Source organism: Cupriavidus sp. FW305-27 (assembly GCF_058787995.1).
In genome coordinates this window covers 1-55,869 of the sequence record NZ_JBYTAG010000035.1, presented here as the reverse complement: position 1 = coordinate 55,869, position 55,869 = coordinate 1, and the positions used below count along the sequence as shown (strand labels likewise).

The following is a 55,869-nucleotide window of genomic DNA, read 5'->3' as shown; positions in this document are numbered from 1 at the left end:
TGAACTGCGCTTTCTCCGCCTTGGTGTTGGTTTCATCGGTCACGCTGATGTCCAGGTGGAAGGCGTTGCGGCCCTGCTCCGACAGCGGCACGTCGGCGATGATCCAGCTGTCGTGCGGGATGTACTGGACCGTGACGGCAATCACCTCGCGCTTCTTGCCGAGCACGCGCTCGGTCAGGTCGGCGATCGCCCTGGCGCTGCGGCGGGTGAGGTCGGCATCGGGTTGGCCGGACAGGTGCAGGACGATGTGGGGCATGGCTGGCTCCTTGGTTTTTCGTGGGTTGGTGATGTCATGGTAGGGGGTGGTGTAGTATCGGAAAAGTGGGAATATTCGATGTGTGCCATCGGATTATCCGAAGTAATGCCACCCTTGCCGGAGCCTTGCCATGCGTGGATTCGAAACCGACCAGTTACGCACCTTTGTCACGGTCGCGGACAGCGGCAGCCTGTCGGCGGCGGCGCCCAGGCTGTTCCTGTCGCAGTCGTCGGTCAGCGAGCAGCTGCGCAAGCTGGAGGAGCGCGCCGGCGTGCCGCTGCTGTCGCGCGGCCGGCATGGCGCGGTGCCGACGCCGGCGGGCGAGCGGCTGCTGGAACACGCGCGGCGCATCCTGGCGCTCAACGAGCTGGCCCTGCAGGACCTGCGCGGCCACGCGCTGGCGGGCGAACTGCGGCTGGCCGTGACCGACTACTTCCGCCCGGGCGAGATCGCCGGCATGTTGCGGCGCCTGCGCGAGCGCTACCCCTACCTGCGCCTGCACGTGACGGTGATGAAGAGCGCGGCGATCGACGCCGCTGCGGAGATGGACACCTTCGATATCGGCCTCAGCATGCGCCTGCCGGGCACGCGCGGGCAGGGCACGCGCGGCACAGTGCTGCGGCGTGAGCCGCTGGCCTGGGTAGCCGCGCCGGCCGAGGCCGACAGCCTGTCCGCGACGCTGCCGCTGGTGCTGCTGCCCGATACCTGCTCGCTGCATCAGTACGTGGTGCAGCTGCTGCTGCGCAAGCGGCTTCCGTTCGAGATTGCGCACTCCGCGTCAGGCGTGGCGGGGCTGCATCTGGCACTGGCGGCGGGGCTTGGGATGTCGTGCCTGAACGCCTCGGCGATCGGCCCCGGCGTGGCGCCGCTGGACGCCGCCACCATTGCACGGCTGGGGCTGCCGCGGCTGCCTGAGGCGGAGTTCTTCCTGCTGCCCGCGCGGCGCGGGGAGTCAGCGTTTGTAGCCGAGGCGCGCGATGCGCTTGCCGGGCAGCTGGGCTAAGAGACGGGCATTCAGTACGACACCTCAAGTCGGGGAATGGATCACAAGACGGACTGTGGCAACCGCTACTTGTGCCGAAAGCAACATATATTGATCGCGAATAGGAATAATTCGCAATCTCGTTGACCCTGGCAATCCTGTAATCGATAATGCGCCCGCGTTTTCAAAACTATTACAGCCGATTACAGGGAAATGAGAATAAAACTTCACCCGATCTGTGCCGCGGTGGCGGGGAGCTTCGTATTTCAACCGGTGCTGACGTGGGCCCAGGCCGCGCCAGGCGCTTCGGCGCAGTTGCCTGAGGTCACGGTCAGGGCCGATGTCAGCCGCGAGCTTGGCACCGGCTATAACCCGCCTAATGCGGTCAGCGCGACCAAGACCGGGGCGCCGCTGCGCGACATCCCGCAGACCGTCAACGTGGTCACCGCCGATGTCATGCGCGACCAGCACGCCACTTCGATGCAGGATGCGCTGAAGAACGTGCCGGGCGTGTCGTTCTCGCACGGCGACGGCCAGCGCGACCAGGTGTCGATCCGCGGCTTTTCCGCCATCGCCGACCAGTTCGTCGACGGCATCCGCGACGATGCGCTGTACTTCCGCGACATGTCCAATGTCGACCGCGTCGAAGTCATCAAGGGTCCCGCGGCGGTGCTGTACGGGCGCGGCTCGTCGGGCGGCCTGATCAACCGCGTGACCAAGAAGCCGGGCATCGACGTCACCGACTTCGCACTCAGCTACGGCATGTGGGCCGACCGCCGCGCCGAAGCCGACGTGGGCCGCGTGTTTGGCGACGGCGCCGCCGCCTTCCGCGTGACCGGCGCGGTGGAGAAGGCCAACAGCTACCGCTCGCAGCAGTTCCTGGACCGCTCGGCGATCGCGCCGTCGCTGGAGCTGCGCATCGCTCCCGAAACCACCGTGCTGTTCCAGGCAGACTACCTGGAAGACCGCCGCGTGACCGACTTCGGCATCCCGGCCTACAAGGGACGCCCGGTGGACGTGCCGGCCTCGCGCTACTACGGCGCGGCCAACGCGCGCGATGCCGACTACTCGCAGTCGCGCGTGTTCTCCGGCACCGCCACGGTCAACCATCGCTTCAATGAGAACTGGTCGATCCGCAACGCTACGCGCTACTACCACTACTCGCTGGACCGCAACAACACGCTGACCAACACGGTGAACGAGGCGGCGCGCACCCTCACCATGAACCACGGCAATGTCCGCCGCGAGGAACATGGCTGGTTCAACCAGACCGACCTGACCCAGAAGGCCACCTTCCTGGGCATGAAGCACGAGATCCTGTACGGCATGGAGATCGGCCAGCAGAACAAGGACCAGGTCAACAACACCAAGCCGGTGGTCGGCGCCAACGGCCTGCCGATCGCTTTCGACCTGTTCAACCCGGTGTTGGTGGCGCTGCCGCGCCAGGCACCCGGCACGCCGGGCACGTCGAACCTTGGCGTGTTCAATACCCTGGCGTTCTACACCCAGGACATGATCACCTTCAGCGAGCAGTGGAAGGCGCTGCTGGGCGTGCGCTACGACAACTTCCAGCAGGAGACGCAGACCCGCATCGCCGGCCAGCGCAACCTGTCGCGCACCGACACCGCCTGGAGCCCGCGCGCCGGCCTGGTGTGGCAGCCGTCGAAGTCGCAGTCGTACTACGTGTCCTGGAGCAAGTCGTTCCAGCCCTCCGGCGAGGCTTTCGCGCTGGCGGCCAACAATGCCGACCTGGCACCGGAGACCACCAACAACACCGAGGTGGGCGCAAAGTACGACTGGCTGAACGGCAAGGCGAGCACGACGATCTCGGTGTTCAGGCTGGAGCGCAGCAATATCAAGATCGCCAACGCCACCAACACGGCGCTGCTGCCGATCGGCGAACAGCGCACCGACGGCATCGAGATCTCCGGCGCGGCTGAACTCGGCGGCGGCTGGCGCATGCTGGCCGGCTACGCCTACCTGGATGCCACCGTCACCAAGTCCACCGCCGCGCTGCAGGGCAAGCGCGCCACCATCACGCCGCGCCACTCCGGCAACGCGTGGCTGACCAAGGACCTGGGCCACGGCTTCGGCGTTGGCGCCGGCCTGAACCTGGTGGGCGCGCGCTATGCCGACCCGCTGAACACCGTGACGCTGCCCGGCTATGTCACCGCCGATGCGATGGCCTGGTACCGCCGCGGCGCCTTCGAGGCACAGCTGAACCTGTACAACCTGTTCGACAAGGGCTACATCGTGTCCGCGCATGGCACGAGCCCCAACCTGAACATGCCGGGTGCCCCGCGCAGCGTGATGGCCACCCTGCGCTACCGGATGTAAAGCGCAGCATCGTGGACAAAAAAACCGGGCGGTGATGAACCGCCCGGTTTTTTTTCGACTGCCGTTTCTCGTTCGGCGGGGACACGCAACGGCATGCCCCGGAGAAACCCTGAGTCCCGCGCCGTGCCGGCAGGGTCAGTGGTCGCGTTCCCAGGTCTGGGTGCGGCCGATCAGGCTGATGCCGATGAAGCCGCGTACGTTGAGCTTGTTGCCGTCCTCGGCCAACGACATCTTGCTCTTGTAGACCTTGCCGTTCTCCGGATCGAGGATCTCGCCGCCGCTCCACTCGTTGTCGCCGGTCTTGCGCAGGCCGGAGAGGATGGTCATGCCGATGACGGGCTGGTCCTTGCGTGCGTCGGTGCACTTGTCGCACACGCGCGGCTTGCCGTCGCTCTCGACGAAGGTCTTGACCAGGCGTCCGCTGAAGACGCCGTTCTTCTCGGTGATCTCCACCAGCCCGCGCGGCTTGCCGGTGTTGTCGTCGATGGTCTTCCACATGCCGCTGGGCGTGGCCTGCGCCATCGCCGCGGCGCTGCCGAGCAGGGTTGCGGCGATCACGGCGGCGCGCAGGGTCGAAGCAAGGGGGGAATGGATGCGCATGATGTCTCCTTTGAGGTTCGTAGCCACGCCAATCTACTGGCGCCGGGGGCGCGCCGCAATCCGGCGCGGCGCGGCGCGCGCCTTTCCGCGGCCATTGCCTGCTACCCGGAAAGCCGCATGCAGCCGCCGTTTGCGGGTTATTGTGATGCAGCAAAAGGCGCCGGCGGGCGGGCGCTGAAGCAATCCTCTAAGCGGACGTACGACGCGCTGCCGGCAGGGCGAGGCGAGTGGCGCGCAGAGTCGCGAGGGTGAGAGCGCGAACACGCGAGGCACGGCGCGCGCGATCCGGATCGCTCGGCAAGCGCGCGGATCGAACACGCATGCCGATGGCTTGATCGAAGCGTCTGCCGAAGTGTTGCCGCGATGCTTCGCGAGCGTCGCGGCTTGGCTCGATCGCAACGCTTTGATGACCTCGCGATGCCTTCGCGCTGTTGCGTCGATGCAAACCGTTGCGTGCACGCATCACTCTTGGATGGTGTGTGCGACGGTGTCGCGCGAAGCGCGAAGCGAGCATGGCCGAGGCCTGGTCGCATAACGGCGCGTGCGTGCGCTGCCGACTGTGTAAAGCATGCAGGGCGTGTGTCGCGCAGCGCGGCGCGCGCGCGATCAGGAACGTGTCCGCGCCAGTCGAAGGCTGCCGCACGCGTATCGGTGCATCGCCCGCAAAGCCTTTGTCCATGCGGCTTTTCGGAAAACGCGATGACGCGCGCAGCGGCATTGCGCAGTCGTCAGGCGCGCGTTGCGATGCTGGTCGTCAGGGTTTGTCGCGGCGTGTAAAAGCTGCGATGCGCGGTGCGTGCGATGGGGTGTCGCGCTGCATGTGCGAGCGTGCGAAACGAGCGTCGGCACCAGCGTGCGAGCGACGCGTTGCGATGCTATCGGCAACGTCTTCGTGACCCTGCGCGTGAGAACTAGTTCGAGCGATACATGCAGGCAAGTTTTTTTGCACTTTTTTCTTAACATCATCGTGCAAACGAATTATGATTCGCCTTGACAAGAGTCTCACTTCATTGCAGAGAAGCAGGAAGCAAGATGGAACGACGAGCGCGATGCGCGCTTCGATGCAGTGACGAAGGTAGTAGCTGAGGAGCACGAGAACTTTGACGCAGACCAGGCCGGACCGGCTTCTTAAAACGCGTGCAGTCTCCCTTGGTCCATTAACGGGTTGGACCCGCTACCACCGAATGAATGCCGTCTGCCGTGCGCGAGGCCAAGCCCGCACCGCGGGCCAGCTGTCCGATATCTCCTCATTTCTGGCCGTGCGCCGGCTCAACGGGCGGTGCGGGCTGATCGAATATTCCAGGGCGCGGCACGTGCCCGAGACCCGCTTGCGGGCTCGCTCCGGCCGCCAAGTCACCGCCAGGGGCGGTGCGCCTGCAACCAAATTCATTAGCGTGCAGCAGTGGTCGGGCCGCACGCCGATGAATCGCTCGCTCGACTGGGGCCGCGCTGCTGTAGTGCGCCTCGGGTCGGTCGGGTCGCCAACTTAGGTCATTCGATATTCACTCTCTAGTGAAGGAGTTATCCATGGCAACTGCTGCAAAGAAAAAGCCGGCGGCTAAGAAGGCCGCCAAGCCGGCCGCCAAGAAGGCTGCTGTGAAGAAGGTAGCCGCCAAGAAGGCAGCACCGGCCGCCAAGAAGGCACCGGCCAAGAAGGCCGCTGTGAAGAAGGTCGCAGCCAAGAAGGCGCCGGCCAAGAAGGCCGCCGCCAAGAAGGCCCCGGCCAAGAAGGCCCCGGCCAAGAAGGCCGCGGTGAAGAAGGTAGCCGCCAAGAAGGTCGCGACCAAGAAGGTTGCAGCCAAGAAGGCTCCGGCCAAGAAAGCCGCGGTGAAGAAGGTAGCCGCCAAGAAGGTCGTGGCCAAGAAGGCTGTCGCCAAGAAGGCTCCGGCCAAGAAGGCTGCAGTGAAGAAGGTTGCTGCCAAGAAGGCTGCGCCGGCCAAGAAGGCTGCCGCCAAGAAGCCGGCTGCCAAGAAGGCTGCTGCCAAGAAGCCGGCTGCCAAGAAGGCTGCCGCCAAGCCTGCCGCGGCCCCTGCCGTTGCTCCCGCTTCGGCTGCCAAGACCGCGCTGAACCCGGCTGCTGCCTGGCCGTTCCCGACGGGCAACCGTCCGTAAGCTGCTCCGCCACGGAGTGGACCTTACACGTTCCGCAAGGAACCGCACCGGCACGCAGCGCGTGCCCGCATGACCGGATACTGCGTATCCGGTCCGCAAGACACCAGGTCTTGCCGACCCGCCGATGGCATCCGCCCGGCGGGTTTTTTCATGGGCGCGCGCCCGCGCGCGGAGCGGTCCGCCGCAATGTTACGGAATTGCAAAGCCGAAAAAAAGCGCCGCGACCCTTGCAGGTGCGGCGCGTTCTGCTGCGCCCTGGCGCGGCCCTGCGGGGCCGCGAGGGCTCAGTGCGTGACCCGGGTCACGCCGCCCGAGGACAGCAGCCGTACGCGTTCGCCAGGGCGGAAGGCTTCGTCGGCCTCCTGCGTGATCGCGCGCATCTCGCCGTTGTCCAGGCGCACGGTGATTTCCAGCCCGCGGCGCTGGTTGATCTTGTTCTCGGCCGCGCTGCCGGCAATGCCGCCGAGCACCGCACCAAGGATCCCGGCCGCCACCGCGCCGTTGCCGCCGCCGATGGTGCTGCCTGCGGCAATGCCGCCGATGGCACCGCCCGCGAGCGTGCCGGCACCGCTCTGGCCACCCTGGATGGTGACCTCGCGGATGCCTTCGACCACGCCGTAGCGCACGGTCTGTTCACGCTGCGCCTGGCCCGTGCCATAGACGCTGTTGGAGTTGGATTGGGTAGCGCAGCCGGCAACCAGGGCGGTGACGGCAAGGACGGCAACGGCACCGCCACGTAGCTTGTTGTTCATGTCGTTTCCCGAGAAGAAGCCACGCGCTGGCCGCAGGTCAGGCGTAGCGGTACCCGAATGCAGACTGGAACCGGTTGCCGATTTCCTCGCGCGACAACCAGTGATTCTGCGGACCCTGTTGCGCGATCTTGACCGAACCCATCAGCGATGCCAGGCGGCCAGTCGTTTCCCAGTCTAATCCGTTTTCAATGCCGTAGAGCAGGCCGCCACGGAAGGCATCGCCACACCCGGTCGGGTCCACGATGCGCTCGGCCGCAACCGCCGGAATCGCGTACTGGCGACCATCGGCAAAGATGCTGGCGCCGCGCTCGCCGTGCGTGACGATGAAGGCACGAACCTTGGCGGCAACCTCGGCGCTGGTCCAGGCGGTGCGGGACAGCAGGACCTGCGCCTCGTAGTCATTGACTGTCACGTAACTGGCGAGTTCAACGAACTCGCGCAGGTCTTCCCCGTTGAACAGGGGCATGGCCTGACCCAGATCAAAGATGAACGGCACGCCGGCCTCGGCGAACTGGCGCGCGTGGTGCAGCATGCCCTCGCGGCTGTCGGGCGCGACGATGCCCAGGCCCGGCGCGCTGGCGCCGCCCAGCGCATCCTTGACGTGGTTCAGCTGCGACTGGCTCATTGCGCCAGGGTGGAAGGCGGTGATCTGGTTGTTGTCCAGGTCAGTGGTGATCATGGCCTGCGCCGTGAAGGTCTCCGGCAGCACGCGGATGTGGCCGGTGGGGATCTCCAGCTTGCGCAGGTAGTCCAGATAGGGTTCGGCATCGGCGCCGACGGTGGCCATCACCACGGGATCGCCGCCCAGCATCTTCAGCGTGTAGGCGATGTTGCCGGCGCAGCCGCCGAACTCGCGGCGCATGCCGGGCACCAGGAACGAGACGTTCAGCATGTGGATCTGGTCCGGCAGGATGTGTTCACGGAAGCGTCCATCGAACGTCATGATGGTGTCGTAGGCGACGGAGCCGCAGATCAGGCTGGCCATGCTCTCTCCAGGTGTTGGGGTGATTGGTGGAATGGAGCCCTTGCGGGCAGTATCGGTCGGGCAGAAAACAAAAAGCGGCCGCCCCGGGATGCGGGCGGCCGCTGCCGCCCGGGAACCCGCGGGTTCCCGGGCGTGCCGCTGATTTACTTCAGCGCGGCCAGGGCTGCGTCGTAGTCCGGCTCGGTCTTGATTTCCGGCACCAGCTGGCTGTACTTGACGGTGTCGTTCTCGTCGAGCACCACCACGGCACGTGCGGTCACGCCGGCCAGCGGGCCGGACTTGATGTCCACGCCGTAGTTGCCCTTGAACTCGGCGCCGCGCATGGTCGACAGCGGCACCACGTTGGCCAGGCCTTCAGCGGTGCAGAAGCGGCCCATGGCGAACGGCAGGTCGGCCGAGATCGTCAGCACCACGGTGTTGGCGAGGCCGCTGGCGGCTTCATTGAACTTGCGCGCGGAGGCCTGGCACACCGGGGTGTCCAGGCTCGGGACGATGTTCAGCACCTTGCGCTTGCCGGCGAAGTCAGCCAGCGTGACGTCCTTCAGGTCCTTGCCGACCAGCGAGAAGGCGGGGGCCTTGTCGCCGGCTTGCGGGAACTTGCCTGCGACTTCGATGGCGTTGCCGCCGAGGGTGACGTTGCTCATGTCTACTCCTTGTTGTCTGATGGATTTCCGGTTCGTGTCCGGAGCGGGGGGCGCGGCCTGCCGCCGGACTCGGATCCGGTCCGGCGGCGGGCCAGGGATTCAGGGGTAAAAAATCAGCACGCGATAGTTGGCCGGCGCCTGCTGCGTCCGGAATCGTACCCGAACCGGCAGCTCCATGCCCGCGCGAAGACCCTGCGCGGCAAAGGCCTTTTGCGACGGCTCCAGGTACTCCGCGGGTTGCAGCACGCGGCGCAGCAGCAGCTGGTCCTGCAGGTCGGTCATCACCAGCTCGATCGCGGGCAGGGCGGTGCTGGCGCGGCCCAGGTTGCGCAGCGTGACCGACAGCAGGTAGGTGTCGCCGTCTTCATCCTGGCGCTGCAGCTGCGAGGTCTCGATGCGCAGCGCATCGATGTCGCGCCATGGCGGCACGTCGCAGCCCAGCGGCGCGCAGGCGGCCTCGAGTGCCGGGCGCAGCATCGGGAACTGGCCGGCCAGCTGGCTGCGTGCCAGGTAGACCACTTGCACGGCAGCGGCGATGGCAAGCACCACGGCGGCCACGCGCCAGGCGGAGCGGGGCACCGTCACGGGCTTGCGGGGCTGCCGTTCGCGCTCGCGCTCGCGCTCACGCGCGTGGCGCAGGAAGTCGGGGGCGAAGACCGGGCCGGCCGGTGCTTCGGTGCGTGCCCAGCGGCGCGTGGTCTGCTCGCGCGCGACGGCGCCGCCGGTGACGCTGGACGGCTGTCCGGTGTCGGGGGCGTTGTCGTCGTCGCCAACGGTGGGTGAGGTGGGCGCGGCAGGCGAGGTGGCAAGGCGGGCCGATGCCTCATCCGGCCATGCGGTCGGCTCGGACCCGGCATCGGCTGATGCCGCGCGCAGGAACTCGCTTGCGCTGGGGATGTTGGCAGCGGGTGCCACTGGCACGGGCTTGGCGTCAGCATCAGCCGGTTGCGGTGCTGCCGGTGCCGCCGCAGCGGCCGGGGTATCGAGCGCGCCGTGATCGAGTGCCGGCCAGGCGGACGCGGACGCCGCTTGTGCCGGCTGTGCCGGCGCATCCTCGGCGGGTTCCGGTGCCGTGACGGGGGCGGGCCCGGCCGCCTCCGGGCCGGCAGCCTGGCGTTCCGCCTCGCGCGCATCGCGATGGGCGACGGCTTCGTTGGCTTCGCGCAGCGCCTGCTCGATCTCTGCGTCTTCCATGCCGGCGGGTGCCGGCATGGCCATGTCCTCCGGCGACGACATCAGCATCGTCGGCGCATCCAGCGCCGGCACGTCATAGCCGGGGTCGATGGTCGGGGTGAAGGCAGGCTGCGGCGCAGGCGCGGCTTTAGCCGATGCGGGCGCCGCCGAGGGGGCGGGAGGGGTGGCCGGCGAAGCAGCCGCAGATGGCGCCGATGGCGCCGATGACGCCGATGACGCCGATGACGCCGATGACGCCGATGATGCAGCGCCGGCCGGCAGCGGAATCTCGATCAGGTGCTCGCGCGCGTCGAACACCGTTTCGCACTGGCCGCAGCGCACCAGGCCCTGGCGCAGGCGCAACTGGTCGGCGACCAGCCGGAAGGCGGTACGGCAGGCCGGGCAGCGCGTGACTAGCTTGACGGCGGCCATCGGTGTGAATCAGGGTTGGGCGCCGCGGGTGCCATGCAGGCACACCCAGCCTTCCTCGCTGCGCCACACCGTCAGCGGCAGCCAGGGCGCGTAGGCCGCGGCGACTTCATCCGCCTGGCGTTCCAGCACGCCGGACAGCACCAGCCGTCCGCCGGCGCGCACGCGCGCGCTCAGCATGGCGGCCATCAGCTTGAGCGGATTGGACAGGATGTTGGCGACCACCAGGTCATAGCTGGCCTCGGACACCGATTCGGGCAGCGCGAACGAGGCTTCCACGCGGTTGCGCTCGGCGTTGTAGCGCGACGCTTCCACCGCGTTGGGATCGATGTCGATGCCGACGGTATCGCCGGCGCCCAGCTTGCGTGCCACGATGGCCAGGATGCCGGAGCCGCAGCCGTAGTCGAGCACGGTTTCGCCCGGCTTCAGGTTCTGCTCCAGCCACTGCATGCACAGCCGCGTGGTGGGATGGCTGCCGGTGCCAAAGGCCAGGCCGGGGTCCAGTTCCAGCACCACGGCATCGGGCTCGGGTGCATCGTGCCACGACGGCACCACCCAGATGCGCTCGCCGATGCGGATCGGCTCGAACTGGGATTGCGTCAGCCGCACCCAGTCCTGGTCCTCGACCGCGCGCAGCTGGTAGGCCGGCACCGGGTCGATGCCGAGCTGGTTGGCGGCTGCCGCCACCACCACGGCCGGATCGGCATCGTCGCCGAACAGCGCCACCACGCGCGAGCGGTTCCACGCGAGTTGCTTCGGTTCCAGCCCGGGCTCGCCAAAGAGCGGCTGCTCGTCGGGCGTGTCGGCATCGGCGTCTTCCACCGAGACCGACAGCGCGCCGAGGTCGAACAGGGCATCAGACCAGGCTTCGGCCTGGTCCTGCGCCACTTCGATCACACATTCCTGAAATGCCACGGGCTTCCTTGCTTGCTGCTTGTGTATTGCGGATAACGTTGCGTTGCGTCAGGCCTTCGCGCGCTCCGCCAGGCGATGCTCGAGATAGTGGATGCTGGTGCCGCCTTCAACGAAGTTGGCGTCCATCATCAGCTCGCGGTGCAGCGGCACGTTGGTCTGGATCCCGTCCACCACCATTTCCGACAGCGCGATGCGCATGCGGGCAATGGCCTGCTCGCGCGTGGCGCCGTAAGTGATGATCTTGCCGATCATCGAATCGTAGTTGGGCGGGACGAAGTAACCATCATACGCGTGCGAGTCGACCCGCACACCCGGGCCGCCGGGCATGTGCCAGGCGGTGATGCGGCCCGGCGACGGCGTGAACTTGAACGGATCCTCGGCGTTCACGCGGCATTCGATCGCGTGGCCACGGAACTGCACGTCCTTCTGGCGCAAGCGCAGCTTCTCGCCGAAGGCGATGCGGATCTGCTCCTGGACGATGTCGATGCCGGTGATCATCTCGGTGACCGGGTGCTCGACCTGCACCCGCGTGTTCATCTCGATGAAGTAGAACTCGTTGTTCTCGTACAGGAACTCGAACGTGCCGGCGCCGCGGTAGCCCATCTTCTTGCAGGCCTCGGCGCAGCGGTCGCCGATGCGCTCGATCAGGCGGCGCGGAATGTGCGGTGCGGGAGCTTCCTCGATCACCTTCTGGTGGCGGCGCTGCATCGAGCAGTCGCGCTCGCCCAGCCAGATCGCCTGGCGGTGCTGGTCGGCGAGGATCTGGATTTCCACATGGCGCGGGTTCTCGAGGAACTTCTCCATGTAGACCTCGGGATTGCCGAAGGCGCGGCCGGCTTCTTCACGCGTCATGTTGACGGCGTTGATCAGCGCGGCTTCCGTGTGCACCACGCGCATGCCGCGGCCACCGCCGCCGCCGGCGGCCTTGATGATCACCGGGTAGCCCACGCGGCGCGCGGTGGCCAGGATTTCCTTGGGGTCGTCGGGCAGGGCGCCGTCCGAGCCGGGCACGCACGGCACGCCGGCCTTGATCATGGCTTGCTTGGCCGACACCTTGTCGCCCATCAGGCGGATGCTGTCGGCGGTCGGGCCGATAAAGACAAAGCCGGATTTCTCCACGCGCTCGGCAAAATCGGCGTTCTCGGACAGGAAGCCGTAGCCGGGGTGGATGGCCTGCGCGTCGGTCACTTCGGCGGCCGAGATGATGGCCGGCATGTTCAGGTACGACAGCGGCGACGGGGCCGGGCCGATGCAGACGGCTTCGTCTGCCAGGCGTACATACTTGGCCTCTTTGTCGGCCTCGGAGTACACCACGACTGTCTTGATGCCCAGTTCGCGGCAGGCGCGCTGGATGCGAAGAGCGATTTCGCCGCGGTTCGCGATCAGAATTTTTTCAAACATGGTCTCTCTCTGCGAGAACAGTAGCGGTCCCGCTGCGCGCCGCAATGGCACGCCGGGCGCGCGGCCCGGGGGCTGTCGCCGCCGCGGCCGCCATACTGCGCGGAACTGCATGGAACTGCACGGAACGGGCCGCGAAGCCCACAACGTCCCTGGCGCCAAACAACGCCATGGCATGCCGCGCGGGCGCTGCTGCGGGGGCCACTTGCGTGGCCGGTGGCAGCGTGCGGCGTGGCATGCCGGTCAGGATCAGCCGATCACGAACAGCGGCTGGCCGTATTCGACGGCCTGGCCGTTCTCGACCAGGATTTCCTTGATGACGCCGGCCTTGTCGCACTCGATTTCGTTGAGCAGCTTCATGGCTTCGATGATGCAGACGGTCTGGCCTTCCTTGACCGAGTCGCCGACGTTGACGAACGGCGCGGCACCCGGCGACGGCGCGCGGTAGAACGTGCCCACCATCGGCGAGGTCACCACGTGGCCGGCGGGCAGCTGGGCGGCGGCGGGCTCTGCAGCCGGAGCCACGGCACCGGCGGCCGGTGCGGCGGCCGCGGCGGGCGGCAGCGCCTGCATCTGCGGCATGGCCATCGGCGCGGCGACGATTTGCGGCGGTTGCTTGACGATGCGTACCTTGCCGTCGCCTTCGGTGACTTCCAGCTCGGAGATGCCGGATTCGGCCACCAGGTCGATAAGCGTCTTCAGCTTGCGCAGGTCCATCTTTTTATCCTCCTGAATCGGGTTATCCGGCCGCGCTGCCCGGGACGGGCCGCGGCGGAAGAATCGTGTTGCCGGCCACCGGAAATCCGCGCCCGCCGTGCCGAGGCACGCCAACGGGCGCAGGCCACCGGGCGGCGCGCGCAGGTTGTTGAAAAAATCTTGGGAGTTCAGCTCCCCGAACTCTCGGGTGGCGGCTGCTCCTGGCCCAGCACATAGTCCAGCGCCAGCAGGTAACCCTGCCAGCCAAGCCCGCAGATCACTCCGACCGCCACGTCGGAGAAATAGGAGTGGTGGCGAAAGCTTTCGCGCCGGTGCACGTTGGACAGGTGCACCTCGACGAACGGGATCGCCACGCCGGCCAGGGCATCGCGCAGTGCCACGCTGGTATGCGTGTAGGCAGCCGGGTTGATGATGATGAACTCGACCCCTTCCGCGCGTGCGGCGTGGATGCGGTCGACCAGTGCCCCCTCATGGTTGGACTGGAACGTATCCAGCGAAACGCCGGCTTTTGCCGCGCGTTCGGCCAGGGCCGCGTCGATGTCGGCAAGCGTCGTGTGCCCGTAGGTTTCCGGCTCGCGCGTGCCCAGCAGGTTCAGGTTCGGCCCATGCAGGACCAGCACCTTGCGGTAGCGGGCTGAGCGACGGATAGAGCGGGTTGCAGTCACGGCGGCTCGACCAGATCAACGAAATTGCGCGGAGATTACCGTAGCTTAGAGGGATTTGTCTAGCGCGCGATACAAGGCTTGGCGACCTTGCGCGGCGCTTTGGCGGCCCTTTAAGCACTTTCCGGCAGTTTTGGCGCCCCGGCGAAACAAATCGCTGAAGAAAAACGAAATTCAGCGAATTTGGCGGAAGAATAGCTCAGGCTCGTGGCAGCACGGCCCGCAGTTCCTCGGCCGTCACCCGTCCCATCTTGCGGTACTTGACCGATCCGTCCGGGTTGATCACCACCGTGTAGGGCAGGCCGCCGGCGCTGTTGCCGAAGTTGCGCGACAGCTCGGTGCCGGCAAAACCGGCCACGGCGAGCGGGTAGGCCACCGGGACCTTGGTGGTGAACTGCTGGATATTGGCGGCTGAATCGATGCCGATGCCGACAAACTCCACCTGGCGGTCCTTGTATTCCTCATGCAGCGCGGTCAGCTCCGGCATTTCCTCGACACACGGCCCGCACCAGGGCGCCCAGAAGTTGATCACCACGGTCTTGCCGCGCAGCTTGCCCAGGTCCAGGTCGGCGCCGGCGGCGTCGGGCAGGCGTGTCTGGAAGAAGGTTTCCACCGCCTGGTCGCTGGCGGGCTTGGGCGAGAACACGAAATGGCCGGCCAGTGCGCCAGCGGCGCAGGCGACCACGGCCACGGCGATCCACAGCCAGAGGCGGGAGCGGCGGGCGGGCGAGGAAACGGTTTCAGTCATGGGGATGGCTTGGACCAGTGAAGTGGGGGGCGGGCCGTCAGGCCGGGTCGGCATCGCCGGGCGCGTCCACCAGCGCCCGTACCGCCTGCAGGTCGGCGCGGGCCGGGCGCCCCGAGGCGTCGGCACGCACGGCGCCGCGTTCGTCGACGGCATCATACAGTGCAATATGAATGCCGACTGGGGCACCCAGTTCCGCGCGCACCTCGCCGGCGAGGAGCCGCGCCTCGCGGCGGTCGGGCCACTGGCCCTTCCACAGGAAGCTGAGGGTCTCGACCTCGCCGCGGCCGCCGAAATGCCGGCTCTCGCTGGTCTCGAAGTCCACGCCGGCGTTGATCAGGTACAGTGCCGCGTCCTTGGCGCTGTCGCAGAAGCACTGCAGATAGATATCGGAGTGCTCGGTGGCGGTGCCGTTGAGCACGGCGCCGACCAGGTAAGGCCGGAACGGCGCCAGGTCTTCCATGGCCAGCACCGCCAGCCGGCGCAGCAGTGCCAGCACGCGGGGCTGGCTGTCGGCGTGGAACAGCGCCTGGTAGGCGCGCACTTCGGCTTCGACCTGTTCGTTGTCGGGCAGCCATTCGCCGGGCACGCGCTGCTCGCCCAGCACCTGGCGGGCGGCCTTGCGCTTGGCGGTGGCGTAGTCGGCACCGTCCTCGGCGATCATCCGGGCGGCAGCCTGGGCGATTTCCTCGCGCAGGCGGGTGGGGTCGGGGGTGGTGCGTCGGGTCATGCCCCATGATACCGGACGCTCCCGCGCAACCGGTGCGCGCGCTGCCGCAGTGCAGCGAAGGCCGCGGGCGCTCGGGTACAATCGGAGGCTTCCTGCCCGGCCACCGCACCGCAAGACACGGCCTGAAACAGCCGCCGTGCCGCCGCGCCACGCCGGGTGCCGAATCCCCACGCCTGCGGGCTTCAAGTCTTTCCGGGAACCCATGCATATTCATATCCTTGGCATCTGCGGCACCTTCATGGGCGGCCTGGCGGTGCTGGCCAAAGAGGCCGGCCACCGCGTCACCGGCTGCGATGCCAATGTCTACCCGCCGATGAGCACCCAGCTCGAGGCCCAGGGGATCGAGCTGATCGAAGGCTTCGACCCCGCGCAACTGTCGCTGGAGCCGGACCTGTTCGTGATCGGCAACGTGGTCTCGCGCGGCAATCCGCTGATGGAGGCCATCCTCGACCGCAACCTGCCCTATGTGTCGGGTCCGCAATGGCTGGGCGAGCACGTGCTGGCGCGCAAGTGGGTGCTGGCGGTGGCCGGCACGCATGGCAAGACCACCACCACGTCGATGCTGGCCTGGATCCTGGAGGATGCCGGCTACAACCCCGGCTTCCTGGTGGGCGGGGTGCCGCAGAACTTCGGCATCTCGGCGCGCGTGACCGAATCGGACTTTTTCGTGATCGAGGCCGACGAGTACGACACCGCCTTCTTCGACAAGCGCAGCAAGTTTGTCCACTACCGCCCGCGCACCGCGATCCTGAACAACCTGGAATACGATCACGCCGACATCTTCCCGGATCTGGCGGCGATCGAGACCCAGTTCCACCACCTGGTGCGCACCGTGCCCGGCCAGGGCCGGATCGTCGTCAACGGCGTGGAGGAAAGCCTGGCACGCGTGCTGGAGCGCGGCTGCTGGAGCGAAGTCGAGCAGTTTGGCGTGGGCGACTGGCGCGAGAGCGATGCCGCCGCCACTGCGGCGCCCGGCAAGGATGCTTTCGACGTCTGGTTTGGCGATGCCGTCCAGGGCACCGTGGTGTGGGACCTGCAGGGCACCCACAACCGCATGAATGCGCTGGCCGCGATCGCCGCCGCGCGCCATGTGGGCGTGCCGGCCGCGCAGGCGATCGAATCGCTGTCCCGCTTTGCCAACGTCAAGCGCCGCATGGAAGTGCGCGGCGTGGCGGGCGGCGTGACTGTCTATGACGATTTCGCCCACCATCCGACCGCGATCCAGACCACGCTGGACGGGCTGCGCCGCCGCGTCGGCGATGCCCGCATCCTGGCGGTGCTGGAGCCGCGCTCCAACACCATGAAGCTGGGCGTGATGAAGGCGCAACTGCCGGCCAGCCTGGAGCAGGCCGACCTGGTGTTCGGCTACGGCGCTCCGGCCGGCAAGGACGCGCTGGGCTGGGACCTGGCCGGATCGCTGGCGCCGCTGGGCGACAAGGCCGCCGCCTTCCAGGACCTGGGCACGCTGGTGCAGGCCGTGCGTGCCGCGGCGCAGCCGGGCGACCACGTGCTGGTGATGAGCAACGGCGGCTTCGGCGGCGTGCACCAGAAGCTGCTGGACGCCCTGGGCCAGGGCGCCGCAAGCTGACCGGCGGGAAGGACCACCATGCTGCTGTACCTGCACGGATTCCGCTCCTCGCCCCAGTCGTTCAAGGCCCGGCTGGTGCAGGAGCGCATGCGCGAGTGGGGCGTGGGCCGCTACTACGCCTGCCCCACGCTCAATGTCTCGCCCGAAATGGCCATTGCCCAGGCGCAGGCCGCGATCCGCGCCGCGCAGGCCGGCGGCGACCAGGAGATCGCCATCGTCGGCTCGTCGCTGGGTGGCTTCTATGCCCGCTGGCTGGGCGAGCGCCATGGCTGCAGGACCGTGCTGCTCAATCCGGCCATCCATCCCTGGACCGACCTGGAAGCGTACCTGGGCGAGCAGCCGCTGTGGCACGGCGGCGGCTCGGTCACGGTCGAGCGCCGCCATCTGCAGGAATTGCTGGACCTGCGCGTGGACACCATTACCGATCCCGGACGCTATTACCTGCTCGCCGCCACCGGGGACGAAGTGCTGGACTACCGTGAGATGGTCGCGGCCTGCCCGGGCGCAAACATCCGCGTGATCGAGGGCAGCGACCACGGCATCAGCGAATTTGCCGACTACGTCGACGATGTGCTCGCCTTCTGCGGCTATGGCCCCGGCGGCAAGGTGCCGGCGGGCACAGGCCCGGCATGAGCGCGCAGTCCGCGCGCCGCTGCAGCTGGAGCCCGCACCTGGCCTTTGATGCAGCCATCACGCCCAACCTGCGGCGCTGGGTGACCGGTGACGACGGCTCGCTGACCGCGCGCCTGGTGGCAGCATCGGAGCGCTTTCGCGTGGCGCGCCTGCTGCAGCGCCCGCAGCGCCCGCTCGCCGATGAATGGCAGGTGCTGGGCCAGCACGACCGCACCCCCGCGCTGACGCGCGAGGTGCTGCTGATCTGCGACGATATTCCCGCCATATTTGCCCATACTGTGGTGCGCCAGCGCCATGCGCGCCGCGACTGGCCGTTCCTGCGCGGGCTGGGCGAGCGCCCGCTGGGCGGCCGGCTGTTTGTCGACCCGGCGGTGGCGCGCGAGCCGTTCCAGTTTGCGCGGCTGCTGCCGCACCATCCGCTGCGCCAGGCCTTGCAGCGTGTGCTGCCGGCCATGGCGCCACTGCCCATGCTGCCGGCGCGGCGCTCGGTGTTCCGGCGCGGCGACGGCGTCATGCTCGTGACAGAAGTGTTCCTGCCGGACCTGCTGTCGCGGCCATCCCCGGGGACCGAGGCGATTCCGCATCCCAGGTATTTGCGGACTACAGACCGAAGCCCCTCTACACACACTACCGAAACCAAGAAAGAGACCACGAGATGAAACTGCAGGGTCGGGTTGCCATCATCACCGGTGCCGCCGCCGGCATCGGGTTTGCCACCGCGCAGCGCTTTGCCGCCGACGGCGCCATTGTCGTCCTGTGCGACGTGCAGGAAGCGCGCGTGCGCGAGGCCGCCGACAAGCTGGCCGCCACCGGCGCCACCGTGTCGGCCTACCGCGTCGACGTGACCCGGCGCGACGAAGTCGATGCCATGGTGGCCGCCGTGCTGGCCGCGCACGAACGCGTCGACATCCTCGTCAATAACGCCGGCATCACCAAGGATGCACGCCTGGGCAAGATGACCGAGGCCCAGTTCGATGCCGTCATCGACGTCAACCTGAAGGGCGTGTTCAACTGCGCGCAGGCCGTGGCCGGCCTGATGAGCGAGCAGGGCAAGGGCGTGATCCTGAACGCTTCCAGCGTGGTCGGCCTGTACGGCAACTTCGGCCAGACCAACTACGCCGCCAGCAAGTTCGGCGTGATCGGCTTTACCAAGACCTGGGCGCGCGAGCTGGGCCCCAAGGGCGTGCGCGTGAACGCGGTGTGCCCGGGCTTCGTCAATACCGAGATCCTGCAGACCGTGCCGGAAAAGGTGCTGGACGGCATGAAATCGTCGTGCTGGCTGCGCCGCCTGGCCGAGCCGGCCGAGATCGCCAGCATCTACGCCTTCCTGGCCAGCGACGACGCCAGCTACGTCAACGGCGTGGCGATCGAGGCCAGCGGCGGCATGTCGCTCTGAACTGCGTGGGTGCACGCACCCCGCCGGGGCGCCGGCCCCCGCAGGCGCCGGAGCGGGGTGCGGTATCATTCCACGTCTCAGGCCGTATCGATACGGCGTGGCCCGCGGCCAGCGATTTGCACGCCGCGCGCCGCACTCGCTTCCGTTCGCACGCATTTGCGCCCGGTTGCACCATTTCTCCCACAGGACCCGCCCCGGCGCTGCCTCTTGGCGGCCAGACGCGGTTCCGCGCATTTCTGAAAGTACCGATCGATGCAGTTGCTGTTCGAAGAAGGCGGCGAAATCCGCGCCGGCACCGTGCTGAACCAGCAGGGCGAGGCTTACCAGGTGGAGCTGCCAGCCGGCAAGCGTACCAAGGTCAAGTCGCGCGACGTGCTGCTGCAGTTCGCGCAGCCGTCGGCAATCGAGCTGGTGCGCCAGACCGGCGACATGATGGCCGAGATCGACCTGGACTTCCTGTGGGAATGCGCGCCCGAGGCTGAATTCGGCTTCACCGAGCTGGCCGCCGAGTACTACGGCGCCGAGCCCGGCCCGGTGCAGCAGGCGGCGCTGGCGATGGCGCTGCACGGCAACCCGGTGTACTTCCGCCGCAAGGGGCGCGGCCGCTACCAGCGCGCGCCCGAAGACCAGCTCAAGGCGGCGCTGGCCGCGCTCGAGCGCAAGCGCCAGCAGGCGCTGGTGCAGGCCGAGTACGAAGAGCAGCTCAAGGCGCTGACGCTGCCTGAGACCTTCCGCAACAAGGTGCTGCAGCTGCTGTTCAAGCCGGACAAGAACAGCCTGGAATACAAGGCCATGGACGCCGCCTGCACCGCGCTGGGCATGACCCCGATGCGGCTGATGGTGGCCGCCGGCGGCGTCGCCAGTGCGCGCGCGCTGCATGAGGCCAAGTTCCTGGCCGAGTGCTTCCCCAAGGGCACGGGCTTTCCGGAAACCGACGTGCCCGAGCCGCCCGCCGACCTGCCGGTGGCCGACGTGGAGGCATTCTCGATCGACGACGTCACCACCACCGAGATCGACGATGCGCTGTCCGTGACCAGGCTGCCCGACGGCAAGCTGCGCATCGGCATCCATATCGCCGCGCCCGCGCTGGGCATCCGCCGCAGCGAACCGCTCGATGCGGTCGCGCGCCAGCGGCTGTCCACGGTCTATTTCCCGGGCGACAAGATCACCATGCTGCCCGACGCCGTGGTGGAGCGCTACACGCTGCAGGAAGGGCGCACGTGCCCGGCGCTGTCGCTGTATGTGACGGTGGACCCGACCGTGTGGCTGATCACCGGCAGCGAGACCCGCGCCGAGATGGTGCCGATCGCCGCCAACCTGCGCCACAACCTGCTCGACGATGTCATCACCGAGGCTGCGCTTGCCGCGGGCACCGGCGACTACCCGTTCCGCGACGCGCTGACGCAGCTGTGGCACTTTGCCGGCTACCTGTACGACGAGCGCCAGAAGGCGCGCCTGGCCAGCGGCCTGCGCCCCGAGACCCACAACCGCGCCGACTTCAATTTCTACCTGGACGACCAGGCCGACGGCAGCCAGCGCGTGCGCATCGAACAGCGCAAGCGCGGCTCGCCGCTGGACAAGATCGTTGCCGAGCTGATGATCCTGGCCAACAGCACCTGGGGCAAGCTGCTGGCCGACAACGGCGTGCCGGGCATCTACCGCACGCAGAAGGCGTGGGGCATGCACCGCACCCGCATGCAGACCTACCCGGCACCGCACGAGGGCCTGGGCGTGGCGCAGTACGCTTGGAGCACCTCGCCGCTGCGCCGCTATGTCGACCTGGTCAACCAGTGGCAGATCCTGGCGGTGGCCCAGCACGGCGTGACCGCCAAGCTGGTGGCGCCGTTCAAGCCCAAGGACGCCGACCTGCTGGCCGCGGTGGCGGACTTCGAAGGCACTTACGCCGCCTACGCCGACCACCAGTCGACCATGGAGCGCTACTGGTGCCTGCGCTGGCTCAAGCAGGAAAAGCGCGAGCGCATGGTGGCCTCGGTGCTCAAGGAAGGCGCGGTGCGCTTTACCGAGATCCCGCTGGTCACGCGCGTGCCCGAACTGGTGCAGGCGCAGCGCGGCACGCAGGTGCTGCTGGAGATCGGCGAGACCGACGAGATCACGCTGGAAGTGTCGTGCCGGGTGCTGGAGATCTTCGCCGGTGAAGGCGAAGTGCCCGAGGAAGAGCTGGAAAGCGACGAGGAAGCCGCGGAGCTGTCCGCCGAAGCCGCTGCCGACGCGGCCGCCGAGGAAGCGGCCGAGCAGGCCGCCGGGGTCTCGGACGAAGCCCCGGCCGAAGCGGGCGACGACGATGCCGGCGCGGCGTCGGGCGAGCGCGACACCGGCACCCCGGCGGTCGGCTGAAGCCTTCGGAAATCGGCGGCGCTCACTTACAATGCCTGTCTGATCCGGGGTCCGCGGCCCCGGTCTTGCCAGGCCGCCGGCCCGGACCGGTTCGGGCCGCCGCCCACCCTTCAGCCACCCTCCATCCATCGTGAACGCCACACTCGCCGCTCCCCGCCACTGGTGGCATGCCAGGTGGCACAACAGCAGTACGCTGGCCAAGGCGCTGGCCATTTCCGTGGCCGTGCACGTGCTGCTGCTGATGGTGCGGGTGGCCGCGCCCGAGGTGTTCGAGATCAAGCGCAGCGATGCCGCGCTGGACGTGGTGCTGGTCAATGCCAAGTCGGCGCAGAAGCCGCGCAACCCGACCGCGCTGGCGCAAGCCAACCTGGACGGCGGCGGCGACCATGACCTGCAGCGCGCCACCACGCCGCTGCCCGCGCAGACCCAGACGCAGGAAGGCGACCTGGTGCGCCAGGTGCAGCGCCGCGTCGAGCAGCTGGAACAGGAGCAGCAACGCCTGCTGACCCAGTCGCGCGAGGCCGCGCCGTCGGTGCGCAACCAGCCGCTCAAGCCCGGCGAGAAGCGCCAGGACACCCCGCAGCGCGGCCAGGACGAGCGCACCTCGACCGACGAGATGGCCAGGCTGGAGGCCGAGATCGGCCGCAACCTGGACCACTATGCCAAGCGACCCAAGCGCTTCCAGCTGACCGCCACCAGTGCCCAGGCGGTCGACTACGCGCAGTACTACGACCGCCTGCGCCACAAGATCGAGGCGCGCGGCACCACTGACTTCCCGCAACGCAACGGCAAGCCGCTGTACGGCCAGCTGATCCTGGTGATCAACGTCAACCGGCTCGGCAAGCTCGGCTACAACCGCGACGGCTACAACGTCGATGCCATCGACGTGGTCAAGAGCTCGGGCGATCCCGCGCTGGACCGCCAGGCCGTGGCGATCGTGCGCGCGGCCGCGCCGTTCGGCCCCTTTACCGCCGAGATGGCGTCGCGCCAGGACATCCTCGAAGTCATTTCCACTTTCAAGTTTTCGCGCAGCGGGCTGGAAACCCGCTTGCAGGCACGCTGATGACATCCACTGATTCTTCCCAAGCCACTTCCGACCGCTATGTGGTGATCGGCAACCCGGTTGCGCACAGCCGTTCGCCGGCGATCCACGCCGCCTTTGCGCGCCAGACCGGCGAAGCCGTGCAGTACGACCGCCTGGAGGCGCCGCTGGACGGGTTTGCCGATGCCGTGCGCCAGTTCTTTGCCGAGGGCGGCTACGGCTGCAACGTGACGGTGCCGTTCAAGCTGGAGGCCTATGACCTGGCCGACCGCCTGACCGAGCGCGCCGAGGCCGCCGGCGCGGTCAACACGCTGTGGATCGAAGAGGGCCTGATCCACGGCGACAACACCGACGGCATCGGCCTGGTGCGCGATATCCAGGACAACCTCGACACGCTGATCGAAGGCAAGCGCGTGCTGCTGCTGGGCGCCGGCGGCGCCGCCATGGGCGCGATGCTGCCGCTGATCGAATGCCGGCCGTCGCGCATCGTGGTGGCCAACCGCACCGCGTCGCGCGCGAGCGACATGCTGGAAGAGTTTGTCGAAGCCGCCGACCAGTACGGCGTGGAGCTGTGGGGCGGCGGGCTCGATGCGCTCGACGGGCTGTCCGAGGACGAAGCCGTCGACGTGGTCATCAACGCGTCGTCCAGCAGCCTGCATGGCGAAGTGCCGCCGGTACCCGAGTTCCTGCTGGGCGAAGGCGTGCTGGCCTACGACATGATGTACGGCGCCGAGCCCACGGTGTTCCTGCAGTTCGCCGCGCGCTGTGGCGCGCGCACCAGCGACGGCCTGGGCATGCTGGTCGAACAGGCGGCTGAAGCGTTCTACATCTGGCGCGGCGTGCGCCCCCGCACCGCCCCTGTGCTGGCCGAGCTGCGCGCCGCGCTGCAGGCCGAACGCAAGGGCTGACCGGGGCGCCGCCAGCCGTGGCCAACCGCAACCGCGCAGCCAGCGCCAGCCGCGGCGTAGCCCCCGCACGCACGGTGTTCAACCCGGTCCGCTGGCTCGGCTACCTGCTGGGCTGCGTGGCGGCGGGCGTGGTGGCGATGCAGCTGTACTTCTTCATGCAGATCGCAAGCTGGCAATACATCAATCCTACGACGACCACGTTCATGCGCGCCGAGCGCTGGCGCCTGTGCGGCATCAACGTCTGGAACTGCGGCATCGACCGGCAATGGGTGCCGTACGACCGCATCTCGCGCAACCTCAAGCGCGCGGTGATCGCCAGCGAGGACGCCGACTTCGTCAACCATCCGGGCTATGAGCTGGATGCCATGCTCGATGCCTGGGAGCGCAACAAGAAGCGCGGGCGCATCGTGCGCGGCGGTTCCACCATCACGCAGCAGCTGGCCAAGAACCTGTTCCTGTCGTCCGAGCAGCACTACCTGCGCAAGGGCCAGGAGCTGGCCATCACGTGGATGCTCGAGTTCTGGCTGGACAAGCAGCGCATCTACGAGATCTACCTGAATTCGGTGGAGTGGGGCGAGGGCGTGTTCGGCGCGCAGGCCGCGGCGCAGCACTACTTCCGCACCAGCGCCGACAAGCTCAGCGTGGGCCAGTCCGCGCGCCTGGCCGCGGCGCTGCCGGCGCCCAAGTGCTTCGACAAGAAGGAATACTGCGCCAACGTGCGCGTGAATTTCCGCGCCAAGGCGGGGATCATCGCGCGGCGGATGGGGGCAGCCACGCTGCCCGACTGAGGGCTTGCTCCCCTCTCCCACTTGTGGGAGAGGGGAGCAAGGCAGCGGCAGATTCAGCGCCTCAGCTCAGCCACCCCTTCCTGCGGAAATACACCAGCGGAATCGCCGCCGACACCGCCATCAGCGCAATCGCCCACGGATAGCCCGCGCCCCAGTCCAGCTCCGGCATGAACTTGAAGTTCATGCCGTAGATGCTGGCGATCAGCGTGGGCGGCATCAGCGCCACCGACACCACCGAGAACAGTTTGATGATCTTGTTCTGGTTGATGTTGATGAAACCGACGGTCGCGTCCATCAGGAAGTTGATCTTGTCGAACAGGAACGCGGTGTGGTTCTCGATCGAGTCGATGTCGCGCAGGATCTGGCGGGCCTCGTCCTGCTGCTCGGCCGACAGCAGCTGGCTGCGCATCAGGAAGGACACCGCACGGCGCGTGTCCATCACGTTGCGGCGGATGCGCCCGTTCAAGTCTTCCTCGCGGGCGATGGTTTCCAGCACGTCGGCCGCGGCGGCATCGGTCACGTTCTCGGCCAGCACGCGGCGGCTCGCTTCTTCGAGCCGCTCGTAGATTTCCTCGATCGAGTCGGCGGAATACTCGGCGTCGGTCGCGTACAGGTCCATCAGCACGTCCTTGGCATTGCGCACCGAGCCCGGGCGCATGCGTGCGCGCAGCCGCACCAGCCGGAACACCGGCAGGTCTTCGTCGTGGATGGAGAACAGCACGTCGCGCGTCAGCACGAAAGCCACGCGCACGTTGCGCGACAAGGCCTCTTCCTCGTCCAGCAGGAAGTCGGTGCGGATATGGATATTCTCGTCCTCGCCCTCGAAATATCGCGCGGACGCTTCCAGGTCGCCCAGGTCTTCCAGTTCGGGAAGGGCGACGCCATAGGCTTCCTTGATCCAGTTCAGTTCCTCGTCGTCGGGATTGACGACATCGATCCAGATCGGCTTGTGCTGCAGCAGCTCATTGCGCTCGTCGACCTGCTCCTGGGCAAGCCGGCCTTTCTGCAGGACGAACAGGTTGATCATCCCCGGGATTCCTTATTGCTGATTGCGACGAAAAACAAAGACAAGCGCGAAGACAAGCGCAGGCGGCTCGCCGCATTCCCAGGTAGTCCGTCATGCCCTGCATGGCCTGGCGAGACGCCGGAAGGCGCCCTGCCAGGGCCGGGCCACGGGCAAGCGTGATCGCGCTGTACCGCGGCTGCCGTTCGGCACGGCGGTACAAGGCGATGGCGTTTGCCTGGGTTGGCTGGCTAGCCGGGAGAGGGAAGATCCGCACGCGATGCGGCGCGCATGGATGGCGCCGCCGGTGGCACGGAAAGACACTCGCCCGCAGTGTTCTGCTGCGGGCGAGGCCGACGAGGCGCGGAGCCGGGTGCTCCGGGCGGGTCGTCGTTACGCAGCCCGCAGTGACATGGCATTCGCAGAGGTCGCAGCGCTGCTGCGGCAACTCGAACACCCGATGCTACTGCCCACGTAATTTCTCCGGGATTGTGATGGCCGCGAGTGTAGCCCAACGTAGGGTGGCTTGTTAAGTGAAATCTCCGCGCACGCGGCCCGCTGTTGCCCGCTCACGACCGGCGGCGCGCCCACCCGGCGATCAGCCCGGCGCGCCCTGCAACCGGCGCCACAGCAGCGGCGCCAGCATCACCGAGGACAGCGCCAGGAACATCAGCACGATCGCGGCGTAGTCCTGCCAGTGCGGCTGCTCGCCCAGCATCCACATGCCCGAGAACACGCCGACCACCGGAATGAACATGATCGACAGGCTCGACACCACCGGCGGCAGGCTGCGCGCCAGCCCGAACCAGACCAGGTGGCAGAAGGCGAAGACCACCACCGCGTTGTAGGCGATGGCGCCCCATTCGACGGCGGTGGGCATGCGCCAGCCGTCTTCCAGCAGCAGCGAGCCGACCGCCAGGAAGGGCAGGGTCACGGCCAGCATCCAGAACGTCATGGCGCCGATGGGCACGTCGGTCGGGGTGCGTTTTATCAATTGGGTGCCGAAGCCCCAGCCGGCCGCGGCCAGCAGCATCAGCAGCGTGCCGGCCGGGCTGCCGGTCAGCGCGGCGAGCTCGCCGGAAAGCAGCAGCACCGTGCCGGCCAGCGCGCAGCCGATGCCCAGCCAGGCCCAGGCGCCGATGCGCTCGCGGAAGAACACCAGGCCCCAGACCACTGCCCAGATCGGCATGGTGTAGCCCAGGATGGCGGCCCGGCCCGAGGACAGCATCTTGACCGCGCAGATCGCAAACAGGTGCCAGACCACCATGTTGGGAATGGCCAGGCGGACCACCGTGCCCCATTCGCGCCGCGGCACGGCCAGGGAATCGCCGCGCAGCCGCAACGCCAGCCCCAGCGCCACCAGCCCGCCCGCCATGCACAGCAGGCGGAAGCCCAGTGCCGGAAAGTGCGCTACGCCTACCTTCATGATGGGCCAGTTGATGCCCCAGGCAAGGGTGAGCACGACAAGCAGGAAGATACCGCGGCGATCGAGAGACATGACGGGACGCGGCTGTGCGTCATGCCGCGCTTTGTTTTGAGAGGAAGCGCAAAACCATAGCACGTAGCGGGTAAAATTGCCGGAAGCGACATATGCTGCAGGGATGAAAGGTTTTCACGCCGCTGTGGCCAACCGCGCCGGCCGGGCCAATGGGGCGCCGGCGCCACCAGGATATTCCGAGTACCCATGACTTTCACCGAGCAGCTTGCTGCCGCCTGGCAGCGCAACGATTCCCTCCTGTGCGTCGGGCTCGATCCTGACCCGCAGAAGCTGCCGCTGTCCCTGACCGGGGCGGGCGGCGCCATCTTTTCGTTCTGCCGCGAGATCGTTGACGCCACCGCCGACCTGGTCTGCGCCTTCAAGCCGCAGATTGCGTACTTCCACTCGCAGCGCGCCGAAGACCAGCTCGAGCAGCTGATCCACTATATCCACGACGCCCACCCCGGTATCCCGGTGATCCTGGACGCCAAGCGCGGCGACATCGGCTCGACCGCCGAGCACTACGCGCTGGAGGCCTTCGAGCGCTACCATGCCGACGCGGTCACGGTCAGCCCGTACATGGGCTTCGATTCGATGCAGCCGTACCTGGCCTATCCGGACCGCGGCGTGATCGTGTTGTGCCGCACCTCCAACCCGGGCGGCTCGGACGTGCAGTTCCTGCAGGTTGACGGCAAGCCGCTGTACCAGCTGGTGGCCGAGGCCGCGCGCGAGCGCTGGAACACCACCGGCCAGATGGGCCTGGTGGTCGGCGCAACCTTCCCCAACGAGATCGCGCGGGTGCGCCAGATCGTCGGCGACATGCCGCTGCTGATCCCGGGCATCGGCGCCCAGGGTGGCGACATCGAGGCCACGGTCAAGGCGGGGCGCACCGCGGACGGCACCGGCATGATGATCAACTCGTCGCGCGCCATCCTCTACGCCAGCCGCGAGAAGGATTTTGCGGCGGCGGCGCGCAATGTCGCGCTGCAGACGCGGGAGACCATCAATCGCTATCGCCACGGCTGAAACCGGGCGTAGACAATAAAAAACCGCGCCAGAAACGGCGCGGTTTTTTATTGGGCGGAGGTTGCCGGGCGCCGGCCTCAGGCCTCGTTCCGGATCAGCTCCAGCAGTCCCCGCATGGCATGCTCGGCCGCCTGCCGGCGGATCTGGCCGCGGTCGCCGCGAAAGCGCTGGGTCTCGGTATGGGTGGTGATGCGGTTGCTCCAGCCGAAGCAGACCATGCCCACCGGCTTTTCCGGGGTGCCGCCGTTGGGCCCGGCCACGCCGGTGATCGACAGCGCCACCTGGGCGCGGCTGTTCAGCAGCGCGCCTTCGGCCATGGCGCGCGCCACTTCCTCGCTGACCGCGCCGTGGTCGCGGATCAGCTTGGCCGGCACGCCCAGCATGGTGGACTTGGCCTCATTGGAATAGGTGACGAAGCCGCGCTCGAACCAGCCGGACGAGCCGGATACATCGGTAATGGCGGCAGCCACCAGCCCGCCGGTGCAGGATTCGGCAGTGGCCAGCATCAGGGATTTGTCGGCAAGGGCGACGCCGGCCTGGATGGCGAGCTGGTCGAGCAGGCGGCTGACAGACATGGTGGATACAGGTAGTTTTGAGGGGAATCAGCTTGCAATGGCTGGCGATACGGGCTCAGAACGAGCGCCACAGCGCAAACACCAGCAGCGTGTAGAAGGCCGCGAAGATGTCGTCGAACATCACGCCAAAGCCGCCGCGCAGGCCCGGGCCCTTGAGCGTGCGGTCATAGTGGCCGATCGGCGCCGGCTTGGTGATATCGAACAGCCGGAACCACAGGAAGGCGGCGAACTGCCCCCAGAAGCCGGTCGGCATGACAAAGGCCAGTACCAGCCAGAAGGCGACGATCTCGTCCCAGACCATGCTGCCATGGTCGTGCACGCCCATGTCGCGCGCGGTGCGCGCGCACGCCCACAGGCCGACCAGGAAGCCGCCGGCGATGATCCACAGCCAGGTGGTGGGCTCGATCCACAGCGAAATCACTACGAAGGACAGCCACGCGTAGAGCGTGCCGACCGTGCCCGGCGCAACGGGCGACAGGCCCGAGCCGAAGCCGAAGGCGATCAGGTGGGCCGGATGGGCCAGCATGAAGCGCGCGCTCGGGCGCGTGACCTTGACGGTCTGGCCGGCTTCCAGGGTCAGGGCGGGGTCGCGCGGCGCGGCCCCGGGAGGCAAGGTGGACATCAAAATTGGCTCGTGTGTGCAGATACTGCTTATGGTTATGGCCGGCTTGCGCTGCCATGCTTGCGGGACTCCCGTGCCCGCGCAGCGCGCCGATGCCGGCATCATGACATGCCCGCGACCCGGTGTCAGGGGGCAGCGAAGTGGTCGAAGCTGGCGCCTTGGTACCGGGTCGGGTTGCCGGTACTGTCGACCAGCCGCAGGCCGGGCTCGGGCGTGATCGCGCCGACACGTGCGAGCGGCAGCGCCAGGCGTTCGCTAATCGCCGCAATGGCGTCGCGGCTGCCGGCGGGCGCGGTGAAGCACAATTCGTAGTCGTCGCCGCCGGCCAGCACGCATTCGCGCTGGATGGCATCGGGCTGGCTGGCCAGCACTGCCGAGCGCGGCAGCGCATCGACGTCGACCAGCGCGCCGACCTGCGAGCGTTCCAGGATATGGCCGAGGTCGCCGACCAGGCCGTCGGAAATGTCGAGTGCGGCATGCGCCACGCCGCGCAGAGCCATGCCCAGCGCCACGCGCGGTGTGGGCGTGTCCATGCGCGGGCGCACCTGGCTGAACTCGGGCTCAGGCAGCAGCCATTCGCCGCGGCAGTCGCCCAGCGCCAGGCGGGCGTCGCCAAGCGTGCCGGAAATCCAGATATCGTCGCCGGGCCGGGCGGCGTCGCGGCGCAGCGCGGCACGCAGCGGCACGTCGCCGAATACCGTCAGCGAAAGCGTCAGCGGGCCGCGCGTGGTGTCGCCGCCGACCAGTTCGCAGCCGTGGGCGTCGGCCAGCGCCAGCATGCCGTCGGCCAGTTCGGCCAGCCAGGCGGGGTCGGCCTCGGGCAGGGCCAGTGCCAGGGTGAAGGCGCGCGGCTCGGCGCCCATGGCGGCCAGGTCGGACAGGTTCACGGCCAAGGCCTTGTGGCCGAGTGAGCGCGGCGCCACGTCCGGGAAGAAATGCCGGCCGCTCACCAGCATGTCGGTGCTGATGGCCAGGTGGTGGCCGGGGCGGCCCTCGATCAGCGCGCAGTCATCGCCCACGCCGAGCGCGGCCTTGCGCACCGGCCGCGTGAAAAAGCGGCGGATCAGGTCGAACTCGGAAAGCGGGGCTGGCTGGGCGTGGGACATCGTCGTCAGGAAGATTCGCCCGCCGGGTGGGACGGATCGGGGGCTGCGCGTTGCGCGAAGATGAATGGCGATCCGGGGCAATCCCGCGGCGCGTGCGCAGCGCGTCAGGATGGGGCGCGTCCGGCATTTCAGCAAGATACTGCCGCGCACGACAGCCATGACCATCGCGCGGTACGCCGCTTCTGCCGGCAGGCGCTACGCTTGCTGGTATTGCCCGGGGGGATGGGGCATATTGTACCGAATCGCAAAGGTGCCCCAAGTAAAAGGCTTATTGTGAAATAGTATTTCACTATATAAAATGCTGGGTTCCAAAGGAAGAGAAGGGCGGGCACGTGGAGCCGGTCCGCCGATCGTCCCCCGCCTCGTCAATGACGGCTCCACCGATTGGAAGATGCGCCGATGACCAGCCCTCAGCAGTCCCCGTCCCAAGACGATCTGAAACAGCAGCAGCGTGAGGCGCTGCGCAAAGCGGCGCTCGAGTACCACGAGTTTCCCACCCCCGGCAAGATCTCGGTCACGCCGACCAAGCCGCTGTCGAACCAGCGCGACCTGGCCCTGGCCTATTCGCCGGGCGTGGCCGCCGCTTGTGAAGAGATCGTTTCCGATCCGGCCAATTCCTTCCGCTACACCGCCCGCGGCAACCTGGTCGCGGTGATCACCAACGGCACCGCCGTGCTGGGCCTGGGCGACATTGGCGCCGCGGCCTCCAAGCCGGTGATGGAAGGCAAGGCTGGCCTGTTCAAGAAGTTTGCCGGTATCGACGTGTTCGATATCGAAGTCGATGAGAAGGACCCGGAAAAGCTGGTCCAGATCATCGCCGCGCTGGAGCCCACCTTCGGCGGCATCAACCTCGAAGACATCAAGGCACCGGAGTGCTTCTACGTCGAGCGCAAGCTGCGCGAGAAGATGAAGATCCCCGTCTTCCACGATGACCAGCACGGCACCGCCATCGTGGTGTCCGCGGCCATCATCAACGGCCTGAAGGTGGTCGGCAAGGACATCAAGAAGGTCAAGCTGGTGGCCTCGGGCGCCGGCGCGGCCGCGCTGGCCTGCCTGGACCTGCTGGTCGACATCGGCCTGCCGATCGAGAACATCTGGGTGACGGACCTGGCCGGCGTGGTCTATGAGGGTCGTACCGAGCTGATGGACCCGGAAAAAGCGCGCTTCTCGCAAAAGACCGACAAGCGCAAGCTGGCCGAAGTGATCGACGGTGCCGACATCTTCCTGGGCCTGTCCGCCGCGGGCGTGCTCAAGCAGGACATGGTCCAGCGCATGGCCGACAAGCCGCTGGTGCTGGCACTGGCCAACCCCAACCCGGAAATCGCGCCGGAGCTGGTCAAGGAAGTGCGCCCCGACGCCGTGATGGCCACCGGACGCACCGACTACCCGAACCAGGTCAACAACGTCCTGTGCTTCCCGTTCATCTTCCGCGGGGCGCTGGATTGCGGCGCCACCACCATCACGCGCGAGATGGAAATCGCCGCGGCCAATGCCCTGGCCGAACTGGCGCGCCAGGAGCAGAGCGACATCGTCGCCACCGCCTATGGCATCCAGGACCTGTCGTTCGGCCCCGAGTACCTGATTCCGAAGCCGTTCGACCCGCGCCTGATCGTCAAGGTGGCGCCGGCCGTGGCCGAGGCCGCGATGAAGTCTGGCGTGGCCGCCCGTCCGATCGAGGACATGGACGCCTACCGCCTGCAGCTGCAGCAGTTCGTGTACCACTCGGGCACGCTGATGAAGCCGATCTACGCCGCCGCGCGCAAGGTCGAGATGGATAAGAAGCGCATCGTCTTCGCCGAAGGCGAGCAAGAGCGCGTGCTGCGCGCGGTGCAGGTGATCGTCGACGAAAAGCTGGCCAACCCGATCCTGATCGGCCGCCCGGCCGTGCTGCAGCACCGCATCGAGCGCTTCGGCCTGCGCCTGCGCGCCGGAGTGGACTTCACCGTGGTCAACCCCGAGCACGATGAGCGTTTCCGCGACTATTCCGACGCCTATTACCGCATGATGGCGCGCGAGGGCATCACGCCCGAGTACGCCAAGCTGGAAATGCGCCGCCGCACCACGCTGATCGGCGCGATGCTGGTGAGCAAGGGCGAGGCCGACGGCATGATCTGCGGCACCGTCAGCAACACCGCGGCGCACCTGCGCTATATCGACCAGGTGCTGGGCGGCACCAACAAGGTCTACGCGGCGATGAATGGCCTGGTGCTGCCGGGCCGCCAGATCTTCCTGGTGGATACGCACGTCAACGTCGACCCGAGCGCCGAAGAGCTGGCCCAGATCACGCTGATGGCCGCCGAGGAACTGAAGCGCTTCGGCATCGAGCCCAAGGTCGCGCTGCTGTCGCACTCGAACTTCGGTTCGTCCGAAGCGCCTTCGGCCCGCAAGATGCGCGAAACCCTCGCCATCCTGCGCGATCGCGCCCCGGACCTGGAGATCGACGGCGAAATGCACGGCGACAGCGCGCTCGACCAGAAGCTGCGCGACCAGCTGGTGCCGGATGGCGCGCTCAAGGGCGAAGCCAACCTGCTGGTGTGCCCGAACATCGACGCGGCCAATATCTCGTACAACCTGCTCAAGGTTGCCGCGGGCAACAACGTCGCGATCGGGCCGATCCTGCTGGGCGTGAAGGCGCCGGTGCACATCCTGACGCCGTCGGCCACGGTGCGCCGCATCGTCAACATGACCTCGCTGGTCGTGGTGGATGCCTCTGCCAAGCGCTAAACCGCTTGGTATGGCCGGTAGCCGGCCAATGTGACGAAAAGCCGGGTTCGCCCGGCTTTTTTTACGTCCATATGTGCATGGTTAGTATGCGCACACATACGCTTAACATATTGAAACAATTGAAGAATTACCGCTGCCGCCGGGCCGGGATTGATTAATTGCGTGCATGCGCGTAACCTTACGCCTTTGATACAGGCGCTCGCCATGAGCGCCCCGGTGCGGCCGGCATCCATCGCGCTCCTCTACGGGTGGCGCAGGGCGCTGGCCAGGGTGGCCCGGACAGATCGTCTACCCAACCAGCGGCAGGCTCGATTTCCGGTTCAACCAAGACAAGCAACGTGGGTTTCCAAGTTTCTCTGATGCGGCACGCATCGCGCATGCTGGCCCGGTCCATGACCGGCGCGGCGCTGGTGCTGGCCCTGGCGCAGCCGACGCTGGCGCGGCAGGTGCAGACCGAAGGGATGGGAACCATTGCAGTGCAGCAGTTGCCCAACGATGCACGGCAGACCCTGGAGCGCATCGAAGCCGGCGGCCCGTTCCTGTATGACAAGGACGGATCGAGATTCGGCAACTACGAACGCATCCTGCCTCAACGTGAACGCGGGTATTACCGCGAATACACGGTCAAGAGCGCCAGGAGCCGGAACCGGGGAGCCAAGCGGATCGTCTGCGGCGGAGAACAACGCGCTGCCAACGATTGTTACTACACGGAAGATCACTACAACAGCTTCAAACGGATACTCAAATGATGACTGACATTTTCGGATTGGGCGACGCCCTTGCCGCCCGCGAAGAGCGCGGCGCCGGAGATGGCTGGCAGCGGGCTCAGCAGCAGGCCCAGAACCTATACGACAACGTGCTGATGATGCCGAGCCAGGAGCTCATGCAAAAACTCCCGCCCGCGACCGCGCCCGTGGCCATGCCCGCCGGTCCCGGTTGGAACGACGGCACCAGCGAGGGGGCCATGAACCTGTTCAAGACGGTGCGTCCGAACATCGTCCAGTCGATCCGCGCCTTCCGCGTGCCTGAGCTGGCCCAGGCGGCCGCCGATCTCGGGCAGCATTTCCTCTATGCCAATTGCGCCCATTGCGCGAGCAAGGCTGAGGTCCTGGAAACCATCGCCACGTCGTTCACCTTCCCGAAGCACTTCGGCAAGAACTTCGACGCGCTGGCTGACTGCCTGACCGACATGATCTACAAGGCAGGCCCGCAGCCGGGCTTTGTGATCGTGCTGGAAGGCTTGCCGATCGCGCAGAAGTTCGACAAGGAAGGGCGCGAGGTGCTGCTCGACGTATTCCGCGACGCCGCCGAGTTCTGGGGCGAGCGCAAGGTGCAGTTCCGGGTGTTTTATTCGTTCGCCTGAGAGCACTGCCTGAGCCCTTGCAAGGCGAATCAAGCAAAAAGCCCGCAATTGCGGGCTTTTTGCTTTCCGGCGAGGTGCTGGTCCTATTCCTGCGCCGGCAGATGCCCATGCGGCGTGAGGCGGTCGATCAGTTCCGGCAATCCTTCGCTCAGTTGCGCGGCCACGTCATCCTGCGACATGCCGGTGGTCTGTGCCAGCGATTCGAGCGCGCCGGTGTCGCCCAGCGCGCTGCTCAGCGCCGACGGCGTGACCGGCTGGTTGGCGCCGCTGCCGATCCACGAGTTCACCTGTTCGCCCAGCCCGGCCTGCGCCAGGATCTGCTGCAGCGCGCCGATGCCGCCGGCGGCCGCGCCCAGTGCCTGGCTGTTGGCCGGGGCGCCACCCTGGCCGCCAAGCAGTCCGCCCAGCAGCGAGCCAAGGTCCAGGCCGCCGGTGGCGCCGCCGGGCGCTGCGCCGGCACCGCCGCCGCCGAGCATGCCGCCCAGCAGCCCGCCGAGGCTGCCCAGTCCGCCCAGGCCGTCATCGACAGGCGCCGCATCGTCTGCTTGTCCGCGGCTACGCATGGCCAGCGTTGCCAGCAGGCCAAGCGCCATCATCAGCTTGGGGTCGAGCCCTCCGGTACTGCCTGCCTCGCCACGCGCGCCGCCGAGTTGTCCGAGCACACCGCCCAGCACGCTATCGAGTAGTCCCATGGTCGACTCCTTTCAGTCAGGGTTGCAAGGTTGACGCGATGACCGGATGGCCGCCGCCGTCAGAATCCGCCAAGCAAGGCGTTAAGGGTTGCCAGGCATGCCAGCCCGGCGGTTTCAGTGCGCAGGATGCGGGGGCCGAGCGACACGCCGGTGAAACCCGCCTGTCTTGCCGCCTGCTCTTCGTCGGGCGCCAGGCCGCCTTCGGGGCCGATCAGCAGCGTAACGCCGCCGGCCAGCAAGCTTTCGCGCTGTTCGGCGATGAACGCTGGCAGCGAATGCGTGGCGCGCGGCGATACCAGCAGCCTGGCACCGCCAGCCGCGGACTGCGCCAGCCATGTCTCAAAGTTAGCGACCGGCGCAACCTCCGGCAAGCGATTGCGGCCGCATTGCTCGCAGGCGGCCTGCACCAGCGCCTGCCAGTGCGCGTGGCGCTTGTGCGCGCGCTCGCCCGACAGGCGCACCACCGAGCGGCTGGCCTGCAGCGGCTGGATTGCCGTGACGCCCAGTTCGACCGCCTTTTCGATCAGCCAGTCCATCTTGTCGCCGCCGGCCAGGCCCTGGGCCAGCGTGACACGGAAGGGCGGCTCGGCTTCGGCCGCGTCATGCGCGCCGATGCGCGCCAGCGCGTGGCGCTTGCCCAGCTCGACCAGCGTGGCCGCGTGGCTGCCGCCGCGGCCGTCGAACAGCGTCATGGCGTCGCCCGGCACCAGGCGCAGCACCTGCACGTGGCGCACCACCGGCTCAGGCAGCGGAAAATCGGATTCGGCGGCCAGGACGGTGTCCGTGCCGCCGACGAAGAAGCGTGGTGCCATCAGCTTGCCTGGCCTGCTGCCTGTTCCAGCGGCTTGCCGAAGCCCCAGCGGTAGCCGTCGGGATCTTCAACCATGCAGTAGCGGTCGCCCCAGAACTGGTCGGCCGGCGCCATCAGGCTGACCGCGCCGGCGTCGACCGCGCGCTGGTGCATGGCGTCGACATCGTCGCAATAGACATAGAAGGTCTGCGGGCACTCGACGCCCAGCGAGCGCGGCGTGCGCGCGGTGCTGCCCCAGGCGCCCTCGGGCGCGAACATCACCACCAGTTGGCCCTGGTAGTGCATCTCGGCGTGGGTCGGCACGCCGTTTTCGTCGACCACGTTGCCGGCGGTGAAGCCGAAGGCGCGGCTGTAGAAGTCCAGTGCGGCGCGCCCGTTGGCGACGGTCAGGTAGGGGGTGAGCCAGGGGGTGTTGGCCGGTCTGGTCATGATCGTCTCCTGAGTGCGGGAAACCCGGCGCGGCTGGCGTGCCGCGCGGTGCGAGAGTGCATCTTACGCGTGCCGCGCTACGCTGTCGAAGTGCGGCGCAGCGGTGAAGCTGGCGCTGTCGGGGTGAAGCATCAGGCATGTGAGGGGCCGGATAGTTCCGGTGCCGGGGGCGGGGCCGTGCCAGGCGGCCTGCGGTGATCGCGCGGACTGCGCCGCGGGGGCTGTCCGGGAGTCCGGAAAACCCCCTAGCTTCTGCTAAAATTGCGGTTTTCCTGCCGTCACCGTCAGGCTCACGCCCGCTCACGTCCAAGACCGCCCGCATGTCCGCCCTTGCCCATCCCGCCACAAGCCCTTTTGCTTCCCAGCCCGCCAAGCTGATGGCCGACGCCATCCGCGTGCTTGCCATGGACGCCGTCCAGCAGGCCAATTCCGGCCACCCCGGTGCACCGATGGGCATGGCAGACATCGCCGTGGCGCTGTGGGGCCGGCACCTGAAGCACAACCCGGGCAACCCCCAGTGGGCCGACCGCGACCGCTTCGTGCTGTCCAACGGCCACGGCTCGATGCTGATCTATTCGCTCTTGCACCTGACCGGCTATGAACTGCCGGTGGAAGAGCTGAAGAATTTCCGCCAGCTGCACAGCAAGACCGCCGGCCACCCGGAATACGGCATCACCCCGGGCGTGGAAACCACCACCGGCCCGCTCGGCCAGGGCATCACCAACGCAGTCGGCATGGCGCTGGCCGAACGCCTGCTGGGTGAAGAATTCAACCGCCCCGGCTACGACATCGTCAACCACCACACCTATGTGTTCCTGGGCGACGGCTGCCTGATGGAAGGCATCAGCCACGAGGCCTGCTCGCTGGCCGGCACGCTGAAGCTGAACAAGCTGATCGCACTGTGGGACGACAACGGCATCTCGATCGACGGCGACGTGGTGCACTGGTTCAATGACGATACCCCGAAGCGGTTCGAGGCCTACGGCTGGAACGTGATCCGCGGCATCGACGGCCATGACGTGACCGCCGTCGACATGGCGATCTCGCAGGCCAAGGCCAGCGACAAGCCGACCCTGATCTGCTGCCGCACCAAGATCGGCAAGGGCGCCCCGAACAAGGAAGGCGGCCACGACGTGCACGGCGCCCCGCTGGGCGGCGCCGAAGTGCTGGCCACGCGCGAGGCGCTGGGCTGGGCCCACGCCCCGTTCGAAGTGCCGGCCGAGGTTTACGACGCCTGGGACGCCAAGGCCAACGGCCAGGCGCTGGAGCGTGCCTGGAACGCGCTGTTCGATGCCTACGCAGAGCGCCACCCGTATGAGGCCGGAGAGTTCCGCCGCCGCATGAAGGGCGAACTGCCGGGTTCGTTCGACGCCGCAGTTGAGGCCTTTATCGCCAAGTGCGAGGAAAAGGCCGAGACCATCGCCACCCGCAAGGCCAGCCAGAACACCATCGAGGCCTTCGGCCCGGTGCTGCCCGAGTTCCTCGGCGGTTCGGCCGACCTGACCGGCTCGAACCTGACCAACTGGTCGGGCAGCCAGGCCGTGCGCGTGGATGCCTGGGGCAACCATATCAACTACGGCGTGCGCGAGTTCGGCATGAGCGCCGTCATGAACGGCATCACGCTGCACGGCGGCTACATCCCCTACGGCGCCACCTTCCTGACCTTCTCGGACTACAGCCGCAATGCGCTGCGCATGGCGGCGCTGATGAAGATCCGCTCGCTGTTCGTGTTCACCCATGACTCGATCGGCCTGGGCGAAGACGGCCCGACCCACCAGTCGATCGAGCACGTTGCCAGCCTGCGCCTGATCCCGAACATGGATGTCTGGCGCACCGCCGACACCACCGAGACCGCCGTGGCCTGGGCCGAGGCGATCCGCCGCGAGAACGGCCCGAGCTGCCTGATCTTCAGCCGCCAGAACCTGCCGTTCCAGCGCCGCGACGACGTCACGCGCGCCAATATCGCGCGCGGCGGCTACGTGCTGCGCGACAGCGTGAACCCGAAGACCAACCGTCCGGACGCCGTGATTCTGGCTACCGGCTCGGAAGTCGGCCTGGCCGTCGGCGCCGCCGATGCACTGGCCGCCGAAGGCGTGCACGTGCGCGTGGTGTCGATTCCCGCGACCACCGTGTTCGACAAGCAGGACACCGCCTACAAGGCCAGCGTGCTGCCGGCCGGCGTGCCGCGCGTGGCGGTCGAGGCGGGCGTGACGGACTTCTGGTGGAAGTACCAGGTCCAGGCGGTGGTGGGCATTGACACCTTCGGTGAGTCGGCCCCGGCCGGCGTGCTGTTCAAGCACTTCGGCTTTACCGTCGACAACGTTGTCCGAACGGTAAAGGACACCCTTATCTAAGCATCCGGGCGCTGGAGCCGCGTGGTGCGCCGCGCGGCCCGTGCGGCGCCCACCGGTTTCAATCGATCCTCAGGAGAGACAGTCATGACCATCAAGATCGGCATCAACGGCTTCGGCCGCATCGGACGCATGGTGTTCCGCGCCGCAGTCGCCAACTTCAAGGACATCGAAGTCGTTGGCATCAACGACCTGCTGGAGCCCGACTACCTGGCATACATGCTGAAGTACGACTCGGTGCATGGCCGCTTCGACGGCGAAGTGTCGGTCGACGGCAACACCCTGGTCGTCAACGGCAAGAAGATTCGCCTGACCGCGGTCAAGGATCCGGCCGAACTGAAGTGGGGCGAGATCGGCGCCGATGTGGTGGTCGAATCGACCGGCATCTTCCTGACCAAGGAAGGCGCGCAGAAGCACCTCGACGCGGGCGCCAAGAAGGTGATCATGTCGGCCCCGTCCAAGGACGACACCCCGATGTTCGTGTACGGCGTGAACCACGAGTCGTACAAGGGCGAGGCGATCATCTCCAACGCCAGCTGCACCACCAACTGCCTGGCACCGGTGGCCAAGGTGCTGAACGACAAGTGGGGCATCAAGCGCGGCCTGATGACCACCGTGCACGCTGCCACCGCCACCCAGAAGACCGTTGACGGCCCGTCCAACAAGGACTGGCGCGGCGGCCGCGGCATCCTGGAAAACATCATCCCGTCGTCGACCGGCGCCGCCAAGGCCGTGGGCGTGGTGATTCCGCAGCTGAACAAGAAGCTGACCGGCATGTCGTTCCGCGTGCCGACCTCGGACGTGTCCGTGGTCGACCTGACCGTCGAGCTGGAAAAGTCGGCTACGTACGAAGAAATCTGCGCCGAGATGAAGGCCCAGAGCCAGGGCGCGCTCAAGGGTGTGCTGGGCTACACCGAAGACAAGGTCGTCGCCACCGACTTCCGCGGCGATGCCCGCACCTCGATCTTCGACGCCGAAGCCGGCATCGCGCTGGACGGCACCTTCATCAAGGTCGTGAGCTGGTACGACAACGAGTGGGGCTACTCGAACAAGGTGCTGGAAATGGTCCGCGTCGCGGCCAAGTAATCCGGCAGCTTCCGCAGTAAAGGAAAACGCGCCTTCGGGCGCGTTTCTCATTTTCCGGCGCTGTGATATTCAGCCAGCCGGGCGGGGCGCCAGTGGGCGCGCGTCGATTGCGTCGCCGTCCACCAGGAAATGGCCGCCAGCCACATGGTGGATGGTGCGCAGCGCATCATGGCCGTCGAAATGCCAGCGCCCGTTGCTGAACACGCGCGAGTCCGCATGAGCGGCCACGACTTCGCCAAGGAACAGGTCGTAGGTCTGCTGCGTGGCCGGCTCCGGCAGCAGCCGGCATTCCAGCCAGGCCGCGCAGCCCTCCAGCAGCGGCGCGCCCACCGCCGTGCCGGCAAAGGTGCCAAGGCCGTAGGCGTCGAACTTGTCGGTGCCTTCCTGCTCCATCAGCGCCAGGCCCGAGCTGGAGCCCAGTGCCTCGGTCAGGTCGACCTGGCTGACGGTGGGGACCTGCAACACGAACTCGCCGCTGTCTTCCAGCAGGCGCCGGGTCCAGGTGCTCTTGTCCAGCACCACTGCCACCTTGGGCGGGGCGAAGTCGAGCGGCATGGCCCAGGCGGCGGCCATGATATTGCGCTTGCCGCCGGCGGCGGCGCTGACCAGCACAGTGGGGCCGTGGTTCAGCAAGCGGTAGGCTTTCGGGAGTGATACGGGCAGGCGGAAATGTTCAGGCATGATGGCCGGGATCGAGCCGTCAGAAAAGAATGATAAAAATGGGAACGGCGGACCCACTATACCCGGATGTACGAGTGCATGTTGCGGCGCGGGAAATGTTCACATATGCGGTCAATTGTGGAAAAAGAGCGCAATTTTTCAGAAATATGGCGTAGACGGCCATTTCAGAAATGCCGAATTTGCTTTCCGAGCTTGTTTTTTCCTCTTACACTATTAAGACGCCGTTGAAATCTGATGTGCAGCCAGTGCAAGTGGTGGGGCCATCTAGCTAAGAATAATCTGACCGAGGCCTGATCATGGTGAACGTAGACACGAAGCTTTTAGTGATCTTCACCGAACTACTGAGCAAGCGAAACGCCACTTATGTAGCGGAAAAGATGCATATGACCGCACCGGCCGTATCACACTCGCTGGGCAGGCTGCGTGAAATCTTTGACGATCCGCTCTTCATCCGCGTCCCGCATGGCCTGACGCCAACGCCGCGTGCGCTGGAACTGGGCCCGAAGATCCGCGACATGCTGGACTTGTGGTCGTCGATCAACGAGGGCGATGCCGACAATTTTGATCCGGCCATTGCCACCGGCACGCTGAGCATCGGCTTCGCTGCTGAACTGGGCGACACGGTATTCAACCGTTTTGTGCTGCGTATCAAGCAGCTGGCGCCGGACCTGCATATCAAGCTGGTCGAATCCCATTCGTGGGAAACGGACGTCGCCTCGATGCGCGCCAATGAACTTGACCTGGCCTTTTCGCCGTTCCCGACACGCCACCCGGAAATCGTCGAGGAAATGGTGACGTCGCTGAACCTGTGGGTTTGCGCGCGCAAGAGCCATCCGGTGCTCAAGAACCACTGCTCGCTGGAGCAATACCTGGATTGCGGCCATATCTTCATGGCGCATTCCGGCGGCTCCGGCCGCCCGGCGCCGTCGCTGATTCCGCTCGACTACGCGCTGCAGCAGCGCGGGCTCAAGCGCAATGCGACGCTGACGGTACATTCATGGCGTGCCCAGGCCGAACTGGCCTCGCAGACCGACATGATCTTCACCGTCAATGCGCTGACCAAGGACATGGCCTGCGAGACCTATGGCCTGAAGGCCTTCCCGCTGCCGTCGGAACTGAACACCACGCTCGGCCTGAACATGTTCTGGCACCGCAGCCGCAACACCCATCCGATGCTGGTGTGGGCGCGCAACCTGTTCCGCCAGGTGGTGGGCGAGTTTGTCGGACTGCCGCCGGCACGCTCGGCACGGGTGGTCACCGAACAGGACCTGCAAGACCTGCAGGCACCCTGAGCAGCATCCTGCGGCGAGCAGCCCAAACAAAAAACCGGCGCTTGGCGCCGGTTTTTTGTTGCCCGTCTGCGCTCCGCGGTGGAGCGTGCAGGCTTATCGTTTGGGTCTGTGGGGACAGTCTGTTTTGGTGCAATTGCCGTACAGCGACAGTGCATGTTCCTGCAGCGTAAAGCCGCGCTCGCGCGCGATGCTTTGCTGGCGGTGCTCGATTTCAGAGTCGAAGAACTCCTCGACGCGGCCGCAGTCGAGGCACACCAGGTGGTCATGGTGCTTGCCTTCGTTGAGTTCGAAAATCGCCTTGCCGGATTCAAAGTTGTTGCGCGAGAGCAGGCCCGCCTGCTCGAACTGGGTCAGCACGCGGTAGACGGTGGCCAGGCCGATGTCCATATGCTCGTTCAGCAGGATACGGTAGACGTCTTCTGCGCTCAGGTGCCGCTGCTCACTGGTCTGAAAAATTTCAAGAATCTTCAGCCTGGGCACGGTCGCCTTCAGGCCGATGTTCTTGAGGTCCGCCGGACTCGGCATGTGGGTGACTCCCTAGAGTACAATGACTGGATAGTTGAATCATAAGGGTTTTGGCAGCAAAAGTCGCTCGCGGTAGTGATGTCCCAGGTCGACGTCACGCGCCCGGCACGGTTGCCGTCCCATGTGGTTGTCGCGGCAGGCGCAACAGGCGTGTGTGGTGCAATCGGCGCATATTGCGCCGTTTTTGTGCCCGCTTTGCGGTACCGTGCCGCGGTACTTTTCTTTCCCTCCCGGAAGCGAGATACATGCGTTCTATCCGTTCGTCCGCCATGCGCCCGACGCTGGTTGTCTCCCTGCTGGCCGCGGCCCTGCTGGCCGGCGCCTGCTCAGCCTACGATTCCACCTCGCGCAAGGTAGCCAACGCCATCACGCCGTACCGGATCAACATCGTGCAGGGCAATTTCGTCTCGCGCGAGGCCGTATCGCAACTGCGCGAAGGCATGACGCGCGACCAGGTCAAGTTCCTGCTCGGCACGCCGCTGCTGAATGACGTGTTCCACGCCAACCGCTGGGACTATGTGTTCTCGTTCCGCCGCGGCAATACCCCGGTGGTGCAGCAGCGCCGCTTCACGGTGTTTTTCGAAGGCGACCGGCTGGTCAAGTTCAGTGGCGATGAACTGCCGTCCGAGTATGAGCTGATTGCCGAGATCGACGGCATGAAAAAGGCGCTGAAGGACCAGACGCCGGGCAAGATCTCCACCGGCGCGACAGCCGCCGCGGCCGCCCCGGCCGAAGCGCAGACCACGGTGGAGAACTTTGTGCCGCGGCAGGCGCAGCAGCCGGAGGCGGCACCCGCCCCTGCGGCATCGCCGGCCGCTCCCACCGAAGCAGCGGCGCCGGCCCAGGCCCCCAAACCGGCCGCCAACTGATCGGCCGCACGGCGCGCCGGCAGCGGCGCGCCACCAGTTTTCCGGGCCGGTCAGGCATGGCCGGCTCGATCACTTTCCGCGCATTGCGCATATTCCGCTGAGCCAGACACCATGAACATCGCCATTGCAGGCGCATCGGGCCGCATGGGCCGCATGCTGATCGAACAAGTGCTGAACACCGAGGGCGTGAGCCTCGCGGGCGCGCTCGACGTGCCGGGCTCGCCGGCGCTGGGACAGGATGCGGGCCTGCTGCTGGGCCGGCAGACCGGTGTGGCGATCAGTTCCGATGTGGAAGCGGTGCTGGCCGGCGCGGACTGCCTGATCGATTTCACCCGTCCCGAAGGCACGCTGGCCCACGTGGCCGCGGCGAAGAAGCTGGGCGTGAAGATGGTGATCGGCACCACTGGCTTCGACGAGGCCGGCAAGGCCGCGCTGGCCGAGGCCGCCAGGTCGATCGGGATCGTCTTCGCCGCCAACTTCAGCGTCGGTGTCAACGCCACCTTCAAGCTGCTGGAAGTGGCCGCCAGGCTGCTGTCGACTGGCTATGATATCGAAGTGATCGAGGCGCATCACCGCTTTAAGGTCGATGCCCCGTCGGGCACCGCGCTGAAGATGGGTGAAGTGATTGCCGATGCGCTTGGCCGCGACCTCAAGACCTGTGCCGTCTATGCCCGCGAAGGCCACACCGGCGAGCGCGATCCCAACTCGATCGGTTTTGCCACCGTGCGCGGCGGCGATATCGTCGGCGACCACACCGTGATGTTCGCCGGCATCGGCGAGCGCATCGAGATCAGCCACAAGTCTTCCAGCCGCCAGTCGTATGCCGACGGTGCCGTGCGCGCCGCCCGTTTCCTCGCCGACAAGCCCAACGGCCTGTTCGACATGCAGGACGTGCTGGGCCTGAAGTAAGGCGCCGCGGGGCGCGCAGGGCCGAAACTGGCCTGCCGCCACGGTTATAATCGTCTTCTTTCGCATTGCACGCCCGGCGGGCGCCGCGCAAGCGGCGCGCCCGCTGCTCTCATTCCAACGATTCCCCCGGATGCCGGCAGGCCAGTTGCCGCGCAAACGTTGTCCTGACTGCTGTCCCGACCATGCAAGACAAATACCTTCCTTCCGCCGTTGAACAAGCCGCCCAGCAGCACTGGCAAGCCATCGACGCCTATCGCGTGTCGGAGCATGCGGCCGGGGCCGACGGCAAGGAAAAGCCCAAGTTCTACGCCTGCTCGATGCTGCCGTATCCGTCGGGCAAGCTGCACATGGGCCACGTGCGGAACTACACCATCAACGACGTGATGGCGCGCTACCTGCGCATGAACGGCAACAACGTGCTGATGCCGATGGGCTGGGACGCCTTCGGCATGCCGGCCGAGAACGCCGCGCTGAACAACGGCGTGGCGCCGGCGGCCTGGACCTACGACAACATCGCTTACATGAAGAAGCAGATGCAGTCGATGGGCCTGGCGATCGACTGGTCGCGCGAGGTCGCCACCTGCAGCCCGGACTACTACCGCTGGAACCAGTGGCTGTTCCTGAAGATGCTGGAAAAGGGCATCGCCTACCGCAAGACCGGCACTGTCAACTGGGATCCGGTCGACCAGACCGTGCTGGCCAACGAGCAGGTCATCGACGGCCGCGGCTGGCGCTCCGGCGCGGTGGTGGAAAAGCGCGAGATCCCGATGTACTACCTGCGCATCACCGAGTATGCGGAGGAACTGCTGGGCGACCTGGACCAGCTGGGCTGGCCCGAGCGCGTCAAGGTGATGCAGCAGAACTGGATCGGCAAGAGCGTGGGCGTGCGCTTTGCGTTCCCGCACGACATCCCCGGCGAGGACGGCAAGCCGATCAATGACGGCAAGCTGTACGTGTTCACCACGCGCGCCGACACCATCATGGGCGTGACCTTCTGCGCGGTCGCCGCCGAGCACCCGCTGGCCACCCATGCCGCGCTGAACAACCCCGAACTGGCTGCCTTTATCGACGAATGCAAGCACGGCTCGGTCATGGAAGCCGACATGGCGACCATGGAGAAGAAGGGCATGCCGACCGGCCTGCAAGTGGTGCACCCGCTGACCGGCGAGAAGGTCGACGTGTGGGTCGGCAACTACGTGCTGATGAGCTACGGCGACGGCGCCGTGATGGGCGTGCCCGCGCACGACGAGCGCGACTTCGCCTTCGCGCTCAAGTACAAGCTGCCGATCAGGCAAGTCATTGACGTGAAGGGCCAGCCGTACTCGACCGAAGCCTGGCAGGAATGGTACGGCGACAAGGAGCAGGGCACCTGCATCCACAGCGGCAAGTACGATGGCCTCGGCTACCAGGCCGCGGTCGAAGCCATTGCCGCCGACCTGGGCGCCAAGGGCCTGGGTGAGAAGAAGGTGACCTGGCGCCTGCGCGACTGGGGCATCTCGCGCCAGCGCTACTGGGGCACGCCGATCCCGCTGATCCACTGCGACAGCTGCGGCGTGGTGCCGGTCCCTGAGAAAGACCTGCCGGTGGTGCTGCCCGAAGACCTGGTGCCGGACGGCACCGGCAACCCGCTGGCCAAGGATGCGCGCTTCCTGCAGTGCACCTGCCCGTCGTGCGGCAAGCCGGCGCGCCGCGAGACCGACACGATGGATACCTTCATCGACTCGTGCTGGTACTACATGCGCTATACCTGCCCGGATGCGGCCACCATGGTCGATGCGCGCAACGATTACTGGATGCCGATGGACCAGTACATCGGCGGCATCGAGCACGCGATCCTGCACCTGCTGTACGCACGCTTCTGGACCAAGGTCATGCGCGACCTGGGCCTGGTCAAGTTCGACGAGCCCTTCACCAACCTGCTGACGCAGGGCATGGTGCTCAACGAGACCTACTACCGTGAAGACGCGTCGGGCAAGAAGCACTGGTACAACCCGGCCGAGGTCGACCTGCGCACCGACGAGCGCGGCCGCCCGGTAGGCGCCACGCTGATCGCCGACGGCCAGCCGGTGGTGATCGGCGGCGTCGAGAAGATGTCGAAGTCCAAGAACAACGGCATCGATCCGCAGGCGCTGATCGACCAGTACGGCGCCGACACCGCGCGCCTGTTCGTGATGTTCGCCGCGCCGCCGGAGCAGCAGCTTGAGTGGAGCGGCTCGGGCGTCGAGGGCGCCTCGCGCTTCCTGCGCCGCGTGTGGAACTACGGCTATGCCAATGCCGCGGCCATCCGCGACGGCGCCGGCGGCAAGCCGACTGCCGATGACGCCGACCTGCGCCGCGAGATCCACGGCGTGCTCAAGCAGGCCAACTACGACTACCAGCGCATCCAGTACAACACCGTGGTGTCCGCCACGATGAAGATGCTGAACGCGCTGGACGACGCCAAGACCGCTTCGCCGGCCGCGCGCCGCGAGTGCTTCGGCATCCTGCTGCGCGTGCTGTACCCGGTGGTGCCGCACGTCACCCACGGCCTGTGGGACCAGCTGGGCTACGCCGCCGAAGCCGGCGACCTGCTCGACGCGCCGTGGCCGCAGGTCGATGAAGCCGCGCTGGTGCGCAGCGAGATCGAACTGGTGCTGCAGATCAACGGCAAGGTGCGCGGCAGCATCACCGTGCCCGCCGAAGCCGACCGCGCCGCGATCGAGGCAACCGCCGCCGCCAGCGAGACCGTGGCCAAGTTTGCCGAGGGCAAGGCGCCGAAGAAGATCGTGGTGGTACCCGGCCGCCTGGTCAACGTGGTGTTGTAAGCTGGCCCCGGAACCTGACAAGGAATCGCCAAGAATGAAGCGACTGAACATGGGGCGCCGCAAGGTGCTCGCGGCAATGCTGGCAGTGCCGGCAACGGGCCTGCTGGCCGGTTGCGGCTTCCACATGCGCGGCAACGCGGATTTCGCCTTCAAGCGGCTCTATATCGGGATTCCGGCCAATTCGCTGATGGGCGCGGACCTGCGCCGCGCCATCCGCGGCGGTTCCGACACCCAGGTGGTGGCCGACCAGAAAGAGGCCGACGCCCTGCTGGACGTGCTGCAGGACACCCGCACCAAGTCGATCCTGTCGATCACGACCGAGGGCGTGGTGCGTGAATACCGCCTGACGCAGCGTTTCACCTTCCGCCTGCGCGACCCCGCCGGCAATGAACTGATCGCGCCGTCGCAGCTGGTGCTGACCCGCGACCTGACCTACAACGAAGCCAACACGCTGGCCAAGGACTACGAAGAGCAGCAGCTGTACCGCGACATGCAGCGCGATATCGTGCAGCAGCTGATGCGCCGGCTGGCCGCCGTCAAGGCCATCTGATCACGGCATGCAGCTCAAGCTCGACGGGCTCGACGCGCACCTGAGGCAGGCCAAGGCCAAGGGCCTGGCACCGCTGTACGTGGTACATGGCGACGAACACCTGCTGGTGCTGGAAGCCGTCGACCGCCTGCGCGCCGCGGCGCGCGAAGCCGGCTTCTCCGAGCGCGACGTGCTGGTGGCCGAGCGCGGCTTCCACTGGGGCCAGCTGGTCGAGGCGCAGCAGTCGATGTCGCTCTTTGGCGACCGCAAGATCGTTGAACTCCGCATCCCGTCGGGCAAGCCCGGCAAGGACGGCGGCGAGGCGCTGCGCGCTGTGGCCGCCCAGCCGTCGCCCGACGTGGTGCTGCTGGTGACGCTGCCGCGGCTGGATTTTGCCGCGTCCAAGTCGGCCTGGTTCCAGGCGCTGGAAGGCGCCGGCGTGTCGATCAAGGTCGACACCGTGGACCGCACCCGGCTGCCGGCCTGGGTCGGCGAGCGGCTGTCGCTGCAGCAGCAACGCGTCGAAGGCGGCGAGCCGGGCCGGCGTGCGCTGCAGTTCATCGCCGACAAGGTCGAGGGCAACCTGCTGGCGGCGCACCAGGAAATCCAGAAGCTGGGGCTGCTGTACCCGCCCGGCGAGCTCACCTTCGACCAGGTGCACGATGCGGTGCTGAATGTGGCCCGCTATGACGTGTTCAAGCTGTCTGAATCGATGCTCTCTGGCGACGTGCCGCGGCTGGTGCGCATGCTCGAAGGGCTGCGCGGCGAGGGCGAGGCCACGGTGCTGGTGCTGTGGGCGCTGACCGAGGAAATTCGCGTATTATCCAAGGTCCGGCAAGGGCTGGCGGCCGGCAAGCCGGCGGGTGTGCTGATGCGCGAGCTGCGCGTCTGGGGCCCGCGCGAGCGGCTGGTGCCGCAGGCCGCGCAGCGCCTGGCGCAGCCAAGGCTGGAAGCGGCGCTGGCGCTGGCGGCGCGGCTGGACCGCCAGGTCAAGGGCCTGTCGGACCTGCCGCCACCGGGCGGCAGCCCGCTGCCGGCGGAACCATGGGACGGGCTGCAGCAGCTTGCCCTGATGATCGCGCGCTGAACGCGCAACTCCACAGGTTTGCTTCCCCCGCCGCGTGCGGCGGGGGGACGGAAAACACACTGACGGCCACCACCCCAGGGCCACTGACATGAACGAGCTCGACCTCAATCAATACATGGACCGCGTCGGCCGCCAGGCCCGCGCCGCGTCGCGCGCCATGGCGCGTGCCTCCACGGCCGACAAGAACCGCGCGCTGCTGACCATCGCCGCGGCCATCCGCCGCGATGCCGACAAGCTCAAGGCGGTCAACGCGCGTGACGTTGAACGCGCCCGCGCCAACGGCCAGGACGCCGCCTTCATCGACCGCCTGACGCTGTCGGACAAGGCCATCGCCACCATGGCCGCGGGCCTGGAGCAGATCGCCGCGCTGGCCGACCCGATCGGCGAGATCTCGAACATGAAGTTCCGCCCGACCGGCATCCAGGTCGGCCAGATGCGCGTGCCGCTGGGCGTGATCGGCATCATCTACGAGTCGCGCCCCAACGTGACCATCGACGCCGCGGCGCTGTGCCTGAAGTCGGGCAACGCCACCATCCTGCGCGGCGGCTCCGAAGCAATCGAATCCAACACCGCGCTGGCGGCGCTGGTGGCCGAGGGCCTGTCCGCGGCCGGCCTGCCGTCCGAGGCGGTGCAGGTGATCGAGACCACTGACCGCGCTGCCGTGGGCCGGCTGATCACCATGACCGAATACGTCGACGTGATCGTGCCGCGCGGCGGCAAGAGCCTGATCGCGCGGCTGATGGAAGAAGCGCGCGTGCCGATGATCAAGCACCTGGACGGCATCTGCCACGTCTATATCGACGCCGATGCCGACCTGGACAAGGCCGTGCGCGTCTGCGACAACGCCAAGACGCAGCGCTATGCGCCGTGCAACACCATGGAGACGCTGCTGGTGTCGCAGGACATCGCCGCCGCCGCGCTGCCGCCGCTGTGCCGCATCTACCAGGAGAAGGGCGTCGAGCTGCGCGTGTGTCCGGCCACCCGCGCCACGCTGGAAGCCGCCGGCTTTACCGGCCTGGTCGATGCCGCCGAGGAAGACTGGCGCCTGGAATACCTGGCGCCGATCCTCGCCATCAAGACCGTGGCCGGACTCGACGACGCCATCGCCCATATCAACGAATACGGTTCGCACCATACCGATTCGATCATCACCGAGAACTACTCGGCGGGCATGCGCTTTATCCGCGAGGTCGATTCGGCCAGCGTGATGATCAATGCCTCGACCCGCTTTGCCGATGGCTTCGAGTATGGCCTGGGCGCGGAGATCGGCATCTCCAACGACAAGCTGCATGCACGCGGCCCGGTCGGGCTGGAAGGGCTGACCTCGCTGAAGTACGTGGTATTCGGGCACGGCGAGATCCGCACCTGACGCTCGCGCGCCAACAACAATAACAATCGTTCTCGAACGTCTCTCTGCCGATGCTCTGGGTCAAAGCGCTGCATATCGTCTTCGTGGTCTCGTGGTTCGCCGGCCTGTTCTACCTGCCGCGCATCTTCGTCAACCTGGCGCTGGAAACCGACGCCGCCAGCACGCAGCGCCTGTTGCTGATGGCGCGCAAGCTGTTCCGCTTCATGACCATGCTGGCGGTGCCGGCGGTGGTGTTCGGTCTGTGGCTGTACCTGGGCTACGGCATCGGCCGCGGCGCGGGGCAGGGCTGGATGCACGCCAAGCTGGCGCTGGTGCTGGTGCTGATCGGCTACCACCATGGCTGCGGCGTGTTGCTGCGCAAGTTCGAGGCGGGGCGCAATACGCGCTCGCACAAGTTTTATCGCTGGTTCAATGAGCTGCCGGTGCTGGTGCTGCTGGCGGTGGTGATCCTGGTGGTCGTCAAGCCGTTCTGAGCCTGGCGCCCGGTCTGTTGTTGCCAATCCTGTAGCGGAACCGAAATGAGCAAGCTGGTTGACTATTACCTGACGCCGCAGTCGCCGTACGTCTACCTGGGCCATGCGCGCTTTGCCGCCATCGCCGAGCGCCATGGCGCGCAGGTGAACCTGAAGCCGTGCGACCTGGGCAAGGTGTTTTCCGTCTCCGGCGGGCTGCCGCTGTCGCAGCGCCCGCCCCAGCGCCAGGCCTACCGCCTGGTGGAGCTGGCGCGCTGGAGCGACTTCCTGGGCCTGCCGCTGCATCTGCAGCCGACGTTCTTCCCGGTATCGGGCGACGCGGCCAGCAAGCTGATCATCGCGGCGCAGCTGGCGCACGGCACCGCCCGCGCGATGCAGCTGACCGGCGCCATCGGCGCGGCAGTGTGGGCGCAGCAGCGCAATATCGCCGATGCCGCCACGCTGGCGCAGATTGCCGACGAGGCCGGCCTGGACGGCGCCAGCCTGCTCAGGGCCAGCGAGGCGCAGTCGGTGCAGGCCGCCTATGCGCAGAATACCCAGGACGCGATTTCGGCCGGCGTGTTCGGCGCGCCGTGGTACGTCCATGACGGCCAGCCCTTCTGGGGCCAGGACCGGCTGGATTTCCTCGAGCGCGCCCTGGCGGCGGCTTGAGCTAAGCTTCGGATAGATCCCCGTCCGCTACGGCGGACGTTTTTGTTTGCAGGAAACCCAACACATGACCCAAGCCTTCTTTGCCCCTTGCCCGCGCGGCCTGGAGAGCGCGCTCGCCGAAGAACTGCGCGAGATCGCCGCGATGCCGGGCATGGCCGCGCTGGCGCCGTTCACGGTGCACCAGGAGGTGCCGGGCGGCGTCAATTTCTCGGGCGAGATGGCCGCCGCCTATGCGGTCAACCTGCATTCGCGCATTGCCAGCCGGGTGCTGATGCGCGTGGCCGCGCGCGGCTACCGGCATGAAGACGACATCTATACGCTGGCACGCGGCGTGCGCTGGGAGCAGTGGTTTTCGCCCGATGAATCGCTGCGCGTGGACATCACCTCGCACAAGTCGCCGCTGCGCAGCCTGAATTTCACCGCGCTGCGGGTCAAGGACGGGGTCTGCGATGCCCTGCGCGAGCGTGTGGGCGCGCGCCCGAGCGTCGATACCGCCAGCCCGGATGTGCGCATCTATGCCCACCTGACCGAGCGTGACTGCACGCTGTACCTCGACACCACCGGCGAGCCCCTGTTCAAGCGCGGCTGGCGCACCGAGAAGGGCGAGGCGCCGCTGAAGGAAAACCTGGCCGCCGGCATCCTGCGCCTGGCGGGCTGGGTGCCGGGCCAGACGTTCCGGCCCTTCTACGACCCGATGTGCGGCAGCGGCACCTTCCTGATCGAGGCCGCGCAGGTGGCGCTGGGTATCGCGCCGGGCGGCAGCCGCAGCTTTGCCTTCGAATGGCTCAAGGGCATGGACACCAAGGCCTGGCAGAAGCTGAAGTCGGACGCGCAGCGCGCCCGCATGCTGGCCTCGGCCGATGAGCTGCAGGTGGTGGGTTCGGACATCTCCACCGACATGCTGGCGATCACGCGCGCCAACTGGGAGCGTGCCGGCCTGCCGGGCGAGGCGCGCACCAAGCAGGTGGATGCGCGCTTCGTGCAGCCGCCTTTTGATGAGCCGGGTTTGCTGTTGATGAATCCCCCGTACGGCGAGCGCATCGCGGTGCGCGGCCAGCGCCGCCTGCCAGAGGAAGAGATGCCGCGCGACGAGGTGGAGGAGGCCGCCGCCAACCAGTTCGCCAGTGCCTTCGCCACCACGCTCAAGCAGCATTTCGCGGGCTGGCAGGCGTGGGTGTTTACCGGCGACATGGGCTTCCCGCGCCGGCTGCGGCTCAAGGAGTCGCGCCGCACGCCGCTCTACAACGGCAATATCGAATGCCGGCTGTTCCGCTTCGACATGGTGCGCGGCGCCAACCGGGCGCCGCAGGCTGACTGACGGCGCCGGGCCGCCGGGTCAGGGGCGCTTGCGCCCCGTCAGTGCGTCGGGATTGCGGCTGAAGTCCGCCAGGAAGCCCTGCAGGCTGACCACCGGCTCCTGCAGCAGGTGGCGCGGCAGGTCGAACAGCGCGTAAATGAATTCTTCATTGCCTTCGCAGCGCTCGGCCGGCAGGCAGTATTGTTCCCAGTCCACGCACGCCGGCGTGTACATGCCGTTGCCGGGCCAGAAGAACGGCACCAGCCGGCCTTCGCGCAGGCCTTCGATCAGTGCCGCCGGGGCATCGTAGGCCTCGGCCGATTCCACCTGGCTCATCAGCCCGGCGCGGGTCTCGATCACCATCAGCGTGGCGTGGCCCTGCGCGGTCAGCAGCAGGATGCCGGCCGGGTTGGGGTACAGGTAGTACTCGACAAAGCCATAGCGCGCGATCAGCTGGCGCACGCGCTCGGTGATGGCCGGATCGGACAGGAACGAAAAGGAATGCCGCGTCAGCAGCTCGCGCAGCGTGCGCGACAGCGTGGCAAAGTACGCCTGCTGCATGGCCTCGATTTCCTGGTCCAGCCGCTCGACCATATTGCTTTCATGCTTCTTCACGTAGCGGTCGATCAGCCCGTGGTTGAAGCCCTGCACGGCGATGCTCTCGTCGGCGGTGCCGGTCAGCAGGATGGTCTTGCAGGGCAGGTCCTGCAGCGCCTGGCAGAATTCCAGCCCGTCCATCTGCGGCATCGAATAGTCGACCACCACCACGCCCGGCTGCAGGAAGCGCTTGAAATCGTGGATCTGGCGGTAGATGCGGTCGATGTCGAGCTGCACGGTGCGCCGCTCGGTCAGGAAGGTGAGGTCGTCGTGCGTCACGCGCACCGGCAGGAAGCCCGGGAAGCGGGTGGCATAGGCCTCGCGGATCCATTGAAGCGCTTCACGCGGGTCGGTGAAGGTGATCACCGCGCGCGAGGCATCCATCTGGAACGCCAGGCTGTCGATGAACGACTTGCTGTCATCGACCAGGACGGTCAGGACCGGGTGATGGAAGACCGACAGGTTCCTGTCGTGCGGGTTGAAGGTCATGGAGCGGCGGGCAGGGGTTCGGCGCAGTGGTTCGGCACGGGCGTGGCGCAAGCGGCAAGCCAGTGTGCGCATTCGCAGGCCAGTATAGCGCGCCACGGCTGCCTTGCAAGGCACGCCTTGCAGCCAGGGCCGGCGGCGGGAGGCGCCCGCGGCAGGGCCGGGATGGCCCGGGCCTGCGCGCGGCGCGCGGACGGCCTTAGTCGACCGCCTTGAACATATCCTCGACCACCTTCTTGGCGTCGCCGAACACCATCATGGTCTTGTCCATGTAGAACAGCTCGTTGTCCAGCCCGGCGTAGCCGGCGGCCATGGAGCGCTTGTTGACGATGATGGTCTTGGCCTTGTAGGCCTCCAGGATCGGCATGCCGGCAATCGGCGACTGGGGGTCGTTCTTGGCCGCCGGGTTGACCACGTCGTTGGCGCCCAGCACCAGCACCACGTCGGCCTGGCCGAACTCGCTGTTGATGTCTTCCATCTCGAAGACCTGGTCGTACGGCACCTCGGCCTCGGCCAGCAGCACGTTCATATGGCCCGGCATGCGGCCTGCCACCGGGTGGATCGCGTACTTCACGGTCACGCCCTTTTCGGCCAGCTTCTCGGTCAGTTCCTTGAGCGCGTGTTGGGCGCGCGCCACGGCCAGGCCATAGCCCGGCACGATGATCACGGTCTCGGCGTTGCCCATCAGGAACGCGGCATCGTCGGCGGAACCCGACTTGACCGGGCGCTGCTGCTGGTCGCCGGTTGCCGCCGCCGCGGTCGCGCCGCCGAAACCGCCCAGCAGCACGTTGAAGAACGACCGGTTCATCGCCTTGCACATGATGTACGACAGGATCGCACCGGAGGAGCCCACCAGCGAGCCCGCGATGATCAGCATCGGGTTGTTCAGCGAGAAGCCGATGCCCGCCGCTGCCCAGCCCGAGTACGAGTTCAGCATCGACACCACTACCGGCATGTCGGCGCCGCCGATCGGGATGATGATCAGCACGCCCAGCACGAAGGCAATCGCCAGCATGATCAGGAACGGCAGCCAGTCCTGCGACAGGAAGAAGATGACGCCGAAGCCCACCATTGCCACCGCCAGCAGCAGGTTCAGCCAGTGCTGGCCGGCAAACACCACCGGCGCGCCCTGGAACAGGCGGAACTTGTAGCGCCCGGCCAGCTTGCCGAAGGCGATCACCGAGCCGGAGAACGTAATCGCGCCGACGAAGCAGCCGATGAAGAGCTCGATGCGGTTGCCCAGCGGGATCAGGTGCGAGCCTGCCGGGCTGATGCCGAACGCCGCCGGCTCGGCCACCGCCGCCACGGCGATGAAGACCGCGGCCAGGCCGATCAGCGAGTGCATTGCCGCGACCAGCTCGGGCATCTTGGTCATCTGCACCTTCTTCGCCACGTAGGCGCCGATGCCGCCGCCGACCACGAGCGCGGCGAAGATCAGCGCCAGGCCCGTGCCCACCGACGACTGGGCCGTGCCCGCCGCGAGGAATTCATTCTTCAGCTTGATGATCAGGACCAGCGTGGTCACCACGGCAATGGCCATGCCGATCATGCCGAAGGCATTGCCCTTGCGCGCCGAGGCCGGGTGCGACAGGCCCTTGAGCGCCTGGATAAAGCAGACCGAGGCCACCAGGTAGAGCAGGGTGACAAGGTTCATGCTGACAAGACCGGTCATCACGCACCCTCCCTGGCCAGCGCCGGCTTGGACTCAGGCGCCTTGGCCTTCGGTTCCTTCTTCTTGAACATCTCCAGCATGCGCTGGGTGACCAGGAAGCCGCCGAACACATTGACCGCGGCCAACGCCACCGCCAGCGTGCCCATCACGCGCCCGACCCCGCCTTCGGTCAGGCCCGCGGCGAGCATGGCGCCGACGATGATGATCGCCGAGATCGCATTGGTCACCGCCATCAGGGGCGTATGCAGGGCTGGCGTTACCGTCCAGACCACGTGGTAACCCACGTAGATCGCCAGCACGAAGATGATCAGGTTGATCACCGTGTGGTTCACCATCTCCATCGACTTCTCCTCCGTTGCTTTGAATCCGGGATGCGGCGTTTTACTGAATTCTTATTGCTGCATTGCGGTCAGGGCACGTCAAGGTCCAGTGGCTCAGATCGACCCATTGCGTGCCCCCTCTCCCGCTTGCGGGAGACGGTTGGGGAGAGGGCAGGCTTGCCCACGAAGTCAGGCCGGCGGTATGCCAGCGCCTGCCCTCTCCCCCTGCCCCTCTCCCGCAGGCGGGAGAGGGGAGCAAACCCTCAGAACTTCTTGATTTCCTTGATGCCGTTCTTCTCGTTCACCAGGATGACCTTGGGCTTGTAGGCGGCGATTTCCTCGTCGCTCATCGGCGCGTAGGTGCAGATGATCAGCTGGTCGCCCAGGTGCGCGCGGCGGGCCGCGGCGCCGTTCAGCGAGATCTCGCCGCTGCCGCGCTCGCCCTTGATGATGTAGGTGGAGAAGCGCTCGCCGTTGTTCACGTTGTACAGCTCGATCTTCTCGAACTCCTTCATGTCGGCAGCGTCCAGCAGGTCCTGGTCGATGCCGCACGAACCCTCGTAGTTGAGGTCCGCCTGCGTCACGGTGACGCGGTGGAGCTTGGCGCGGAGCATGATGCGTTGCATGGGTGATACGTCCTTATATTTGATGCAAAAGCAGTGGGCGCATGGCGCCCGTGGAAATTACGCCGCCTCTCGCACGACCTTGCCGTCCCTGCACATCAGGCAGGCCGAGACGATGTCGTCTTCAAGGTTCAGCGTGAATTGGCCGTCCTTGTCGACGACCAGCTTGAGGAAGTCCAGCACGTTGCGGGCATAGAGCGCCGAGGCGTCGGCCGCGACCATGCTGGCCAGGTTGGTGTGGCCGATGATGATGACGCCGTTGTGGTTGACCAC

Annotated in this window: 53 protein-coding genes and 1 pseudogene (1 of these 54 only partly in view); 27 read left to right on the top strand and 27 right to left on the bottom strand. The window is 66.9% G+C overall.

All coding sequences use genetic code 11. The annotated features are described in order from the left end of the window. Positions 1-256 carry the 5' portion of a tautomerase family protein gene (locus tag AC3WRI_RS18045; protein ID WP_011616031.1) on the bottom strand. 137 nt of this gene lie to the left of the window's left edge, so the window shows 256 of its 393 coding nt (coding positions 1-256); the start codon lies at positions 254-256; its stop codon lies off the left edge, out of view. Positions 257-386: 130 nt separating this feature from the next. Here AC3WRI_RS18045 and AC3WRI_RS18040 point away from each other — a divergent pair, with 130 nt between their 5' ends. Both AC3WRI_RS18040 and AC3WRI_RS18035 read left to right on the top strand, forming a co-directional pair. Further along, complete coding sequence (locus tag AC3WRI_RS18040; protein ID WP_010813173.1) at positions 387-1,259, top strand: LysR family transcriptional regulator; 873 nt, start codon at positions 387-389, stop codon at positions 1,257-1,259. A gap of 192 nt (positions 1,260-1,451) precedes the next feature. After that, complete coding sequence (locus tag AC3WRI_RS18035; RefSeq protein WP_492293725.1) at positions 1,452-3,575, top strand: TonB-dependent receptor; 2,124 nt, start codon at positions 1,452-1,454, stop codon at positions 3,573-3,575. Between the two features lie 135 nt (positions 3,576-3,710). Here the strand turns inward: AC3WRI_RS18035 and AC3WRI_RS18030 are convergent, their stop codons facing one another. After that, entirely contained in the window at positions 3,711-4,175 is a 465-nt protein-coding gene (locus AC3WRI_RS18030) for a DUF2147 domain-containing protein (RefSeq protein WP_010813175.1), read from the bottom strand. Between the two features lie 1,527 nt (positions 4,176-5,702). Here AC3WRI_RS18030 and AC3WRI_RS18025 point away from each other — a divergent pair. Further along, on the top strand, positions 5,703-6,287 hold the full coding sequence (locus AC3WRI_RS18025) for a histone H1-like DNA-binding protein (RefSeq protein WP_492293724.1): 585 nt from the start codon (positions 5,703-5,705) through the stop codon (positions 6,285-6,287). A 284-nt stretch (positions 6,288-6,571) separates the two neighbouring features. Here the strand turns inward: AC3WRI_RS18025 and AC3WRI_RS18020 are convergent, their stop codons facing one another. The 10 genes from AC3WRI_RS18020 to AC3WRI_RS17975 form a co-directional block, all read right to left on the bottom strand. Beyond that, positions 6,572-7,039: an outer membrane lipoprotein gene (locus AC3WRI_RS18020; RefSeq protein WP_010813178.1), complete on the bottom strand. Its 468-nt coding sequence runs from the start codon at positions 7,037-7,039 to the stop codon at positions 6,572-6,574. A 37-nt stretch (positions 7,040-7,076) separates the two neighbouring features. Further along, positions 7,077-8,024: a carbohydrate kinase family protein gene (locus AC3WRI_RS18015; protein ID WP_010813179.1), complete on the bottom strand. Its 948-nt coding sequence runs from the start codon at positions 8,022-8,024 to the stop codon at positions 7,077-7,079. A gap of 143 nt (positions 8,025-8,167) precedes the next feature. Then, positions 8,168-8,668 carry a thiol peroxidase gene (gene tpx / locus AC3WRI_RS18010; RefSeq protein WP_010813180.1) on the bottom strand — a complete coding sequence of 167 codons (501 nt, stop codon included), beginning with the start codon at positions 8,666-8,668 and terminating at the stop codon, positions 8,168-8,170. A 99-nt stretch (positions 8,669-8,767) separates the two neighbouring features. Continuing rightward, on the bottom strand, positions 8,768-10,273 hold the full coding sequence (locus AC3WRI_RS18005) for a DUF3426 domain-containing protein (RefSeq protein WP_492293722.1): 1,506 nt from the start codon (positions 10,271-10,273) through the stop codon (positions 8,768-8,770). Positions 10,274-10,282: 9 nt separating this feature from the next. Further along, on the bottom strand, positions 10,283-11,185 hold the full coding sequence (gene prmA / locus AC3WRI_RS18000; RefSeq protein ID WP_010813182.1) for a 50S ribosomal protein L11 methyltransferase: 903 nt from the start codon (positions 11,183-11,185) through the stop codon (positions 10,283-10,285). A 48-nt stretch (positions 11,186-11,233) separates the two neighbouring features. After that, positions 11,234-12,586, bottom strand: coding sequence for an acetyl-CoA carboxylase biotin carboxylase subunit (accC, locus tag AC3WRI_RS17995; RefSeq protein ID WP_010813183.1), 1,353 nt, complete (start codon positions 12,584-12,586; stop codon positions 11,234-11,236). Positions 12,587-12,832: 246 nt separating this feature from the next. Beyond that, entirely contained in the window at positions 12,833-13,300 is a 468-nt protein-coding gene (gene accB / locus AC3WRI_RS17990) for an acetyl-CoA carboxylase biotin carboxyl carrier protein (RefSeq protein ID WP_010813184.1), read from the bottom strand. A 167-nt stretch (positions 13,301-13,467) separates the two neighbouring features. Next, positions 13,468-13,965 carry a type II 3-dehydroquinate dehydratase gene (aroQ, locus tag AC3WRI_RS17985; protein ID WP_011616025.1) on the bottom strand — a complete coding sequence of 166 codons (498 nt, stop codon included), beginning with the start codon at positions 13,963-13,965 and terminating at the stop codon, positions 13,468-13,470. Between the two features lie 196 nt (positions 13,966-14,161). After that, on the bottom strand, positions 14,162-14,710 hold the full coding sequence (locus AC3WRI_RS17980; RefSeq protein ID WP_010813186.1) for a TlpA family protein disulfide reductase: 549 nt from the start codon (positions 14,708-14,710) through the stop codon (positions 14,162-14,164). A gap of 37 nt (positions 14,711-14,747) precedes the next feature. After that, the gene (locus AC3WRI_RS17975) at positions 14,748-15,437 is read right to left on the bottom strand and encodes a UDP-N-acetylmuramate--alanine ligase (RefSeq protein ID WP_439668247.1); all 690 of its coding nucleotides are present in this window, start codon (positions 15,435-15,437) and stop codon (positions 14,748-14,750) included. Between the two features lie 202 nt (positions 15,438-15,639). On the opposite strand from AC3WRI_RS17975, the gene mpl reads away from it, so the two are divergent. From mpl to mtgA, 8 genes are all read left to right on the top strand, one after another. Further along, entirely contained in the window at positions 15,640-17,025 is a 1,386-nt protein-coding gene (gene mpl, locus AC3WRI_RS17970; RefSeq protein ID WP_010813188.1) for a UDP-N-acetylmuramate:L-alanyl-gamma-D-glutamyl-meso-diaminopimelate ligase, read from the top strand. An 18-nt stretch (positions 17,026-17,043) separates the two neighbouring features. After that, positions 17,044-17,658, top strand: a complete 615-nt coding sequence (locus AC3WRI_RS17965) for a YqiA/YcfP family alpha/beta fold hydrolase (protein WP_011616022.1) — start codon at positions 17,044-17,046, stop codon at positions 17,656-17,658. Then, the gene (locus tag AC3WRI_RS17960; protein ID WP_010813190.1) at positions 17,655-18,317 is read left to right on the top strand and encodes a chorismate--pyruvate lyase family protein; all 663 of its coding nucleotides are present in this window, start codon (positions 17,655-17,657) and stop codon (positions 18,315-18,317) included. Before AC3WRI_RS17965 ends, AC3WRI_RS17960 begins: the two co-directional genes overlap by 4 nt. Continuing rightward, positions 18,314-19,054: a 3-oxoacyl-ACP reductase FabG gene (gene fabG / locus AC3WRI_RS17955; protein ID WP_010813191.1), complete on the top strand. Its 741-nt coding sequence runs from the start codon at positions 18,314-18,316 to the stop codon at positions 19,052-19,054. Before AC3WRI_RS17960 ends, fabG begins: the two co-directional genes overlap by 4 nt. A 252-nt stretch (positions 19,055-19,306) precedes the next feature. Beyond that, positions 19,307-21,409, top strand: a complete 2,103-nt coding sequence (locus tag AC3WRI_RS17950; protein ID WP_010813192.1) for a ribonuclease catalytic domain-containing protein — start codon at positions 19,307-19,309, stop codon at positions 21,407-21,409. 130 nt (positions 21,410-21,539) lie between these two features. Beyond that, a complete protein-coding gene (locus tag AC3WRI_RS17945; protein WP_010813193.1) occupies positions 21,540-22,472 on the top strand; it encodes an energy transducer TonB family protein in 933 nt (310 codons plus the stop codon). Then, entirely contained in the window at positions 22,472-23,359 is an 888-nt protein-coding gene (gene aroE, locus AC3WRI_RS17940; RefSeq protein ID WP_010813194.1) for a shikimate dehydrogenase, read from the top strand. The genes AC3WRI_RS17945 and aroE overlap by 1 nt, the downstream gene beginning before the upstream one ends. 74 nt (positions 23,360-23,433) lie before the next feature. After that, on the top strand, positions 23,434-24,147 hold the full coding sequence (gene mtgA, locus AC3WRI_RS17935) for a monofunctional biosynthetic peptidoglycan transglycosylase (RefSeq protein WP_037023622.1): 714 nt from the start codon (positions 23,434-23,436) through the stop codon (positions 24,145-24,147). 61 nt (positions 24,148-24,208) lie between these two features. Here mtgA and corA read toward each other — a convergent pair whose 3' ends face one another. Then, entirely contained in the window at positions 24,209-25,174 is a 966-nt protein-coding gene (gene corA / locus AC3WRI_RS17930) for a magnesium/cobalt transporter CorA (protein WP_010813196.1), read from the bottom strand. A gap of 574 nt (positions 25,175-25,748) precedes the next feature. After that, complete coding sequence (locus AC3WRI_RS17925; RefSeq protein ID WP_010813197.1) at positions 25,749-26,648, bottom strand: DMT family transporter; 900 nt, start codon at positions 26,646-26,648, stop codon at positions 25,749-25,751. A 186-nt stretch (positions 26,649-26,834) separates the two neighbouring features. On the opposite strand from AC3WRI_RS17925, the gene pyrF reads away from it, so the two are divergent. After that, positions 26,835-27,653 (top strand): orotidine-5'-phosphate decarboxylase, encoded by an 819-nt coding sequence (pyrF, locus tag AC3WRI_RS17920; RefSeq protein WP_010813198.1) that lies wholly within the window; start codon positions 26,835-26,837, stop codon positions 27,651-27,653. Between the two features lie 77 nt (positions 27,654-27,730). Here pyrF and AC3WRI_RS17915 read toward each other — a convergent pair whose 3' ends face one another. From AC3WRI_RS17915 to thiL, 3 genes are all read right to left on the bottom strand, one after another. Next, a complete protein-coding gene (locus tag AC3WRI_RS17915; protein WP_010813199.1) occupies positions 27,731-28,228 on the bottom strand; it encodes a CinA family protein in 498 nt (165 codons plus the stop codon). A 55-nt stretch (positions 28,229-28,283) separates the two neighbouring features. Further along, positions 28,284-28,850 (bottom strand): phosphatidylglycerophosphatase A family protein, encoded by a 567-nt coding sequence (locus AC3WRI_RS17910; RefSeq protein WP_010813200.1) that lies wholly within the window; start codon positions 28,848-28,850, stop codon positions 28,284-28,286. Between the two features lie 125 nt (positions 28,851-28,975). Beyond that, complete coding sequence (gene thiL, locus AC3WRI_RS17905) at positions 28,976-29,956, bottom strand: thiamine-phosphate kinase (protein ID WP_010813201.1); 981 nt, start codon at positions 29,954-29,956, stop codon at positions 28,976-28,978. A 399-nt stretch (positions 29,957-30,355) separates the two neighbouring features. Between thiL and AC3WRI_RS17900 the strand changes: the two genes are divergently transcribed. The 3 genes from AC3WRI_RS17900 (at position 30,356) to AC3WRI_RS17890 (ending at position 34,043) form a co-directional block, all read left to right on the top strand. Then, on the top strand, positions 30,356-32,680 hold the full coding sequence (locus AC3WRI_RS17900; protein WP_010813202.1) for an NADP-dependent malic enzyme: 2,325 nt from the start codon (positions 30,356-30,358) through the stop codon (positions 32,678-32,680). A 377-nt stretch (positions 32,681-33,057) separates the two neighbouring features. Beyond that, a complete protein-coding gene (locus AC3WRI_RS17895; protein ID WP_011616017.1) occupies positions 33,058-33,429 on the top strand; it encodes a guanyl-specific ribonuclease in 372 nt (123 codons plus the stop codon). After that, complete coding sequence (locus AC3WRI_RS17890; protein ID WP_010813204.1) at positions 33,426-34,043, top strand: barstar family protein; 618 nt, start codon at positions 33,426-33,428, stop codon at positions 34,041-34,043. The genes AC3WRI_RS17895 and AC3WRI_RS17890 overlap by 4 nt, the downstream gene beginning before the upstream one ends. An 83-nt stretch (positions 34,044-34,126) precedes the next feature. On the opposite strand, the gene AC3WRI_RS17885 is transcribed toward AC3WRI_RS17890, so the two are convergent. The 3 genes from AC3WRI_RS17885 to AC3WRI_RS17875 are packed head-to-tail and all read right to left on the bottom strand — an operon-like array spanning position 34,127 to position 35,975. Then, positions 34,127-34,735, bottom strand: a complete 609-nt coding sequence (locus tag AC3WRI_RS17885) for a YidB family protein (protein WP_011616015.1) — start codon at positions 34,733-34,735, stop codon at positions 34,127-34,129. 59 nt (positions 34,736-34,794) lie between these two features. After that, entirely contained in the window at positions 34,795-35,547 is a 753-nt protein-coding gene (locus AC3WRI_RS17880; RefSeq protein WP_058698820.1) for a 16S rRNA (uracil(1498)-N(3))-methyltransferase, read from the bottom strand. After that, positions 35,547-35,975: a VOC family protein gene (locus AC3WRI_RS17875; RefSeq protein WP_010813207.1), complete on the bottom strand. Its 429-nt coding sequence runs from the start codon at positions 35,973-35,975 to the stop codon at positions 35,547-35,549. The genes AC3WRI_RS17880 and AC3WRI_RS17875 overlap by 1 nt, the downstream gene beginning before the upstream one ends. 320 nt (positions 35,976-36,295) lie before the next feature. Between AC3WRI_RS17875 and tkt the strand changes: the two genes are divergently transcribed. Beyond that, positions 36,296-38,329 carry a transketolase gene (gene tkt / locus AC3WRI_RS17870; RefSeq protein ID WP_011616013.1) on the top strand — a complete coding sequence of 678 codons (2,034 nt, stop codon included), beginning with the start codon at positions 36,296-36,298 and terminating at the stop codon, positions 38,327-38,329. Between the two features lie 84 nt (positions 38,330-38,413). Further along, positions 38,414-39,412, top strand: coding sequence for a type I glyceraldehyde-3-phosphate dehydrogenase (gene gap / locus AC3WRI_RS17865; RefSeq protein ID WP_010813209.1), 999 nt, complete (start codon positions 38,414-38,416; stop codon positions 39,410-39,412). Between the two features lie 69 nt (positions 39,413-39,481). On the opposite strand, the gene AC3WRI_RS17860 is transcribed toward gap, so the two are convergent. Beyond that, positions 39,482-40,093, bottom strand: coding sequence for a flavin reductase family protein (locus AC3WRI_RS17860; RefSeq protein ID WP_058698821.1), 612 nt, complete (start codon positions 40,091-40,093; stop codon positions 39,482-39,484). Positions 40,094-40,389: 296 nt separating this feature from the next. Between AC3WRI_RS17860 and AC3WRI_RS17855 the strand changes: the two genes are divergently transcribed. After that, positions 40,390-41,385, top strand: a complete 996-nt coding sequence (locus AC3WRI_RS17855; protein ID WP_492293720.1) for a LysR family transcriptional regulator — start codon at positions 40,390-40,392, stop codon at positions 41,383-41,385. 93 nt (positions 41,386-41,478) lie between these two features. On the opposite strand, the gene fur is transcribed toward AC3WRI_RS17855, so the two are convergent. Further along, on the bottom strand, positions 41,479-41,910 hold the full coding sequence (gene fur / locus AC3WRI_RS17850) for a ferric iron uptake transcriptional regulator (protein WP_010813212.1): 432 nt from the start codon (positions 41,908-41,910) through the stop codon (positions 41,479-41,481). 245 nt (positions 41,911-42,155) lie between these two features. Here fur and AC3WRI_RS17845 point away from each other — a divergent pair, with 245 nt between their 5' ends. The 9 genes from AC3WRI_RS17845 to AC3WRI_RS17805 all read left to right on the top strand — a co-directional run bounded on the left by AC3WRI_RS17845 (position 42,156) and on the right by AC3WRI_RS17805 (position 51,919). Further along, positions 42,156-42,779: an outer membrane protein assembly factor BamE gene (locus tag AC3WRI_RS17845; protein WP_492293718.1), complete on the top strand. Its 624-nt coding sequence runs from the start codon at positions 42,156-42,158 to the stop codon at positions 42,777-42,779. A 111-nt stretch (positions 42,780-42,890) separates the two neighbouring features. After that, positions 42,891-43,688 (top strand): 4-hydroxy-tetrahydrodipicolinate reductase, encoded by a 798-nt coding sequence (dapB, locus tag AC3WRI_RS17840; RefSeq protein WP_010813214.1) that lies wholly within the window; start codon positions 42,891-42,893, stop codon positions 43,686-43,688. Positions 43,689-43,870: 182 nt separating this feature from the next. Then, positions 43,871-46,492 carry a leucine--tRNA ligase gene (gene leuS / locus AC3WRI_RS17835; protein WP_010813215.1) on the top strand — a complete coding sequence of 874 codons (2,622 nt, stop codon included), beginning with the start codon at positions 43,871-43,873 and terminating at the stop codon, positions 46,490-46,492. A 34-nt stretch (positions 46,493-46,526) separates the two neighbouring features. After that, entirely contained in the window at positions 46,527-47,042 is a 516-nt protein-coding gene (locus tag AC3WRI_RS17830) for an LPS-assembly lipoprotein LptE (protein ID WP_010813216.1), read from the top strand. A 7-nt stretch (positions 47,043-47,049) separates the two neighbouring features. Beyond that, positions 47,050-48,108 carry a DNA polymerase III subunit delta gene (holA, locus tag AC3WRI_RS17825; RefSeq protein WP_010813217.1) on the top strand — a complete coding sequence of 353 codons (1,059 nt, stop codon included), beginning with the start codon at positions 47,050-47,052 and terminating at the stop codon, positions 48,106-48,108. An 88-nt stretch (positions 48,109-48,196) separates the two neighbouring features. Next, positions 48,197-49,477, top strand: a complete 1,281-nt coding sequence (locus AC3WRI_RS17820) for a glutamate-5-semialdehyde dehydrogenase (RefSeq protein WP_454749658.1) — start codon at positions 48,197-48,199, stop codon at positions 49,475-49,477. Between the two features lie 50 nt (positions 49,478-49,527). After that, positions 49,528-49,950, top strand: a complete 423-nt coding sequence (locus tag AC3WRI_RS17815) for a CopD family protein (RefSeq protein WP_010813219.1) — start codon at positions 49,528-49,530, stop codon at positions 49,948-49,950. Positions 49,951-49,995: 45 nt separating this feature from the next. Beyond that, positions 49,996-50,601: a 2-hydroxychromene-2-carboxylate isomerase gene (locus AC3WRI_RS17810; protein ID WP_010813220.1), complete on the top strand. Its 606-nt coding sequence runs from the start codon at positions 49,996-49,998 to the stop codon at positions 50,599-50,601. Between the two features lie 64 nt (positions 50,602-50,665). Beyond that, on the top strand, positions 50,666-51,919 hold the full coding sequence (locus tag AC3WRI_RS17805) for a THUMP domain-containing class I SAM-dependent RNA methyltransferase (RefSeq protein ID WP_010813221.1): 1,254 nt from the start codon (positions 50,666-50,668) through the stop codon (positions 51,917-51,919). Positions 51,920-51,937: 18 nt separating this feature from the next. On the opposite strand, the gene AC3WRI_RS17800 is transcribed toward AC3WRI_RS17805, so the two are convergent. From AC3WRI_RS17800 to AC3WRI_RS17780, 5 genes and pseudogenes are all read right to left on the bottom strand, one after another. Then, complete coding sequence (locus AC3WRI_RS17800) at positions 51,938-52,984, bottom strand: response regulator (RefSeq protein WP_010813222.1); 1,047 nt, start codon at positions 52,982-52,984, stop codon at positions 51,938-51,940. 196 nt (positions 52,985-53,180) lie between these two features. Then, a complete protein-coding gene (locus AC3WRI_RS17795; RefSeq protein WP_010813223.1) occupies positions 53,181-54,653 on the bottom strand; it encodes an NAD(P)(+) transhydrogenase (Re/Si-specific) subunit beta in 1,473 nt (490 codons plus the stop codon). Beyond that, the gene (locus tag AC3WRI_RS17790; RefSeq protein ID WP_010813224.1) at positions 54,653-54,994 is read right to left on the bottom strand and encodes an NAD(P) transhydrogenase subunit alpha part 2; all 342 of its coding nucleotides are present in this window, start codon (positions 54,992-54,994) and stop codon (positions 54,653-54,655) included. The genes AC3WRI_RS17795 and AC3WRI_RS17790 overlap by 1 nt, the downstream gene beginning before the upstream one ends. Before the next feature lie 242 nt (positions 54,995-55,236). Then, on the bottom strand, positions 55,237-55,599 hold the full coding sequence (gene panD, locus AC3WRI_RS17785) for an aspartate 1-decarboxylase (RefSeq protein ID WP_010815077.1): 363 nt from the start codon (positions 55,597-55,599) through the stop codon (positions 55,237-55,239). A gap of 57 nt (positions 55,600-55,656) precedes the next feature. After that, positions 55,657-55,869, bottom strand: a pseudogene (locus AC3WRI_RS17780) (NAD(P)(+) transhydrogenase (Re/Si-specific) subunit alpha); the annotation flags it as partial.

Bases quoted from the DNA above. Each gene is read 5' to 3' on its own strand.
- AC3WRI_RS18040 (WP_010813173.1), top strand. From the start codon at position 387: ATGCGTGGATTCGAAACCGACCAGTTACGCACCTTTGTCACGGTCGCG.
- AC3WRI_RS18035 (WP_492293725.1), top strand. From the start codon at position 1,452: ATGAGAATAAAACTTCACCCGATCTGTGCCGCGGTGGCGGGGAGCTTC.
- AC3WRI_RS18030 (WP_010813175.1), bottom strand. From the start codon at position 4,175: ATGCGCATCCATTCCCCCCTTGCTTCGACCCTGCGCGCCGCCGTGATC.
- AC3WRI_RS18025 (WP_492293724.1), top strand. From the start codon at position 5,703: ATGGCAACTGCTGCAAAGAAAAAGCCGGCGGCTAAGAAGGCCGCCAAG.
- AC3WRI_RS18020 (WP_010813178.1), bottom strand. From the start codon at position 7,039: ATGAACAACAAGCTACGTGGCGGTGCCGTTGCCGTCCTTGCCGTCACC.
- AC3WRI_RS18015 (WP_010813179.1), bottom strand. From the start codon at position 8,024: ATGGCCAGCCTGATCTGCGGCTCCGTCGCCTACGACACCATCATGACG.
- tpx (WP_010813180.1), bottom strand. From the start codon at position 8,668: ATGAGCAACGTCACCCTCGGCGGCAACGCCATCGAAGTCGCAGGCAAG.
- AC3WRI_RS18005 (WP_492293722.1), bottom strand. From the start codon at position 10,273: ATGGCCGCCGTCAAGCTAGTCACGCGCTGCCCGGCCTGCCGTACCGCC.
- accC (WP_010813183.1), bottom strand. From the start codon at position 12,586: ATGTTTGAAAAAATTCTGATCGCGAACCGCGGCGAAATCGCTCTTCGC.
- accB (WP_010813184.1), bottom strand. From the start codon at position 13,300: ATGGACCTGCGCAAGCTGAAGACGCTTATCGACCTGGTGGCCGAATCC.
- AC3WRI_RS17980 (WP_010813186.1), bottom strand. From the start codon at position 14,710: ATGACTGAAACCGTTTCCTCGCCCGCCCGCCGCTCCCGCCTCTGGCTG.
- AC3WRI_RS17975 (WP_439668247.1), bottom strand. From the start codon at position 15,437: ATGACCCGACGCACCACCCCCGACCCCACCCGCCTGCGCGAGGAAATC.
- mpl (WP_010813188.1), top strand. From the start codon at position 15,640: ATGCATATTCATATCCTTGGCATCTGCGGCACCTTCATGGGCGGCCTG.
- AC3WRI_RS17965 (WP_011616022.1), top strand. From the start codon at position 17,044: ATGCTGCTGTACCTGCACGGATTCCGCTCCTCGCCCCAGTCGTTCAAG.
- AC3WRI_RS17960 (WP_010813190.1), top strand. From the start codon at position 17,655: ATGAGCGCGCAGTCCGCGCGCCGCTGCAGCTGGAGCCCGCACCTGGCC.
- fabG (WP_010813191.1), top strand. From the start codon at position 18,314: ATGAAACTGCAGGGTCGGGTTGCCATCATCACCGGTGCCGCCGCCGGC.
- AC3WRI_RS17950 (WP_010813192.1), top strand. From the start codon at position 19,307: ATGCAGTTGCTGTTCGAAGAAGGCGGCGAAATCCGCGCCGGCACCGTG.
- aroE (WP_010813194.1), top strand. From the start codon at position 22,472: ATGACATCCACTGATTCTTCCCAAGCCACTTCCGACCGCTATGTGGTG.
- corA (WP_010813196.1), bottom strand. From the start codon at position 25,174: ATGATCAACCTGTTCGTCCTGCAGAAAGGCCGGCTTGCCCAGGAGCAG.
- AC3WRI_RS17925 (WP_010813197.1), bottom strand. From the start codon at position 26,648: ATGTCTCTCGATCGCCGCGGTATCTTCCTGCTTGTCGTGCTCACCCTT.
- pyrF (WP_010813198.1), top strand. From the start codon at position 26,835: ATGACTTTCACCGAGCAGCTTGCTGCCGCCTGGCAGCGCAACGATTCC.
- AC3WRI_RS17915 (WP_010813199.1), bottom strand. From the start codon at position 28,228: ATGTCTGTCAGCCGCCTGCTCGACCAGCTCGCCATCCAGGCCGGCGTC.
- AC3WRI_RS17910 (WP_010813200.1), bottom strand. From the start codon at position 28,850: ATGTCCACCTTGCCTCCCGGGGCCGCGCCGCGCGACCCCGCCCTGACC.
- thiL (WP_010813201.1), bottom strand. From the start codon at position 29,956: ATGTCCCACGCCCAGCCAGCCCCGCTTTCCGAGTTCGACCTGATCCGC.
- AC3WRI_RS17900 (WP_010813202.1), top strand. From the start codon at position 30,356: ATGACCAGCCCTCAGCAGTCCCCGTCCCAAGACGATCTGAAACAGCAG.
- AC3WRI_RS17895 (WP_011616017.1), top strand. From the start codon at position 33,058: ATGCTGGCCCGGTCCATGACCGGCGCGGCGCTGGTGCTGGCCCTGGCG.
- AC3WRI_RS17890 (WP_010813204.1), top strand. From the start codon at position 33,426: ATGATGACTGACATTTTCGGATTGGGCGACGCCCTTGCCGCCCGCGAA.
- AC3WRI_RS17885 (WP_011616015.1), bottom strand. From the start codon at position 34,735: ATGGGACTACTCGATAGCGTGCTGGGCGGTGTGCTCGGACAACTCGGC.
- AC3WRI_RS17880 (WP_058698820.1), bottom strand. From the start codon at position 35,547: ATGGCACCACGCTTCTTCGTCGGCGGCACGGACACCGTCCTGGCCGCC.
- AC3WRI_RS17875 (WP_010813207.1), bottom strand. From the start codon at position 35,975: ATGACCAGACCGGCCAACACCCCCTGGCTCACCCCCTACCTGACCGTC.
- tkt (WP_011616013.1), top strand. From the start codon at position 36,296: ATGTCCGCCCTTGCCCATCCCGCCACAAGCCCTTTTGCTTCCCAGCCC.
- gap (WP_010813209.1), top strand. From the start codon at position 38,414: ATGACCATCAAGATCGGCATCAACGGCTTCGGCCGCATCGGACGCATG.
- AC3WRI_RS17860 (WP_058698821.1), bottom strand. From the start codon at position 40,093: ATGCCTGAACATTTCCGCCTGCCCGTATCACTCCCGAAAGCCTACCGC.
- AC3WRI_RS17855 (WP_492293720.1), top strand. From the start codon at position 40,390: ATGGTGAACGTAGACACGAAGCTTTTAGTGATCTTCACCGAACTACTG.
- fur (WP_010813212.1), bottom strand. From the start codon at position 41,910: ATGCCGAGTCCGGCGGACCTCAAGAACATCGGCCTGAAGGCGACCGTG.
- AC3WRI_RS17845 (WP_492293718.1), top strand. From the start codon at position 42,156: ATGCGTTCTATCCGTTCGTCCGCCATGCGCCCGACGCTGGTTGTCTCC.
- dapB (WP_010813214.1), top strand. From the start codon at position 42,891: ATGAACATCGCCATTGCAGGCGCATCGGGCCGCATGGGCCGCATGCTG.
- leuS (WP_010813215.1), top strand. From the start codon at position 43,871: ATGCAAGACAAATACCTTCCTTCCGCCGTTGAACAAGCCGCCCAGCAG.
- AC3WRI_RS17830 (WP_010813216.1), top strand. From the start codon at position 46,527: ATGAAGCGACTGAACATGGGGCGCCGCAAGGTGCTCGCGGCAATGCTG.
- holA (WP_010813217.1), top strand. From the start codon at position 47,050: ATGCAGCTCAAGCTCGACGGGCTCGACGCGCACCTGAGGCAGGCCAAG.
- AC3WRI_RS17820 (WP_454749658.1), top strand. From the start codon at position 48,197: ATGAACGAGCTCGACCTCAATCAATACATGGACCGCGTCGGCCGCCAG.
- AC3WRI_RS17815 (WP_010813219.1), top strand. From the start codon at position 49,528: ATGCTCTGGGTCAAAGCGCTGCATATCGTCTTCGTGGTCTCGTGGTTC.
- AC3WRI_RS17810 (WP_010813220.1), top strand. From the start codon at position 49,996: ATGAGCAAGCTGGTTGACTATTACCTGACGCCGCAGTCGCCGTACGTC.
- AC3WRI_RS17805 (WP_010813221.1), top strand. From the start codon at position 50,666: ATGACCCAAGCCTTCTTTGCCCCTTGCCCGCGCGGCCTGGAGAGCGCG.
- AC3WRI_RS17800 (WP_010813222.1), bottom strand. From the start codon at position 52,984: ATGACCTTCAACCCGCACGACAGGAACCTGTCGGTCTTCCATCACCCG.
- AC3WRI_RS17795 (WP_010813223.1), bottom strand. From the start codon at position 54,653: ATGACCGGTCTTGTCAGCATGAACCTTGTCACCCTGCTCTACCTGGTG.
- AC3WRI_RS17790 (WP_010813224.1), bottom strand. From the start codon at position 54,994: ATGGAGATGGTGAACCACACGGTGATCAACCTGATCATCTTCGTGCTG.
- panD (WP_010815077.1), bottom strand. From the start codon at position 55,599: ATGCAACGCATCATGCTCCGCGCCAAGCTCCACCGCGTCACCGTGACG.